Source organism: Corynebacterium haematomassiliense (assembly GCF_013978595.1).
GTDB classification, from domain to species: Bacteria; Actinomycetota; Actinomycetes; order Mycobacteriales; family Mycobacteriaceae; genus Corynebacterium; species Corynebacterium lehmanniae.
In genome coordinates, this window is record NZ_JACDTZ010000001.1 from 739,113 (window position 1) to 795,397 (window position 56,285).

The following is a 56,285-nucleotide window of genomic DNA, read 5'->3' on the forward strand; positions in this document are numbered from 1 at the left end:
AGCTTCCCCCGGCGCCGAGGCCGTGGCAAGCGGCAGCGCCACCACCCCGGATGCGAGCGCCGAGTTTTCGGCCCGCGTGCTAGAGGCGGAGTACCGCACCTCCGCGCTGACCGGCCAGCGCTTCATCCACGTCTCCGTCGATGCGGCGTTCCCGTTCGACGTGTGCCTGCCCGACGGCGAGCTGCCCGCACGCGATTCCGTGATCGCGGGCACCGCCGTGATGGCCGGCTCCATTCCGACGCCTTCCGGCAGCGGCTGCGGGGGCTGCGGCGGATCCTGCGGGTGCGGCGGCCACTAGCCGTTACAGGGGCTTCCCGATGAGCTCACCGAACAGGGATCTCTCAAGAGCGCTGATCGGCGCACTCGTGCTCGCTGCCGTTGTGCTGCTGGTGTTCACGCTCAAACTGCCGGGTCTAATGCTGTCGGCTCTGCTGATCATCGGGGCAATCTTGCTCGTGCGACGCGTGCAGATTGACCCGGAGGTGCTGGCGATCCGATCGTCGCTGCAGTATGCGCGCGACGACATCGCCGAGGTGCTCGACGCCTACGAGCTGCTGCAGCACGGTGCGTCCGCTTCCGACATCGCGGACCGCACGTTGCACTACCCTGCCCTGGCCAACCCGGATAACTCGGTGCCGCAAGTCAACGAGTTTCTCCTGCGGGCTTCTTCAGCCCGCCGCTTTTTGGAGCGCATCGACGGCTACCTGGAGTCCACCTCCACCGACAAGGCGCAGTTGGAGCGCATCCTGACTGTCGCCGACGAGCGCGCCTTCGAACTGCAGGAGGCCTGGGACGACGCACGCCGGGCCGCGAAAGACATCGGCCCGGCGTAGGTCTTCGGCTTACAGCTCGTCCGCCAGCTCCCCGCGGAACACGATCGTGGACGGGCCGGTCATCGTGGCCTCGCCGCCGTCAAGCACGACCTCAACGGCCCCGCCCGGGACGTTGACGATCACGGAGCCGTTTTCGATGCCCGCGTCCGCAAGAGCCGCCTGCGCGGCGGCGACGGTACCGGTGCCGCAGGAGCGGGTCTCGCCCACGCCGCGCTCCCACACGCGCATGTGCACGCCTCCCTGATCCAGCTCCGTGAGCACCTCCACGTTCACCCCCTTGGGGAAGAACTCTGGGTCGAACTCCGGAGCCGTAAACTCCATGTCCGCAAGATCCGAAGAAGTCATACCCGGGATCACGCACGCCAAGTGCGGGTTGCCCACGTCCACGCCGATGCCGGCGAACTGGGCCTCCCCCATGGACGCGGTGGAGACGCCGGTGACCTCAACGCGGCCCATGCCCACAGACACAATCGCATCGGCACAGTCGGCAGAGATCACCCGGATGTGCTTGACGCCGGCGCGGGTATCCACGTCGAACTCGGTGGCGTCCTCCAGCCCCTCGGCCACCAGCACGTGGGCGAACGCGCGGATGCCGTTGCCGCACATCTCCGCGACGGTGCCGTCGGCGTTGCGGTAGTCCATGAACCACATGCCGTCTGTTCCCCCGCGGCGCACCACGCGCAGCAACCCGTCTCCGCCGACGCCGGCGCGACGGTCGCAGAGGAAGGCGACCTGCTCCGGGGTCACGTCGAGGGTGTCCTCAACGTCGATGAGGACGACGAAGTCGTTTTCGGTGGCGTGCGCTTTGATAAATTTCACGCCAGCGAGTCTAACGCGGCGCCCACAACGTCCGCGCCGGCCGCGTCCAGCCACACGGTTCGCGGGTCGCGGTTAAACCAGGAGCGCTGGCGGCGCACGTACCGGCGCGTGCCGGTGATCGTCTGCGCCACGGCCTCGTCTTCGGTGAGCTCGCCGTCGAGCATCGCCAGCACCTGCGCGTAGCCGATCGCGCGGCCGGCGGTGGATTCTCGCACGAGGCCGGCGTCCACCAGGCCACGTGTTTCGTCGATAAGCCCCTGCTCAAACATCATGCGCGTGCGCAGCTCGATGCGCGGGTTCAACCACTCGGCGTTCGTGCGCAGCCCCAGGATGCGCGTGCCCCAGCGGGGTGCTGCGTTCTTCGGCGGCTGCGACGCCTGGAACGGTTTGCCGGTCAGCTCGATAACCTCGAGGGCGCGCACGGTGCGGCGCGGGTCCTTGTCCTCGATGGTGCGGGCGGCAGCCGGGTCCACCTCGGCCAGCTCCGCGTGCAGCGCGTCCACGCCGATCTCGGCCAAGCGTTCCTCGTACTTCGCGCGCACGGTGGGGTCGGTGGGCGGGAACGACCAGGCGTCGATAAGCGATTGCACGTACAGCATCGAACCGCCCACCAGCACCGGCATCTTGCCGCGCGACATGATTTCTTCCACCGTCGCCACCGCGAGCGACTGGTACTCAGCCACCGAGGCGGTGCGCGTGACCTCCCAGATGTCCAGCAGGTGGTGCGGGATGCCCTCGCGCTCCTCCACGGGAAGCTTCGCGGTGCCGATGTCCATGCCTTTGTACAGCTGCATGGAGTCCACGTTGACCACTTCGCCGTCGAACTCGTGCGCCAGCGCGATGCCTAGCGCGGACTTGCCGCTGGCGGTCGGGCCCACTACTGCGATCGGTTTCATACGCTCCACTCCGCTACGTAGCGCCCCACGCCCAGGGTGTCGTCGTGGTCCAGCAATGTCGCCTTATGTGGCCGCAGCGCCGCCAGTTCGTGCCACAACGCGGGTTCGAGCAATTGCTTATCGACGACCTCCGGTTGCCCACCGTCCAGCCACCCGCACAGACGCCGGTGGTACTCCGGCGCGCCGTCGACCAGCGCGAGCGGGGCTCGCGGTGTCAGCCCGGCCGGGCCGTCTAGCACCACCACGGTCACCACGTCCGGGTCGGGGGTGCCGATCTCCCCGCGGACCTCGCGTACCTCCGGGTCCCCCAGTGCGAACCGTGCGACCAGCTCGCCCAGGTGGTTGCCCGCGCGCACGGTGATCTCCGGCCCACCCCAGGCGGTGAAGGACCCAGTGTGGGCGGTGTACCAGCGCTCATCCTGCGAGCAGACAATGTCGATGGCCCTGCCACCGGCGGTTTCTGCGAGCGCGCGGACGGCCTGTAGGAGGCGTTGCGAAGCGGCGTCGCTAGGCGAAAGCGCGAGTGCCGGCGATCCCGGCACGATCCAGAGGTTGGGTCTCACGCGCACAACCCTACCCAGCGCCCCGTTTGCTCCCCGCAGGGCGTGAAGTGCCGGTAATATCGCACGCATTGCGCAAGGCAGCCGCGACGCGCGGCACAGTGCGGCCAGGTCAAAGGCCGCGGAAAGGATGTCCACCATGACCGATTCGAACTCCACTCCGACCCCGGGCACCAAGGCGCCGTCGCCGGCAGCGATGGCGAAGAAGCCAGGGCCGCGCCCAGGGGCAGCGGCAAAGACCGTCACCCCGGCTCCCCTGCCGGCGCGCGAGCCGTCGGACCCGTCCAAGTTCGGTCGCGTTGACGACGAGGGCAACGTCTTTCTCACACGCGGCGGCGAGGAGCGTCAGATCGGCTCCTGGCAGGCGGGCACGCCCGCAGAAGGCCTGGCACACTACGGCCAGCGCTACGACGACCTGGTCACCGAGGTGGAGCTCATCGAGACGCGCCTGCGCGCCCACCCTGAGGACGCTGATGCGCTGCGCAAGTCCGCAGAGGCACTCAAGGCATCGCTTGCGGACGCGGCCGTGATCGGCGACATCGACGCCGTGGAGGCGCGTCTGGACAAGGCGATCGACGCTACCGATACCGCGCGCGAGAAGGCGAAGGAGCAGAAGGCGCAGCGCCGTCAACAAGCAATTGCCCTCAAGGAAGCGCTGGCTGCTGAGGCCGAGGACCTGGCGGAAAACTCCACGGAGTGGAAGGCCGCGGGCGACCGCATCCGCGCGATCTTGGAGGAGTGGCGCGGTATCCGCGGCATCGACCGCGCAACCGACGACGAGCTGTGGAAGCGCTACTCGCGCGCCCGCGACAGCTTCAACCGCCGCCGTGGCTCCCACTTCGCCGAGCTGGACCGCAACCGCGCGCAGGCTAGGAAGACCAAGGAAGAGCTGGTCGAGCGCGCCGAGGCGCTGAAGGACTCCACCGACTGGGGCCACACCGCCCGCGCCTACCGCGACCTGATGACGGAGTGGAAGGCCGCCGGCCGCGCCCCGCGCGAGGTGGACGACAAGCTGTGGGAGCGCTTCCGCGCGGCCCAGGACCACTTCTTCGAGGCCCGCAACGCCGTCAACGCAGAGCGCGACCGCGAATTCGAGGCCAACGCCGAGGCGAAGGACGCGCTGATTTCCGAGTACGACTCGCTGATCGACCCCGCAAAGGGCCTCGGCGCGGCGAAGGCGAAGCTGCGCGAGCTGCAGGACAAGTGGGACGAGATCGGCTTTGTCCCGCGCGGGCGCGTGCGCGAGTTCGAGGACAAGATCGGCCGCATCGAGCAGCGCGTGTCCGAGGCGGAGGATTCCCGCTGGCGCAAGACCGACCCGGCGCAGCAGGACAAGGTCAACCAGTTCCAGGTCAAGGCCGACGACTTTATCAAGCAGGCCGAGGCCGCCGAGGCCAAGGGCGACGCCACTAAGGCCGCTTCCCTGCGCGAGCAGGCGAAGCAGTGGCAGGAGTTCGCCGACGTCGCCGCCAAGGCCGTCAACGAGGGCTAGTAAGTTAGCGCGAGTGCTCCACCCCCACCTTTTCGCCCCCCGACCCGACCACGGCGATGATGCCGAGGCCGTGGTCGGGGGCTACGCCTTTTCCGCCACGTTGGCCATCCAGGACATCACGGGTCTTGCCACCTCCGGCGTGTCCGCGGCCCACATTGCCAAGCGCCTCGAGCCCTCCGCCGAGTCCGAGGCCATGCTGTTCGGCTTAGTTTCAACGCAGCACCTGCGGCCGGTCACCGACCTGGGTTACCCGGAGCTGTTCGCCGAAGACCTCGACTTCCTCGACGCCTGGCTGTTCGTCTCCCTGCCCCTACTGGAGGACCGCGGGGTGATCGAGGCGAACTTCACCTTCGACTCCGAGCTCGCGCCCCTTCCGGGCGAGCCCATCCCCGACGCGCCGTGGGAAAGCGCGCTGAAGCTTCTCGACGACCTATCGGCCCGCCTTTCCCGCCACACCCGTCAACTGTGGGTGACCCACGCCCTCGAGGCCGATGAGCCGCCGCACGTACGGGGCTACGGCTACCAGGCAGCGTTCCGGGAGGACCAGGGCACGTTTTCCGTCTCCGCGATTGAGGGGTTGCCTGATGCTGCGGATGCCGAGTTCGCGGTGGTCCAGGGCCCCGGCTTCTCAGCGCGGCGAAACGCTGCGCCTGGCGAACTGGAGCAGTTCTCCCGTTTGCTCACCTCGGCCTCGCGCGACTACCCCCGCGGCGAGCTGGTCATGGACACCATCGAGTGGGACCTCGCCCGCATTCAGGACGCCGGTGCCAGGTTGCAGGACCGTGGCGGCTCCCAGCTCACTGGCCTGGCATATGTCAACGACGAGTGCGTCGGTCTTTGCGAGGTTGTCCGGTACTTTTCGGACGACCCGAAAGTTTGCGAACTCGGTTTGATCTACCTGCTTCCCGAGCACCGCGGCCGCGGCATCGGCTCCGCACTGCTGCGCGCGTCGCTCACGCGCGCCAAAGAGACCTGGGAGGACCTGGAGACGGTCTACTGCTCCTACCCCGCCGACTCCCCCGCGGCGAACGCGATCATGAGGGGCCTTGACGCGGAGGTGGTTTCCTCCACCACCGCGTGGCAGAAACCGTAGGCAGTGCGCTCCTTGTAAATGCCGATATCGGCGTTTACAAGGTGAGCCGCCACAAAAGCCCAGGTCGCGGGTCGGCGGTCGCGCTACATGCCGATATCGGCTTTTGCGGGCTGGGGACCGGCGGCGCGGGGTTGTACCTGTTAGTCCAACGTCTTGCGGTGTCGCTCTGCTGCGCGGGCACGGCGGTCGTCGATAAGCAAAGGGTTCTCCTGCTCCCTCGTCGCGGCGCGCTGCGCGAGTGCAACCTCATCCTTGCCTTGCGCCTCGGCGCGCTGCTTAGCGACGGCCGCCTGCTCCTCGTTGCGCGACAGGATCAGCGGGAAGACCGTGAACACCACGATCACCACCGCGAGCAGGACCAGGTAGTAGCCGGGGCCACGGCTGATACCGGAGGCGTTGGAGTTGCGCAGCCACATGCCGAGCACGGAGTAGACCAGCGAGACGGTTGTGACCATCCACGCGGGAACCGCGAGTGCGAAGCGCTGCGTGGCAACTGCGAGCGTGGTCAGGACACCGACGCCGATGAGCGAGATCCACGCGAAGATGTACTCCGTGACCGCGGTCTGGGCGTCCTTCGCCGCGTCAGTGGCAGCGAGCACCTGCCATAGCGACGCCCCGCCGACGAACGGTAGGAACAGCGCCACCACGTAGATGGCCACCGCGGCGGCGAGCACCCAGCGTTTTGCGCCCATGTCCACGGTGGATGCGGCTTTCTTCTCCGCGCGGGCAAGGGATTCGGTGTTGGGCTGCGTCATGTCGCCCAACTGTAGCCCTAGCTACCGCAGCAGGCGGAATCTGCTGGAGCGGCGGCGGGCTGGCCAATCGTCGGCAGGCCAAGGCCCACACCGATGGGCGCGGTGGTGGGCACCTCTCCCCGCTCAGAGTTGTCGCCGGCCTTGGTGCGGCGGTGCTCGTGGATGCCGGAATCCGCGATCAGGTAGTGCGGCTTCGCGTCGGTGATGGTGACGGTGACGATATCGCCCGGGCGGACCTCACCGTCGATGTTGCCCTCGAGCGCGAAGTGCACCAGGCGGCCGTCGCGGGCGCGGCCGGACATGCGATGGGTGCGGTCGTTCTTGCGGCCGTCTTCTTGGACGAGGAGTTCCTGTTGCGTGCCGACGAGCTTCGCGTTCTCCTCCGCGCTGATGCGCTCCTGCAATGCGTGGAGGCGTTCGAAGCGCTCCTGGACCACAGCCTTGGGGATCTGCTGCTCCATCTCCGCCGCCGGGGTGCCGGGGCGCGGCGAGTACTGGAAGGTAAACGCGGAGGTGAAGCGGGCCTTCTCAACCACGTCGAGGGTGGCCTGGAAATCCTCTTCGGTCTCGCCAGGGAAACCGACGATGATGTCGGTGGTGATCGCGGCGTGCGGCAGCTTCTCGCGTACCTCGTCCAGGATGGCCAGGAACTTCTTGGAGCGGTAGGACCGGCGCATGTCCTTGAGCACCTTGTCGGAGCCGGACTGCAGCGGCATGTGCAGCTGCGGGCACACGTTCGGGGTCTCCGCCATCGCGTCGATGACGTCGGAGGTGAACTCCGCCGGGTGCGGGGAGGTAAAACGTACGCGCTCCAAGCCCTCGATGTCGCCGCAGGCGCGCAGCAGCTTGGAGAAGGCAGAACGGTCGCGCTCCATGTCCTCGTCGACGAAGTTCACGCCGTACGAGTTCACGTTCTGCCCCAGCAGGGTCACCTCGGAGACACCCTGATCCACCAGCGCCTTAACCTCGGCGAGGATCTCGCCCGGGCGGCGGTCCACCTCCTTGCCGCGCAGGCTGGGCACGATGCAGAACGTGCAGGTGTTGTTGCAGCCCACCGAGATGGACACCCAGCCGGCGTAGGCGGATTCGCGCTTGGCGGGCAGCACGGACGGGAAGACCTCGAGGGCCTCCACGATCTCCACCTGGGCCTCATCCTCCACACGCGCCCGGTCGAGCAACGCCGGCAGCGCAGAGATGTTGTGGGTGCCAAAGACAGCGTCTACCCACGGCGCCTTTTCAATGACGGTGTCGCGGTCCTTCTGCGCCAGGCACCCGCCGACGGCGATCTGCATGCCGGGGTGGTCGGCCTTGACGTTCTTCAGCTGTCCGAGCGAGCCGTAGAGGCGCTTGTCAGCGTTCTCGCGCACCGCGCAGGTGTTGAAGACCACCAGGTCGGGCTCCTCGCCGGCATCGGCCGCGACGTAGCCCGCGTCTTCGAGCATGCCGGAAAGACGCTCGGAGTCGTGCACGTTCATCTGGCAGCCGAACGTGCGCACCTCGTAGGTGCGGGGATTGCTGTTTTGGGTGGTGCTCGCCGTAGTCACGGCGAGACAGTCTAACCAGGTGAGCTACAACCGCGAAATGACGTCTGCCAGCCCGTCGATCTGCGCGTCGGTGTGGGTGGCCATCACCGTCACCCGCAGCATCGCAGCACCGCGCGGGACGGTTGGCCAGCGGATGGCGGGCACGAAATACCCGGCCTCGCGGAGTGCGGCCGACGCGTTGACTGCCTGCGTCTCGTCGCCGATGGGCACCGGGATGATCGGACTTTGCCACTCGCCCATCCCGAGGTGGCCGGCCAGACGGCGGATGTTGCGGTGCAGCGCAGGCACCGGACTGTCTTCGCCCTCAAGCACGCCGATGGCCGCCGAAACGGCCGCGCACGTGGCCGGCGTGGACGAAGTGGAGTAGACGAAGGTGCGGGCCTTCTGCCGCAGCAGCGCAGCCACTGGTGCGGAGGCAGCCACTGCCCCGCCTTCGACGCCGAGCGCCTTTGATGAGGTGGCTACGAGGATGTCCGGATGGTCGTCGACAAGCGAAAAGTGCTCCGTGATGCCGCGGCCCGTCGCGCCGAGGGTGCCGGTGCCGTGCGCGTCGTCGACCATGAGGGCGGCGCCGCGGGCGTGGCAGACTGCGAGGAGTTCGGGGACGGGCGCGAGGGTGCCGTCCATGGAAAACAACCCGTCGGTGACCACGATTGCTTCTCCGGAATGGCCTCGCAACAGCTCGTCGACGTGCGCCGGGTCGCGGTGGCTGTACACGCGCACCGTGGCACCCTGCGCCTTGGCCAGGCGGCAGCCGTCGATGATGCTGGCGTGATTGCGCTCGTCCGAGACGATGAGCGTGCCCGGGCCGGCGAGCGCCTGCAGCACGCCGGCATTCGCCATGAACCCGGCGGAGAAGAACACGGAGTCCTCGTAACCGAGGAATCGGGCGAAATCGTGCTCAACTTGCGCGTGCAGGTCCGTGGTGCCGGTGGTCAGGCGCGATCCGCCGGGGCCCGCGCCGAAGCGGTTGAGCGCGTCAGCGGCTGCTCTGGTGACGGCGGGGTGTTCGGCCAGCCCCAGGTAGTTCGAGGAGCTGAACAGCACGTACTCGCGCCCATCGATGGTGGCTACCGGGGTCTGGCCAGTGCGAAAGATTGCGGGGGTGCGCTCAAGGCCTTGGCTGCGCCAGGTGTCGCTCTGTTGCTTGGCGGCGCTATCGAGCCAGCTCATTTGGCCTCCCCAACCAGCACGGGGGTGTGCTCGAGGTAGTCAATCAGGTCCGCAGGGTCGTCGGTGTCCACGACAAACAGGCGCCCGCCCATTTCGGAGCCGACCGGCTTCATGTTGGGCACGCGCAGGTACCCCATCTCTCTGGAGGCCACATAGCCGGTGGTGTAGTCCGGATCGTCCGAGAAGCAGACCTCGGCGAGCATAGCCGGGTGGTGCGCCACCTTGGAAGCGAGCACGAGCGCATCGGTCACGCGGGTTTTGCCGGAGTGCGTCTCTGGGCGCTCCCCTGTGGCGGTGGCGGCGTCCATGGAGGTCACCCGCACGCCGCGGGCGTGATCCGGTTCGAGGCGTGCACCGGTTGTCGCGTGGAAGAGGATGGCCCCGCGCATGTCGCGCACGCCGGTGAGCAGCTCCCATGCTTCGGCGGCGTGCGGGGTCAGCGGGGCGAGCGCGTCGATCACGGTCTCGCGGGCCTCTGCCGGGTCTGCGCAGTGCGCCTCCCTGATTGGCAACGCCGGGATATGTGCCACTTCGCCGTCGATGGCGGTCACCGTCACTGTGATTGAATCCGGCTTTCCCTTGCCGTGGGCCAACGCGCGAGTGCCCATCGCGGCGCACACGTCTGGAACCTCGCGCTCCTCCACGATGCGCTCGGCGCCGGAGATGTGGGAGCCGAGCGCGCTGGAGCGCATCTTCACGCTGAACAAAGCCATGCGGTTAAGTCTAGGAGACCGCCTTGAACACCGTTCAGTGTTTCGGTCTACTCCTCGCACTCTGCGATGCGCGCGTCCAGTTCCTCGCGGGCGATACGAAGCGCCATTCCCTGGTTGAAGCCGCGCCGGGCCAACGCGCCAACGACGCGGCGCAGGTGCTTGTCGTACTCGGCGCGGTCTACAGGAGCCGCTTTGACCTTCCGCGCGGACTTCTCCGCAACCGCGCGCGCGGTGTGCTCCTCGTCTTCGTCGGAGATCTGCTCCAGGGCTGCGGCGCGGTCCGCTCCCCCAACGCCCTTGTCGCGCAGCTCCATATCCAACGCGCGGGCGGACTTGCCGCGACGGGCGGCGCGCTGGCGCACCCACTCGTGGGCGAACTGCGCGTCGTTGATAAGGCCGGAGCCGGCAAGATCGTCGAGGACTTCGTCTACAAGCTGCGGCTCGAACTCGGCCTTGATCAGCCGCTCGCGTAGCTCCGCGCGGGAGCGCGCACGCTGATCAAGCAGGCCGAGCGCCCGCTTGCGCACGGGAGCCAGGGCCTCCTCGTGTGTCCGGTCGAAAAGACCGGTGCCCGGCTCGTAGGCGTCAAGCACCGCCTGGAGCCGGGCAACCTTGTCCGCGTCCGCCAACTACTTCTCCGCGGTTGCGGGTGCCGCCACGTCGTCCTCGTCATCGAAGTCGATGTTCGGCACCATATCCACCGGCTCGTCCGTCAGCTCGTCGGACGCGTTGGCGTACTTGCCCACGCCGAGTGCGCGGAAGATCTTGTCCTCGATCTCGTTGGCCAACTCCGGGTTCTCCTTGAGGAAGATGCGGGCCTTCTCCTTGCCCTGGCCCAGCTGGTCGCCCTCGTAGGTGAACCAGGAGCCGGACTTTTTCACGATGCCGTTTTCCACACCCATGTCGATGATGGAACTCTCACGCGAGATGCCCTCGCCGTACATGATGTCGAACTCGGCGATCTTGAACGGCGGGGAAACCTTGTTCTTCACCACCTTCATCTTGGTGCGGTTGCCAATGGAGTCCTGGCCGTCCTTCAGCGTCTGAATGCGGCGGACATCGCAACGCACGGATGCGTAGAACTTCAGCGCCTTACCGCCGGTGGTGGTCTCCGGCGAGCCGAACATCACGCCGATCTTCTCGCGCAGCTGGTTAATGAAGATGGCAGTGGTGCCGGAGTTGTACAGCGCACCGGTCATCTTGCGCAGCGCCTGGGACATCAGGCGGGCCTGCAGGCCGACGTGGCTGTCGCCCATTTCGCCCTCGATCTCCGCCTTCGGGGTCAATGCGGCCACCGAGTCGATCACAATCATGTCGATCGCGCCCGAGCGCACCAGCATGTCCGCAATCTCGAGCGCCTGCTCGCCGGTGTCCGGCTGGGACACCAGCAGGTTGTCGGTGTCCACGCCGAGCTTGCGCGCGTAGTCCGGGTCGAGGGCGTGTTCCGCGTCGATAAACGCCGCGATGCCGCCGCCGCGCTGCGCCTCCGCAATCGCATGCAGCGCCACGGTGGTCTTACCGGAAGATTCCGGCCCGTAGATCTCCACGATTCGTCCGCGCGGCCAACCACCAATGCCGAGCGCGACGTCGATGGCGGTGTTGCCGGAAGAGATGGACTGGATCGGCGGGCGGTTCTCATCGCCCAAGCGCATGACAGCGCCCTTGCCGTAGTCCTTCTCAATCATTGCCAGCGCTGCATCGAGCGCATTCTTGCGGTCGTTGCCGGCCGAAGCCGCGGACTTCTTCTTCGTTGCCATGTGGTGTTTCTACCTCCAAGTATTCGGCGGCGCTGGGCGCGTCGCGTGCACAGTTTCTTAGTTAGACGTATCGCCATACCGCTTCGGTTCCATTGAACTCAAAGAAATTTTCCAAGCGGAAACACGGCACACTGTAGAACGCGACGGCGACACGCCAGAGAATACACGCAAACGTGTTCGAAATTCAACGACACGCCGGGGCAGCGGAGCCGTCGATAAGCAACGGCTCCTAGGTGCCCGGGCGATCGACCCCGAGGCGGCGCTCCTCCGGGACATCGAACGCGTCGCAAAGCCCGCGCCACGCGTCGCGCGGATCCACACCGGCATCGATGAGCTGCGCAGACGTCTGCTCAAACCCGGGCAGCACCTGGGTCTGGATGATCCACTGCGCACGCTCCGAGCCGAACTCGTCCTGCACAAGCTGGTGAAACTCCGTCAAACGCATGCGCCCGACAGTACACGCCACCCGTCGCGGTACACTCCCGCGCATGAAGAAAAACTCTACAGCGCAGGATATCGCGCTAATCGCGGTCTTCGCCGCCATCGTCATCGTGCTGGGCTTCGTGTCCATCCCCGTCGGCGCGGCCGGCGTGCCCATTGTGCTGCAGAACGCCGCCGTGATCCTTGCGGGCCTCGTGCTGGGGTGGCGCCGCGGGTTCTCCGCCGCGGCGATCTTCCTGCTGGTGGGCCTCGCGCTGCCGGTGCTCGCGGGCGGCCGCACGGTCATCTCCGCTCTCGGTGGTCCGACCGTGGGCTACCTGGTCGGCTACCTTGTCTCCGCCGCCGTCGCCGGCGCGGTCGCGTACACCGCACCGTTCCGCTCGAACAAAACGGCGAGCATCGGAATCCTCATCCTCGCCGGCTACCTGGCCCTGTTTTTCCAGTACCTCTGCGGCGTGTTCGGCCTGATGTGGCGCGCTGACATGAGCTTCGGCGCAGCCTGGGCGGCGCAGGTGCCGTTCCTGCTGCCGGACGCCGGCAAGGTCGCGCTCATGATCGCCATCGCGTTCGCCGTGCACCAAGCGTTCCCGGATCTGCGCGGGGCCCGTAAGTAAACGCCATGCCCCTCATCGAGTTTCGCAGCGCTGCCGTCGCGTATGACGGCGAGCAGATCCTCGCGCCGCTCACCGTGAGCCTGTCGGAGCAGCGCATCGGCATCATCGGCTCCAACGGCTCCGGCAAATCCACCACCGTGCGCCTGATCAACGGCCTCATCGAGCCGACATCGGGGCAAGTGCTTTACGACGGGCTCACGCCCGACAAACGCGGCAAAGACATCCGCAAACGCGTCGGATTTGTCTTCTCCGACGCCGAATCCCAAATTGTCATGCCGCGCGTTTCCGACGACGTGGCGTTTTCCCTGCGCCGCTTCAAACTGCCGCGCGAGGAGGTCAAACGACGCGTAACAGAAGCGCTCGAGCGCTTCGATCTAGCCGACCGCGCCGAGAACTCCCCGCACACCCTCTCCGGCGGCGAGAAGCAGATGCTCGCGCTGGCCTCCGTGCTGGTGATCGAGCCGGACACGATCATCGCCGACGAGCCCACCACTCTGCTAGACCTGCGCAACCGCCGCCGCATCGTGCGCGAGCTGATGTCGCTGGACCAGCAGCTGATCGTGGTCACCCACGACCTGGAAATGCTGCGCGGATTCGACCGCGTTCTGGTCATCGACGACGGAGCCTTGGCCTACGACGGCGGCCCCGACGCGGCAATCGCCTTCTACACCGACCTGATGGATGCGAAGCCGTGATCCGCGAACTGCCCCTCGGCGTATACGTGCCGGGGACGACTCTGCTGCACCGCACGGGTGCAGCGCTGAAATTCGTGTTGCTCGTGGCATTCATCATCGGCGTCACCGCGTTGCCGACGCAGCCATGGCACGCTGTGGCCGCCCTCGCGTTCGTGTTGGCGCTCTACGTATGGGCACGGATCCCCGCCCGCGTAGCGTGGCGCCAGCTAGTGCCGTTGGTGCCCGTGCTGGCTTTCTTCGGCGCGTTCATGGTGTGGCAAAACGGCGTTGCCTCTGCGCTCACACTGCTGGTCGGGCTGCTTGCCACCATTGCTGCGGCAAACCTGTTGACGCTGACCACCCCGGTCGAGGAACTCCTCACCGCGCTGGACCGCGCCCTGTCCCCCTTCGGTCGCGCGGGCGAACTGATCTCTTTGACCATCGCGCTCACGATCCGGCTTATCCCCCTCACCCTCGCCACGGCGAACGAGGTGCTCGACGCGCGCAAGGCCCGCGGTGTCGGGTTCTCCTTCACCGCATTCGGCATCCCGTTGGTGATTCGGTCTGTGCGCCGCGCGAAGATGATGGGAGAAGCGCTCATGGCCCGCGGAGCCGTTGATTAGCACCTGCTTAACGACGACGTTCCGCCCGGCCCCTGCTGTGAGGGACCGGGCGGAACGCGCTGAGACGGGCTAGCTATTAGTTACTGCTACCTGCGGAGCTACCTTCACCGCCACCACATGCATTGACAATGCTGACGATTGCAAGGACACCAAGTGCCGCCGCTGCCAAGCCGCCCGCGATCATGCCGATCTGCGGATCAACCTGCGGGAGCATCTGCTGCGCCTGATCCCTCAGTGCATGGAGTGAATCCTGAACGCCTGCCGGCAGCGGAAGGTCGACCTGCGATGCAATCCCCAGCGGGATCAGCGCCACAAGCGGAAGCGACCATCCGGTCAGCGCAGCGACGCACTTGCCGTCCAACGACGACCCCTGAGACTCCGCCGGTGCCGTTGCTGTCTGGGTCACCGTGGTGAGCGGGTGCTCGGTCGATGTTTCAGGAGCGGCCTCCACCTCGAAACGGACTTTTTCAACGATCGTAGAGTTTCCGGTCGTCGTCACCACTTCCGCGGTGTAGTTGCCGGGCTTTGCAACCCTGCCCGCAATGACGTTGTCCTCGGGGCGGAACTCGAGGCCCTCCGGCAGGTCGTTAACCTCGACGATTGCCCCATTAGCCGCAGCCACCCGGTAGTACACATTTGTTTCACCCGCAACAATCTTCGTCAGATTCGGAGCGGTACGCGTCGTCGTGACAGGTGCATCAACGTCGACTGCGTCCTGGTCCGATTGAACCGTGGATGTCGGCGTCACAGTCTCGGTCTCCGAGCGACCGGCGACAGTGGTTGTGACTGGGGCTGCGGTAACCGTGGTGGTTTGTGCCGTATTCGTTACTGTCTCCGTCACCGCATCAGCTGTTGCCACCGGCGTGACATCAACTTGCTCCGTCACCGTCGGCGTGACCGTCTCAGCCTTAGCCGAAGACGTCTGCGTCGCAGTCACCGCCGCAGCAGTGGTCACCGGCGTTTCGGTGACCTTCTTCGTCTCCGTGGGCACCACAGTCTTTGTCGCAGCCGTCTCCGTCTGCGTTTCAGTCACCGCCGCAGCAGTGGTCACCGGCGTTTCGGTGACCTTCTTCGTCTCCGTGGGCACCACAGTCTTTGTCGCAGCCGTCTCCGTCTGCGTTTCAGTCACCGCCGCAGCCGTCGTCGTCGGAGTCTCGGTGGCTTTCTTCGTCTCCGTGGGCACCACGGTCTTCGTCGCAGCCGTCTCCGTCTGCGTCGCAGTCACCGCCGCAGCCGTCGTCGTCGGAGTCGTGGTCACCTTCGTCGTCTCCGTGGGCACCACGGTCTTCGTCGCTGCCGTCTCCGTCTGCGTTGCAGTCACCGCCGCAGCCGTCGTCGTCGGAGTCGTGGTCACCTTCTTCGTCTCAGTCGGCGTCACGGTAACCTCCGGCGCGCTCACTGTCGTATACACGACGGTTGCCGCAGCCGTCGTCGTCGGCGTCTCGGTCACCTTCTTCGTCTCCGTCGGTGTCACGGTCTTCGTCGCAGCCGTCTCCGTCTGCGTCGCAGTCACCGCCGCAACCGTCGTCACCGGCGTCTCGGTCACCTTCTTCGTCTCCGTGGGCACCACGGTCTTCGTCGCAGCCGTCTCCGTCTGCGTCGCAGTCACCGCCGCAACCGTCGTCACCGGCGTCTCGGTGACCTTCGTCGTCTCCGTCGGCACCACGGTCTTCGTCGCAGCCGTCTCCGTCTGCGTCGCAGTCACCGCCGCAGCCGTCGTCGTCGGAGTCGTGGTCACCTTCGTCGTCTCCGTGGGCACCACGGTCTTCGTCGCAGCCGTCTCCGTCTGCGTCGCAGTCACCGCCGCAGCCGTCGTCGTCGGAGTCGTGGTCACCTTCTTCGTCTCAGTCGGCGTCACGGTAACCTCCGGCGCGCTCACTGTCGTATACACGACGGTTGCCGCAGCCGTCGTCGTCGGCGTCTCGGTCACCTTCTTCGTCTCCGTCGGTGTCACGGTCTTCGTCGCAGCCGTCTCCGTCTGCGTCGCAGTCACCGCCGCAGCAGTGGTCACCGGCGTTTCGGTGACCTTCGTCGTCTCCGTGGGCACCACGGTCTTCGTCGCAGCCGTCTCCGTCTGCGTCGCAGTCACCGCCGCAGCAGTGGTCACCGGCGTTTCGGTGACCTTCGTCGTCTCCGTGGGCACCACGGTCTTCGTCGCAGCCGTCTCCGTCTGCGTCGCAGTCACCGCCGCAGCAGTGGTCACCGGCGTTTCGGTGACCTTCGTCGTCTCCGTGGGCACCACGGTCTTCGTCGCAGCCGTCTCCGTCTGCGTCGCAGTCACCGCCGCAGCAGTGGTCACCGGCGTTTCGGTGACCTTCGTCGTCTCCGTGGGCACCACGGTCTTCGTCGCAGCCGTCTCCGTCTGCGTCGCAGTCCCCGCCGCAGCAGTGGTCACCGGCGTTTCGGTGACCTTCGTCGTCTCCGTGGGCACCACGGTCTTCGTCGCAGCCGTCTCCGTCTGCGTCGCAGTCACCGCCGCAGCCGTCTTCGTCGGAGTCGTGGTCACCGTGGATGTGATCGTCGGCGTCTCAGTGACGGTCGTAGGTTCGGTACTCACCGTGGTTGTCACCGCGGTGTCAGTAGTAGTCACGGTCGGAGTCACAGTCTCGGTGACCGCCGGGACCGTGACGGTTGTCGGAGCAGCGCTCGTAGTGGTGTTGCCCGAAGTCACCGTTGGGGTCGGCTGTTCTGCGGGCGTACAAGACTCCGTCCGCTCTGCTTCTGCAGCGCGCAACGCCAGGCCGTTGTTCGGATCATTTGGAGCATCATCAGACCACAAGAAACGGGTAACCACGGTACGCTGCCCATCGACAGTGCACTCCCCAATCTTCTCGTACGTGCCATAGCCCTCATTTGCAAAGTTTTCCATGAGGACGGGTCGTGCTTGAACCCCAGATACCTCATGCGCGGTTGTACCGTCGAAGGAAACGACTACAGAAAGGCCGTCGCAGGCTTCGTCGCAAAGCACGCGAAGCTCCTTGCTATTCGCGTTGTAATCCAACGCCATGACGCTGCGCAGCTCAGGGTTTTCGTACTTGCCAACCTCTTCGAACTCCCCGTTAGGCTGCAGGCGAACAAAGTGGACGAAGCCCGTGTACTCCACACCCACCGCGTACACATCAAGGTCCGGCAAGTAGGCGATGGCTTCCAAACCAAAGTTCGGTGGTACTTCACCAGTGATTGAATTGAGGTTCCACTCGCCAGTCACCTTGCCCCGGGAAGGGTCAAACTCGAGGATGGACGGGCGGGAGGGGCCAGAACCGTCACGCTCGGTGGCAATGTAGATCTTGCCGTCCTTACCTACGGTCACGCCTTCCGCGTCCGGATTCCCTGCACCATTTTCATAGGTGAGAGTCCATTCGTTCTTCTTGCTGTAGATCTTCTTGTCCTCGTCGTACTCCAGCTCAAACAGGCGCCCCGGGTTGTTGTTCACAATCCAGGCGTTACCGTTGCCGTCGAAATCTACGCCCGAGAAGTTCTCGCCCGCGAATCCGCCGACCGTATTGATTGAGTTGACCTCATCCGGCCACGGTTCACCCTCCGGCCATACGAGTTCCTCAGCGTTCTTTCCGTCCTTTGTCACTTTCGCAAGAGCGACGAGATCACCCTCGCCATCTGGGGTGCGCCCCCAGGAGAAGCGAGTGTGCGACGTCCAGCTCACTTCGTCGAATGGCTTGTTGTCGTCTGGCCTGTACAGACGCGCACTGTCAGCCTCACCAAGCCCGAACCCCTTCGAACCGTCGGGAGTATCGACTTCGGTGTAGAACGAGTAGTACCCGCCCGGTTGGATCACCGTATTCTTCGGGAACACAATCGGTGTGCGCCCCTGTTTGTCGTCTGCAAACTTCCAGCCCGAGATGTCCACCGGCGTATCGCCCGCGTTGTACAACTCCACCCAATCAGCAACAAAGTCGCCCTTGGTCTGGATCTCATTGATCCTGATCTTGCCAGTGTTCGAAGGCTTTTGGCTTGTCGACGACGGCACCTCCGACGGGTTCGGCTCCTCGTCCTCCACCCCGCAGGGAGCGGCATTGGCGTCACCCTTGGACTTCGCCGAGGACATCTTGAAGTCGTTGTTGGCTTCCGAGTAGCGGGACCACGACGTCGCCGCCCCCTCGCACACCGGGCTTTCCGTCCAGCCGAACTCATCAACTAGCTCTCCTGCAGCCGTCTTGAGAGTCAGGCTGTCCTTAGCGCTGAGCCCGAACCCATCAGTGCCATCTGGGACTACGCCGCCCTCTTTCCCGTCCGGAGTCAAAACGTAATAACCGCCTGCGGGAATGATCGTATTCGGTGCAAAGGTGATGTAAGTGTTGCCCTTGCCATCGCCACTATCGACGACCACCCAATCGCCGATATTTACCGCCTTGTCGCCGTTATTCACCAACTCGATGAAATCGACGCCGTCCGTCGTGATCTCATTGATAAAGACCTTGTCAAAATCGGACTTGGCGTTAGCGCTTTCACGAGTCGGCCCGTCCGTGATCTGCCATTTTCCAGTCATGTCCGGCACCAAGCCTCGTGAGGTGTGAACACCATCCCTCATGCCGTGAGACGACCACTTCTTTTCGTCGATCTGGTTGCCCTTCTCATCCTTGATGGTGATCTGATCGTCGCCACCAAGGCCGAACCCTTTAGATCCATCTGGAGTGACGCCCGTGCCATCGGTGTAGAAAGCGTAGTACCCGCGCGCCGGAATGACGGTGTTCTTTGGGAATGTGATCGGCTTGCTGCTCTTCCCACTGTCAGTGGCGGTCCAGCCCGAAATGTCAATGTCGTTGTCGGTTGGATTGGCCAGCTCCACCCAGTCGCCGATCGGGTCAGAGTTGGTGACCACCTCATTGATGACGATGTCAGTCGACGCTGCTGCCGCTGCCACGGGCACCGACGCAAAACCAGACACGAGCATCACGGTAAATGGCACAGCAAATTGACGCGCACGGGAACTACTTCTCACGGGAGCTTCCTCCTTGGGAAAGTCTCATAACAAACTTGGAAAACGTTTGGAAAAGTAGTATGTTTGCGTGAATTTGCTCGAACGTCCAAGTGAATAAAACTTGAACAATTAAATAAACCCCGGGAAACATCCCGGGGCCACAAAAACTAGCTGGTATCTAAGCGTCGCCGCGCAGCTCACGCATGCGCTGAGCAACCGCGTCGTCGGCGACGTCAGCACCGGTCGGCGCGGCGGAACCAGTCTGCTGCGAGTTGCCCTGCTCGATGGCCTGCTTCTTGCGGGAGGTCAGCTCGCCCGCCATCTCGGCGCGTAGCTGCTCCAGGCGGCCGTGGCCAGCCATCTGAATGCCGGCCTGCTCGACCTCAGCCATGCGCCCCTCAATGGAGTTCTGCGCCAGCTCGGCGGCACCCAGTGCGTTGGCGTAGCGGCGCTCGATCTTGTCGCGAACCTGGTCCAGGTTCGGGCCGGAGGCGGTAATGGAGTTCATGGACTGCATGGTCTCCGACACCTTCTCCTGCATCTTCGCCTGCTCCAGCTGGGACAGCAGCTTGGAGCGCTCTGCCACCTGCTGCTGCAGGTGCGCAGAGTTGCGCTCGACGGCCTGTTTGGCCTGTGCTGCCTGCTGCAGCGCCTGATCGTGCAGCTGCTTAGTGTCCTCAACACCGGCTTCAGCGGTCACCAGCTGTGCAGCGAAGGCCTCTGCGGCATTCTCGTACTCCTGCGCCTTCTGCGCGTTGCCCTCACCGCGTGCCTTGTCGGCGAGCTGGAGCGCCTGGCGCGCGTTCGCCTGCAGCTTCTCGACGTCCTCCAGACGGCGGTTGAGCTGCATCTCCAGCTGGCGCTGGTTACCAATCACGGCAGCGGCCTGCTGGGACAGTGCCTGGTGCTGACGCTGTGCGTCGTTAATGGCCTGCTCGATCTGGACCTTGGGGTCTGCGTTTTCTTCGATCTTGTTGTCGAAGAGCGCCATCAGGTAGTTCCAGAACTTAGTAAAGGGATTCGCCATGGCTAAAGCACCGTGACCTTTCTGTCAGTAGATTGCCTTAAACGCCAACCACTGTAGTCGCGGATTGCCAGCTACGCTTCTGCGGCGGCCGGCGTCGTGCGCTCCAGCTCTTCGGTGAACGAGTGCAGCGACATATTCGCTACAGCCTCCAGCAAAACCTCGGAGACAGTAGTGCCCAACGCCTCGCACAGGGAAGCCAACAGCTCGGAAGACACCTCTTTGCGCCCCCGCTCCAACTCGGAGATGTAGCCGGAGGAAACCCGCGCCTCTTTCGCCAGCGCGCGCAGTGTCACACCCTTGTCTGCGCGGAAGGCACGAAGCGACATTCCGAGTGCCTCGCGGAACAGCGGCTCGCGGGATGCAGTACGGGCGGCATCGGACGGCGCAACCGGCAGGTCGACCGGGGAGTCGTAGAGCAAAGTAGTAGTGGTCATCAATTCCTCCAACGACTCGCCGCTTAGTTTTGTTCCCGCACGCCCGTCAGCGCACCGACCAGCGCGGCCTCCACCGCCAAGCGACGGACCTCGTTGCGCTGCCCCGACAGCACACGCACCGGCACCGCAGCTCCCGGCATGAGCGCGTACTGGCCAACCGCGGGATCGAGCAGCTCCGCCGCCTGCGACGAGGCGGTCCACTTCGGCCCGGCCAGCCCGATCCACACCGTGCCGGCGGGCACGTCGTCCTGCGCGTCGGGGCCCGCCACGCCAGTCAGCGCCACAGCCCAATCAGCGCCGCAGACGCGCCGTGCCCCGCGCGCCATCTCGCGCGCGACGGCCGCGGAGACCACGCCTTCGCTCTCGATCAGGTCCGCCGGCACGTCCGCGAGCAACGTCTTCAGCTCCGGCGAGTACGTCACCAGCCCACCGACCAACACGTCCGAGGCACCGGGCACATCAGCCAACGTCGCCGAAGCGAGGCCGGCAGTGAGCGATTCGCAGAAGGCGATGGTCTGGTGGCGGGAGCGAAGCTCGTCGATAAGCAATTGCGCAGTAGTCACTTGTTCACCTTCCCTGCATCAACCAAATACTGCACGCCCGTGACCACAGTGACCGCTACCGCCAGCAGCATCACCACGAACGTCGGCGTGTCCATCCATGCAGGCAGCGGGCACAGATACAGCCCCACAGCGAGGCTTTGCAGCGCGGTCTTGAGCTTGCCACCCTTCGACGCCGGCACAACCTTCCCGCGGCGCAGCATCACCATGCGCCAGACCGTAATGCCCAGCTCACGGACCACAATGACCACCGTCACCCACACCGGCAACGGGCCGGCGATATTCAGGGTGACCAGCGCGGTGATCATCAACGCCTTGTCCGCGATCGGGTCGGCGATTTTACCGAAGTCCGTGACCAGCCCGCGGGCGCGCGCGATGTCGCCGTCGAGCTTGTCGGTGATCATGAGCGCGACGAACAACCCGAACGCCCACCACCAGCGCTCAGTAAGCACCAGCCAGGCAAAAACGGGAATGAACAGGATCCTCAGCGAGGTCAAAATGTTCGGGAGGTTCCAATTCGACTGCTTGTCGGGTTGCATCACAGCCTCCACCATACCCATGCGACGGTGCGCTCTTAGACTGCCCTACATGAAGTATTTCGCAGCCACGTACACCTACGGTGAGCAATCGCTTGTCGACGACACACGTCCCGCCCACCGCGAATTCATCGCTTCCCAGCTGTCGCTGGGCCGCATCGTCGGCTCCGGGCCACTCGCGGGCGCCGAGCAGGCCCTGATCATCCTGCAACTGCCGGACACGGCGACGGAGGCGGACGCCTCGGCCATATTGGACGAGGACCCCTACATGGTCGCAGGGGCCCTCGCGGCGCGGGACATCCGGGGGTGGAACCCGGTGTCGAATATCTTCAGCTAGGGGTTCGCTGGTTAGCCCTTGCGGGTCAGCCCTTGCGTCCGCCGCGGGCGACGTCGAGGTGGTCCGTGTCGCGCGAACCTGTCGCGGTGTGATCGCCCTTGCCGGAGGTAGCCGGGTCGTCGATCCATTCCACGTGGTGGCCGTGCTTGTCCACCTTGCGGCGGTTTCCGTGGTCGTCGTAGTCGACGTGGTAGTTGTTCTCCTCCGGATCCCGGCGGCCCGCCTTGACGTCGGCACGGTCCTTGATCACCGAGGCAATCGCGGTGATCGCGAGCACGCCGACGATGACCAACAGCGAGGCGACAGTACCGACCTCCGGCACGTCGAGCCCCTCGCCGCCGTTGATGAACGACAGGTTGTTCTCGTGCAGCGCGTGCAGCAGCAGCTTCACGCCGATGAAGCCAAGCACCACCGCGAGGCCGTATGGCAGGTACATCAGGCGGTCAAGCAGGCCGTTGAGCAGGAAGTAGAGCTGGCGCAGGCCCAGCAGCGCGAACGCGTTGGCGGTGAACACGAGGAAGGATTCCTGGGTGATGCCGTAGATCGCCGGGATGGAGTCGAAGGCAAACATGACGTCGATAAACCCGATCGACAGCAGGGCGACGAACAGCGGCGTGACAGCCTTCTTGCCGGCCTGAGTCCTCGAAACGAGCCGGTCGGAGTGGTACGACTTGGTCACCGGAATGACCTTGCGCAGCGTCTTGACCACGAACATATCGTTCGGGTCCGGGTCCTCCTGGTCGGTGACTTCGTCGTAGACCAGCTTGATGGCGGTGTAGATGAGGAAAGCGGCGAAGATGTAGAACACGTCCGACCACGCCTCGATGATCACGGCGCCAAGCAGGATGAAAATGAGGCGGAACACCAGCGCCATGACAATGCCGATGAGCAGCACCTTCTGCTGGTACGCGCGAGGGATCTTGAACGAGCCCATGATCAGGGCGAAGACGAACAGGTTATCCACCGACAGCGACAACTCGGTGATGTAGCCGGTGAAGAACTGCACGGCGTGCTCGGAGTCCCACAGCCACCAGACCAGCCCGCCGAACAGACACGCCATGGACATGTAGAACAGCGCCCAGCCGCCCGACTCCTTCATCGTCGGCTCGTGCGGGGTGCGCACGTGCGAGACGAAGTCGAAGATGAAAAATCCCAGGATCACCGCCGAGGTGATCAGCCAAATGTAAAGGGGCACATGCATAAGTAAGCCTCCGGTCAGCGTTGCGTAAAAGACCGGAGGTCTCCCCCACCACTGTGGGCGGTCCGGACCGGGGCTATCGCCTGACGACGGCACCGTGCTGACGATCCTGGACACTTCCGGGGTACTCCCCTCCAAGCGCGTTTCACACTACACCACGCGGCGGCGTGCCGCGTCCGCCGCCGCGCACCGCCCTGTACCGCTCCGGGCCCGCCCCACCTTCCGCGTAGATGCTTACCCCAGGATGCTTACTGCCCGAGGATGCTTACTTCTAAACGCTTACTTCTCGAGATATCGAGGGCCTCGGCGGGTGCACCACTCGATGGATAAGCATCCTGGGGTAAGCATCTAGCCCCGGTAAGCATCCTGGGGTAAGCATCTACGGCGGGGTTCTGCGTCCGCCAGCTAGAACGCTCCTCCGGTCGGGTTGTACGTCGCGGTGACGGTCCGGGTGTCGGCGTCGCCGTCCGCACCAGAGCCACCCGCATCGGAGCCACCCGCGCCGGAATCTGAACCGTTGGCGTCGCCGGCGCCGTCGTCAAGCTGCACGTCCTTCGGAGCCTCGGCCGGGTCCGCGCCCTTGATCATCCAGATGATGGTCTCCAGCTCCTCGGGCTTGACCAACACGTCGCGGGCCTTGGAGCCTTCGGACGGGCCGACCACACCGCGGGATTCCATGAGGTCCATCAGGCGGCCGGCCTTGGCAAAGCCGATGCGCAGCTTGCGCTGCAACATCGAGGTGGAGCCGAGCTGGGAGGTGACCACGAGCTCGACGGCCTCGAGCAGGTCGTCCATGTCCTTGCCGATGTCGTCGTCGATGACCTTGGCTTCGGCCTGCTTGTCCTCGGTGACGCCCTCGACGTAGTCGGGCTCGTCCTGCTGCGCCTTCGCCGCCTCGACAACGGCCTGGATCTCTTCGTCTGAGACGAACGCGCCCTGCAGACGCTGCGGCTTGCCGGCACCCTGCGGGATGAACAGGCCGTCGCCCATGCCGATGAGCTTTTCGGCGCCGCCCTGGTCCAAAATCACGCGGGAGTCGGTCAGCGAGGACGTCGCAAAGGCGAGGCGCGACGGCACGTTCGTCTTGATCAGGCCGGTGACCACGTCCACGGACGGTCGCTGGGTCGCCAGCACCAGGTGGATGCCCGCCGCACGCGCCTTCTGGGTGATGCGCACGATGGATTCCTCGATCTCCTTCGGCGCGGTCATCATCAGGTCGGCCAGCTCGTCCACAACGCACACGATGAACGGGTACGGCCGCATTTCGCGCTCGGATCCTGGAGGGGCGGTCAGTTCTCCGGATCGGACCTTGCGGTTGAAGTCCTTGATGTGGCGCACGCGCGCGGACTTCATGTCCATGTAGCGCTGCTCCATCTCCTCCACCAACCACTGCAGGGCTGCTGACGCCTTCTTCGGCTGGGTGATGATCGGCGTGATCAGGTGCGGGATGCCCTCGTACGGGGTCAGCTCCACCATCTTCGGGTCCACCAGAATCAGGCGGACTTCCTCCGGCGTCGCGCGCGTGAGCAGCGAGATCAGCATGGAGTTCACAAACGCGGACTTACCGGAGCCGGTGGAACCGGCGACCAAAAGGTGCGGCATCTTCTGGATCGAGGAGGCGATGAAGTCGCCCTCGATGTCCTTGCCCAGGCCGATGAGCATCGGGTCGTCCTGCGCGGAGACTTTCGGCGAGTCCAGCACGTCGCGCAGCCGCACCATCTCGCGGTCGGCGTTGGGCACCTCGATGCCGACGGCGGATTTGCCGGGGATCGGGGTGAGCAGGCGCACGTTGTCGGTGGCCACGGCGTAGGCGAGGTTGGACTGCAGGTTGGTGATCTTGGAGACCTTCACACCAGGCCCAAGCTCCACCTCGTAGCGGGTGACTGTCGGGCCGCGGGAGAAGCCGGTGACCTGCGCATTGACCTTGAATTCCTCGAAGACGTCGGTGATCGCCTCGATCATGCGGTCGTTGGCCTCGGTGCGTGTCTTCGGCGCGTTACCCGCGAGCAGCAGTTCAGTCGACGGCAGGTGGTAATCGCCCTGCGGGATCTTGCGCACCTGCTTCGGGGCGGCTTGTTCGGTCTCGGACTTCGGAGTGGTCGCGGGGATCTTGGAGGCGTCGATGCCGCTGCGCGCCGCGATCGCCTTCGCCATCTGCTCGCGCGAGCTAGCTACGGCGTCGGGGGCAGTTGCTTCTCGACGTTCCGTCTCCGGCTCTTCCCGCTGCAGCACCTTCGTCTCGTTGTCGCGCTGGGCTGGCTTCGGCGCGGCTGACTTCGGAGCGGCAGGCTTGGCTGCCGGCTTGGGAGCCGGTGCCGGAGCAGCCGCCGGGCGCTGCACCACGGCGGTTTCGGCGGAGGCGGCAGGCTCTGCTGCAGGTTGGCCGAAGTCGTCGTGGTCTTCGACCTCGTCGGCGAAGTCGAACAGGTCCAGCTCGTCGTCGCCGTCGGCCGGGTAGCTTTCCATCGGAGTCGGGCGGCGCAGCGAGGGCCGCCGCGTCGGGCGGGCCGGTCGGGCCGGGCGTTCGGTGTCGGCTGTGCGGCCGCGTGAACGTCGAGAAGCTGCGCGAGTGGTGCGGCGCTCGCGGCCTTCTGCGATGTCGTCCAGGTCGTCGGTGACGTGGCTGTACGGGTCCAGGTCTTCGTCGTCGGGCGTGTCCGTGTTGGACAGCATGCGGGTGACCAGGTCCTTGATGTAGTCGTAGGCCTCGCGCACAGTGATGCCGGTGGCTTTCAGTGCGCCGTAGAGAATCACCAGGCCAAGCAGCGGGATTGCTACGAATGACGAGAAGCCTGCTGCGAGCACGCCGCCGGTGAAGGCGCCGAACGCACCGCCGGCGAGCTTGCGTTCCTCCCACGCCGAGGGGTTGCCGGCAAAGACGTGGATCAGGCCGAGCATGCCGATCGCGATGATGGAAAAGCCCAGCGTAACGCGTGCGCGCACGGCGTCGGAGGTGCGCACGTTAAGCATCAGCGCGATGGCGATGCCGACCAGGATCACCGGCAGAATCAGCGCGCCGGCGCCGATGAGCCAGTGAGTGCCGGTGGAGATGACCTGTCCCACGGGGCCGGCCACGTCGAACCAGACCGAGCCTCCGATGATGGCAGCTAGACCAATGAGAACTAAACCCCACGCGTCGGCGTGGGTCTCAAACGTGCTGTGTCCGCCGAAGCGGCTTTCCCGCCGCGGTTCGCGGCTTCGACGTTCGTCTTCGGCGGAGCTTTCAGCGCGCTCCTCTGGCATCTCGAAATCGTCCTCCCAGTCGTCGTCCCAATCGTCGCGGCTGCGTCTGGGCCTGCGTGCGGCGGTGTCGTCGAAGTCGGACTCGTGCTTATCGCGGCGGAAGAACGACCCGACGCCCCGCGCGGCGGCGCCCAGCGAATGGCCGACGACCTTGTACGCGGAACCCACACGTTCATCCGCGGTTTCAGCGGCCACGTTCGACGATGTCGGCGGGTGCGTCATGGACACCGGACCGCCATAGCGGGTGCCGCCCGAAGGACGGCGCGTTGAAGACCGCGACGAGCGCGGCGCGGTGTTTTTGACAGACATGCGTGTAACTCTAACGCCTTAAGTCACATTTACACCTCACGCCACACCCGCGACGCGCGGTCAAGGGTCACATCTTGATCTCGAAGCCCTCGAACGCCTCCACGGAACCAGTCAGTTCCACCTTCGCCGCGTCGCGGCCGGAAACCCACAGCAGCAGCTCGCCCGGATCGCCGGCAACACGCAGCACGTTGTCGCCGCGCTCGGCCACCCCAGCCTTATCGCCGATGGTCGCGGGCGGCATGCTCGGCGGCGTTAGGATCACCGGCACCGGCGCATTGCGAAGCGTAAACTTGCCGAAGCGCTTCGCCAGCGCGAACAGCTCCTCGTTAATGACTTGGGAGAATTCGCGCGGCTCCACCACTCCCCCGCCGCGACGCACGTCCTCGTGGTGGATGAAGTGCTCGGACGTGTTCATAGCGGAGTTGAGCGGCTTGAGCCACACCGGCGGGCCGGCAGCCCACTCGCGCACGACGTCCTCGTACGGGCGGGCCATTTGCTTCGCCGTCTCCTTCTCCGTGACACCTGAGAGTGCGTTCACGAAGATGCCGGGGGCGGCTGCCGGCTTGGACTCGCGGATGAGTAGATGGACTGCGAGGTCCCGGGTGGTCCAGCCCTCGTTCAGCGTCGGCGCATCGGGTCCGACCCGAAGAAACAACTGGGCGAGGCGTTCACGTTCTTTCTGCGCAAAAGACATGCGCCCAGCCTAGCTGGAAAGGTTCACCCCGGAGCCGCTGGAAAGCTGCAGTTCCAAGTTGTTGAAGCCCTTGATCAGCGGGGCGAACTGCTCAACCTTCGGGTCGAAGGTAATCACTTCGCCGCCGACGCCCCATCCGAGCTTGGTCGCCTGCTTGCCGTCTTTGAAGCACTCATTGCGCCCGCCCTTGGCGTTCATGTGGCACATGACGGAGTCGCCCTCGAAGGCGCCCAGCACGCGCACGCCCTGCACCTTGATGTTGCGGAAGTTCGGGTCACCGAAGCGGATCACGTCGTAGAGCTTCCAGGCGGATGCGTAGCCGGGGTCGTACGGCACCTCCGTGCCGGGTGGCAGCGGGTGGCCACCCGTCCAGTCGACGTCATCCTGTGCGTGAGCGGTTGGTGCGAGGGTTACCGCGGCGGCAAGCAAAGCCGCGGCGGTTTTCGTTGCGGTCTTCATGGGCCACATTGTGCACACCCGTAACAGAGATGCCTAGGCCTTGTTGCGTGGTTGTTATGAAACCGTACGGTTTCCGCCTAGATCTGGGAGGACCCTGCGAAAAGGTTCGACAGGCCCAGCCGCGCCTGGATCCCCAAGAAAAAGCGGATTGCCGGCGCGAAGAAGTTGACCAACGGATCGACAGTCACGACCTTGCCGAACGGCATGTAGCTCAGCTCGGTCGCCTCCTTGCCGTCGACGTAGCAGCCCCACATGCCGCCCTTTGCATTTTCCAGGCACAGGATCGAATCCTGGTTGAACTGCCCGATCACGCGAACGCCTCGCACATCCTGGTTGCGGAAGTTGGGGTCGCCCAACTTCACCACGTCGTAGCTGCGCCACTGGGTGGCGTAGCCGGGATCGAACGGGACCTGCGTTCCCGGCGGAAGCGGGTGCCCGCCGGTCCAGCTGGTCTCGTCGGCGGAAGCTACTGGCGCAAGAAGCGAGACGGCAATAACGACGGCTGCTGCGGTGCGGTGGAAGTGTCTCATACCCCTTCTATCGCAACGCCCCACAAACGCGTTAGCCCCCTCGGCTGCCGCGGGGCGGGCCGAAGGGGCGTCGATAAGCAAATGCTTAGCGGGACTCGCGGGTGGAGGCGATCTCGTCCTCGGTGGCGACGTGGTTGTCCGAAGACATCGGCACCACGGTCGGCAGAATCACCGGCTGACGCTTGTAGTTCTGCTCGATCGCGCGGGAGACCTTGCGGCGGATCTGCTGCACCATGCGGAACGCATCGTTCTCGCCTTCGGCGGCCAGATCGCCCATGACGGCCTCGACGCCTTCAACGACCTTCTTGTTGAAGTCGCGGTCGTCGTCGCTGTAGCCCGTGGTGGACACCTGCGGCGCCTCCAGCAGGCGGCCGGTGCGGTCGTCGATCACACAGGTGATGGACACAACGCCGCCGGACGCCAGCGAGGTGCGGTCCGCCAACACGTCCGGGTCCACGTCGCCCATGGTGGTGCCGTCGACGTAGAGCTGGCCCACCTGGTACTGGCCGGCGACCTTGATATTGCCCTTGTGCATGTCGACAACCACGCCGTTTTGCGCAAGCGCGGTGTTGCTCGGCTTCACGCCGGTGGAAATAGCAAGCTCCTTGTTGGCGCGCATGTGGCGCCACTCGCCGTGCACCGGCATCGCGTTGCGCGGGCGCGCCGCGTTGTAGAGCGCGAGCAGCTCGCCGGCGTAGCCGTGGCCGGATGCGTGGACGTGCGCCTCGGAGTTGGTGATCACGTTCGCGCCGATCTGCGCGAGGTTGTTGATCACCGCGAACACCGCCTCCTCGTTGCCCGGGATGAGCGAGGAGGACAGGATGATCGTGTCGCCGTCGTGGATGGTGATCTGGCGGTGCTCACGGCGCGACATGCGCGACAGTGCAGCCATCGGCTCGCCCTGGGTGCCGGTGGTGATCAGCACCGTCTTGTGCGGCGCCATCTTCGCGGCCTCCTCGATCGGGATGATCGTGCCCTTCGGCGCCTTGAGCAGGTTCATCTTCTCCGCGATCTCCATGTTGCGCAGCATGGAGCGGCCGTTGAACGCCACCTTGCGGTTGTTGGCCACAGCGGCGTTGATGGCCATCTGGACGCGGGAGACGTTCGACGCGAACGACGCGATGACCACGCGCTGGCGCGCGTTGGACACTAGGCGGGTCAGCGTCTCCTCAATGCCGGCCTCCGAGGCGGAGATGCCCGGGATGGTGGCGTTGGTGGAATCGCACATGAATAGGTCGATGCCCTCGTCGCCGAGGCGGGCGAGCGCCGGGATGTCCGTCGGCTTGCCGTCGTACGGCGTCTGGTCCACCTTCACGTCGCCGGTCATCACAACGTGGCCGGCGCCGGTCTTGATGGAGACACCCAGGCACTCCGGGATGGAGTGGTTGACGTGCCAGAAGCGCAGGCGGAACGGGCCGACGGTGACCTCGGAATCCTTGTTCACGTCGTTGAGCTTCGGACGCTGGCGGTGCTCCTGCGTCTTCGCCTTGATCAGTGCGTTGGTGAACTTGGACGAGTAGATCGGGATATCGCTGCGCAGCTTGAGCAGCCACGGGATCGCGCCAATGTGGTCCTCGTGGCCGTGCGTGACCACGAGCGCGTCGATCTTGTCCAGCTTGTTTTCAATCGGGCCGAAGTCCGGCAGCACCAGGTCCACGCCCGGCTCGTCGGAGTTCGGGAACAGCACGCCGCAGTCCACGATGAGCAGGCGGCCGTTGTACTCGAAGACCGTCATGTTGCGGCCGATTTCAGAAATGCCGCCGAGCGCGTAAATGCGCAGCGTGTCCTTGGCCGGCTTCGGCGGTGCGGGCAGGCGCTTGGTCAGATCAGCGCCCTGCATGGACTTCATGGGGTTGCGGCGGCCGCCTCCCTGGCCCCCACCGTTGCCGCCGTTGCCGCCGCGGCCACGGCGACGGCGGTTACGGCTGCTGCCGCCACGGTTGTTACCACCGTTTCCGCCGTTGCCGTTGTTGCCGCCGTCGCGGCCGCCGCGGCTGTTGCCGCCGTTGCGGCCACCGTTGTCGTCGCGGTTGTCGTTGCCGTTGTTGCCGTTGTTGCCACCGTCGCGCTCAGCGGGCGCGTCGTTGCCGCCGCCGTTCGCAGGGGTGTCGCTCGGCGCCTGGAAAACCGGCTGCTGCTCGGTTGCTTCCGGCGGCCCGGCCTTGCGCGTCACCTTGCGTGCGCGGTTGCGGGGTTCATTCATGTTTATAGGACTCCAGCCTGTGTCATTTCTTCGCGGAGCCGCTCGACCTGCTCGTCCGTCGCCGCAGCGACCGGCAGGCGGGGGTCTCCTACTTCGATGCCCTGCAGTCGCAGAGCTGCCTTTGCAAATGTCACGCCGCCCAGCGCGCCCTGTTGGCGCGCGAGCACGTTGAGTGTGTTGGCGTTGATTTCCCGTGCGCGGGCGAGATCGCCGTTCTCGTATGCAGTCACTAGTTCACGCAGCGCCTTCGGTGCGGCATGCCCAACCACGGAGATCATTCCGGTCGCGCCGACAGCGAGCCACGGGAGGTTCAAAGGGTCGTCGCCCGAGTACCACGCCAGCCCGGTCTCCTGAATCAGGGTAGACGCTTCGAGCATGTCGCCCTTCGCGTCCTTCACCGCTTGGATCGTGTCCACTTCCGCAAGCCTGCGGATGGTGTCGGAATCGATCGGGATGCCGGAGCGGCCGGGGATGTCGTACAGGCAGACCGGGAGATTGGTCGCTTCCGCGACTGCGCGGAAGTGCGCCTCCACCCCTGCCTGGGACGGCTTGGAGTAGTACGGCGTGACAACCAACAGGCCGTCAGCGCCGGCCTCCGCGGCCGCTTTCGCCATTGCCACCGCGTGGCGGGTGTCGTTGGACCCCGCGCCTGCGATGATGCGGGCTTTGCCCCCTACCTCTTCGCGCACTGCTTTTAAGAACGCGACCTTTTCTTCGTCGGTGGTTGTCGGGGATTCGCCCGTCGTGCCTGCGAGCACTAGTGCGTCGATTCCTTGTTCTACCAAGTGGGCAGCGAGATCGCGGCCTGCCGTAAGGTCGAGTTCGCCATCGGAATCAAACGGCGTGACCATTGCTACGCAGACGGAGCCGAAGATGTCGGCTCCCAGATCAGCTTTGAGAGATGTGCCCATGGCCCAGTAGGATACCTGCCCCTTACGAGCAATTGCTTATCGACGTTCCCCTTCGGCCAAATCGCCGAAAAGCAGCGGCGCCTCGCGCTGCATGACATCGAGGACCGCACCGGCAAGCTGACGGATTTCTTCGTGCTCGAACCTGCCGTTATGCGCTGCGATGAATTCGCGCCACGCCCGGTAGGTGCCGGTGGCGACAAGTTCAGTGGCGGCCGCTGCGGGCACGAGGGCGTCGGCGGCTTCGCGCGCCCGCTTGCGGCGCACAAGCGCATTCGGCTCGTCAGCCATCGCATCCTCCAGGGCGCGCAACAGCTCGCCCCGAACGAACTCCGCTTCTTCCACGGCAGCGTCAAACAGGCGCGTGAGTTCCTCGTCGGCGGCGATGGCCGCCGGCACTACTGCCCCGTCGGCCGCGCGCTCGCTCACGGCTAGCCCGTGGCCCCGGATCGCGGCGGCCGCGTCGCGCGAGACACCCCGCACATGCAGGGTGGCACTGGCGTGTTCCAGCAAGCCCGCGCGCGAATCGGCGAGATCGTCGGCGTTGCGGCGCAGGAGGGAGGCCGACGGGACGTCGCTAAGCATGGCGAATGCCACCGCCCCCTCGCCTTGGGTGACGCCTTCTGCAACCGGGATCCGCATCGCGGTTGCCGCGACAAGTTCTACCTGCATTTATAGACCGAGGTAGGCGTCGAGTCCGATAGTCAGGCCCGGGCGGTTCGCCACCTCGCGCACGCCGGTGAGCACGCCCGGGACGAAGGACTCGCGGCCGTAGGAATCCTGGCGGATGGTCAGGGACTGCTCGGTGGTGCCGAAGATGACCTCCTCGTGCGCGACCATGCCCTGCATGCGCACCGCGTGGACCGGCACGCCGTCGACGTTCGCGCCGCGCGAGCCGTCGAGCGCCTGCTCGGTGGCATCCGGCATGTCGGAAAGGCCGGCTTCCTTGCGCGCATCCGCGATCCCCTGCGCGGTCTTGACCGCCGTGCCGGAAGGCGCATCCAGTTTGTTCGGGTGGTGGAACTCCACCACTTCCGCGGACTCAAAGAACGGCGCGGCCTGGCGGGCGAACGCCATGGTGAGCACGGCGGAGATGGCGAAGTTCGGGGCGATGAGCACGCCCACCCCCTCGTTCGCCGCGCACCAGTCGCGCGCCTTCTGGTAGCGCTCGTCGTCGAAGCCGGTGGTGCCCACTACGCAGTGGATGCCGTTATTGATGCAGAACTCCAGGTTGTCCATCACCGCGTTCGGGGTGGTGAAGTCGACGATGACGTCCACGCCTTCGTCCACCAGCACCTGCAGCGAGTCGCCGCTGTTTACCTCTGCGGCGAGCTGCAGGTCATCCGCCTTTTCCACACCGGCAACAACGGCGGAGCCGACCCTGCCGGCCGCTCCGAGCACTCCAACTTTGATCATGGGTGTCCTTTCTATTTGTCTCCGCCGGCCATGGTAGCCCCGCTAGGGTGGGGCTTATGACTCTCCACAGCCGCAGCTTCCGCCCCCGCCGCAGCCGAGCCGTCTTCGCAGCGCTCGCAGTGACCGCTTTGACCGTTGCGGGCTGCGGCTCTGAAGCGGGTGACACCGGTTCGTCGTCTGAGCCAACCTCAGAGTCGGCTATGGCGACGAGCGCCGCCGAAAGTGCTGCAACGCCGGTGTCCACTTCCACGTCCGCGTCCGCGGAGCAACCAGAGGAGGCCGACACCAGGGACGTCTCCGCGGCAGCGGCCCCGGCGGGCGGCCCGTCCGCCTCCCCGTTCACCATGGAAGACACCCACCTACAGAACCCGGGTCACCCCGAGCTGCAGATCGAGGACATCCGGGCGGGCTCCCACGAAGACGTCGACCGCGTCGTGGTGGAGCTTTCCGGCGCCGGCACGCCGAACGTGCTGGCCGGCTACACCGCAGACCCGCGCCAGCAGGCCTCTGGAATGCCGCTTGTGCCAGCCGGCAACGCGTACTTCGAGCTGATCATCCAAGGTGTGCCGTGGTCGATGGGCCTGAGCGACGCCGACTTGGCCAAGGCTGACCCCGCCGGCGTGGCGGCCGGGGGCATCCAGGAGATCGCCGACGGCGGAATCTTCGAGGCGGATGCCCAGTACATCGTCGGCCTTGATGCCCAGCGCCCGTACAACCTGTACCTGTTGGAGAACCCGACCCGCGTGGTCGTGGACTTTCAGAAGTAGGAGGCAACAATGAGTCTGATTTCCTGGCTCGGACTCGGGTTCGTGGCACTGCTCGCCATCGGCGGCATCGTTGCCTTGGGCAATACCTCAAAGGAGATCTACGAAAGCGACATGGAGGAAGACTCCAAGCGCCGGTGGGGTTTCCTCATGGGGTTTTCACCCCTAGCCGGGCTGTACGCCTACAAGAGGCGGAATGAACTGTTCGGTCACGGCGAGCGGCCAGTGGATGAGCCTGGCAGGGGCGGCGATCAGGAGACATTCCGTAGTTAAACATTCCCAGCCTTTTATGCGATCCCGCGCCTAAACATCGTCTAAAGTGAACGGGAGCACACTGGCGCCCAAAAGTGGCGCCGGAGAATCTGTGTGAAAGGTTTTGTGATGTTTGACCCCTATCGCCGCCCCACGGTGGCGGTTGTCGGCGCCGGAATCTCTGGTTGCACCGCCGCGGCGGAGTGCGCGTTTTCCGGCTTCGACACCACGCTGTTCGACCGCCAGGAGTACATCGGCGGCCACCTGACCGCCCCGGACGCACCCACCGTGTCCAGGCGGCAACACTTCCGCACCCCGTACTTGAAGCTCACAACGACGGACGGCACCCCGCGCTCGCTCATCGCGCACCTCGAGGCCGCCGTCGATGCGAGCGGCGCGACCTTCAGAGGTGGTGCCGAGGTCACGGGCGCCGAATGGAACGCCGAGGAAGGACAGTGGGAAGTCAGTTACACCCGCAGCGGCGAGACGCGCACTGAGCTTTTCGACGTGCTGATCCGCGCGACCGGCGAGCCCTCCCCGTGGATCGGTATCCCGGGCCGGGCAAACATCAGCGCGGACGAGCTGTACCTCCACAACGGCGTGGACGTCGTCGGCCTGCCCAACGCGCTGTTCGTGGACTACCACACCCCGGACCCGAAATTCGACCAGAAGTCCTGGGCCGTCTTTGAGGCACGCGGCGACTACGCGCGCAGGTACGTGCGCCAGCTGGAGATCCGCGGCCCCGGCGCCCTGACCGTCAAGCCGGACAAGTGGCGCGTGCAACCCGGCACCGTCCGCGGGCTGAAGGCAGCCCTTGTCGAATTCGATCCGGACGTCCACGCATTTACCCGCGCCGAGAACTACCAGGCCGCATCCCGCCGCGCCCGAAGCGAAGCTGCAAGCTAGGCAGCGGCGAACGATAGCTTTTTAGGAGACACGATGACCACCTTGAAACCCTCCGCCAGCACGACCCCAGCCGAGTTCGACTCCCACGGTGCCGCAGTAGACGCCAGCGGCCTGCCCGAGCTCGGCCCGGATTCTATTTTGTGGCAGCGCTTCGGCGACTGGCGCTCCCTGTTCGTGGCCCTGAGCGCCGGCGTGCTGCAGATCGCGCAGCGCGACATCAGCCGCTCGCTTGTGCAGCAGTCCAACGTGTTCGACAACGAGGTCGCCCGCCTGGTCCGCTCCGCGTTCCCGATTATCCGCACGGTGTACGAGGGCCCGGAGGTCGGCGCGATGATCCGCGACTTCCATAAGGACATCAAGGGCACCCACCCGGACGGCTCGCGCTACCACTCGCTGAACCCGGAGGTCTACTACTGGGCGCACGCGACCTTTACCGCCATGCCCTATCTCCTGGCCGGCAACTTCATGTCCGACATGACGCATGCCGAGCGCGAGCAGCTCTTCCAGGAGTCTCGCACCTGGTACAGCTACTACGGCGTGGCCGAGCCGGAGGGCGCCCCGAAGTCCTACGACGAATACGTCGACTACATGGATGCCATGTACGACAAGCTGGGCCCGAGCGAGACCATCGACCGCTCCCGCATCATGAACGGCCTGACGCTGGACCCGCCGGACCCGTCGGTGCCCCGCTGGGCGTGGAAGCCGATCGCGCCGTACGCGTCAAAGCTTCTGCTGTGGGTGTCCATCGGCTTGCTTCCGGAGAAGGTCCGCAACTCCCTCGGCCTTGAGTGGACCAAGTCCGACCAGCGCAAGCTCAACGTCTTCTCCCGTGCCACGCGCGCCGTGTTCTCGGTGCTGCCGCGCAAGGCGCGCATGGTAGCGATCGCCTCCCGCGCCTTCGAGCGCGCCGAGGCGGAGACCAGATAACGGGCGCGAAGCACGGGGCCGTCGGCACGCACCGACGGCCCCGTGCTTTTTCTTTTCTCTGCCTACTTCGGAACCTTCAGCTGCACCGCGGGCGCATGCAGGTGCAGCCCGTCGAGGCTGACCATCTGCATGGACACGTTGCCGAGGGCGATTCGGTCCATCACAAAATTCGGCACGGGAACGTTTGGTACCGGGCGGGCATCCGGCACACCCAACTGAGCGAGTACGTCGCCGAGGGAGCCGCGGAGGTCTACTGTCACCGGGACCGTGGGCACTCCTGCTACGACAGGGGTTGCGGTCAGCCCGGTGGCAACGACGGTCACGGGCCCGTCGGAAACCTGTGTCTCAACTTGGCCGGTGGTGAGGATTCCGCGGGCTGCGAAACCTGGCACTTCCAGCGAGAGGTTGCGCGCGGTGAGCTTGTCCCCTGTCAGGATCAGCGTCCGCGTCGGCACGTCGCCGATTGTGACCATGCCCATCGTGGCTCGCACGTTGCCGGTGATCGCCACATTGTCTGCGGTCACGGTGCTGAGGTTCTGCGGCGCGATCGTTCGCGTCGGCTCGAGTTCCGGGTACGTCAGTAGATCTCGCGACTCCTCGGGTTGGGGTGCTTGCGCCGAGGGCAACTGCGGCGCCGGCGGCACCTGAATATCCAGCGGATTGGGCAAGCTTGGCAGCTGAGGCAATTCAGGCGCGGGAGGCAACGGCGGCAGCGCCGGGATTTGCGGCTGCTGCGGCGCCGACTCTTGGGCGTTGACCGCGGGCTCTTCTCCCAGATTCACCGCAAGCAATCCCGCAGCCGAAAGCACGACAGCGACGGATTTGGCGTTGCGCAACAAAGACAGGTCGATCTTGGTGGATCCTCCGCGGCGGGGAACTTCACCTTCGTCCGCTGCCGGCGGCGCCTGCTCCCGCTTTCCACTTCGGGTGTGCTTGCCACCAGGTTTCGCATCCCGGTCCTCCCAGGCGAGACCGAGGGCTCCGCCAACAATGCCAAGCAGAGAGCCGACGAGGAACCCGCCTATATTCGACGTTGGCAGCGCGACAATGGCCACCAAAATGCTCATCACACCCAGATAGGGCGCAGCAAACGGCTGCAGCCACATACCGATACCGGACATGATCAGCGCGGCACCGATGAGCAACGTGGATACGCCCGAGATGGTTGCAATCATCACCAGCAAGTCGGACACGCGGATAGTGAAGTAGGCCGGTGCGAGCATCACTACGCCGGAGAGAATTACCAGCAGGCCCGGAAGAAACGGCCGCTGTTTCCGCCATGCTTTGAACCGTTCTCGTGCGGGAGTTTGCTCGGCACGGTGCCCACCGTCGCGGCGCTTCGCTCCCCGCCCCTTCTTCTCCTCGTCGGCAGCGCTTTGCTGCGCGTCTTCGGAGTCGCCGTCGTCGAAGAAGAAGTCGTCGTCCTCCGGTTCGGTGTTAGCTCGTGCAGCCATCGGCCATTCCCCGCGCTACGTCGACCACCACGCCGGAGGCGATGAGCTTCTTCGCACCGACGGAGGTGGCGCGAATGTCATCCGCACTCAGCGTGACCTTATTTGCGTGCAGACCCCATGTTCCCTGCGGCGCCATGGAGTTGAACTGATTCGCATCGGCGCCTACCGAGGCATCCGTGAGGTCGAGTGCGCCCTTGATATCGGTAGCACCCACCACAAGGTCGCGGACCTCGACACTGTTGTCGCCGAGGGCCTTCAGCGTAAACGTGCTCTCGCCAACTACCGGAACATCTGGCAGGGCAGCGGAGAGACAGAGGTTAGAGGCGTACGCGTGCTCAAACTTCAGGCGCGCGACGGGGAGCGACTCATTGGCCATCTGTTCACCGTCGGTAAAAATGCTCAGTCCTTCCCCATCAAGGTGGGTCATACTGATTTTGAAAAAAGTTCCCGACAATGCGAGGTTCGCGGTCAGTCCGCCCTGCGCAACAGCAACGCCGGTGGCGCCAAAGCCGATGAGCCCAGCGAGAAGAGCTGCACCAGCTTTCGCCTTGTTGATCCTTCCCATGGCGTTTCCTTCCGTCCGTGGCCGGACGCCAAACCGCCGGTCTGCCGACGGCTGCCATCACGGTAAGCATTTATGATCTGGAACACCGTAGCACATCGCCTGTAAGGGGTTTAACACATCCGCGCCGCCCATTTTCGACCGTTACCCGTGACCCACTTCGCAGTGACTATTTGCGTGTATTACACTTCACAAACACACGCGAACTTGTCCCTAGCAGCACCCAGAGAAAAGGAAGATCGCTGATGTCTCACGCACTTGCACCTGATGGAGCAGACGCCCGCACGAACGAATCCGCAGAGGACACCCGTTTCGCGCAGCCGGACAATCTGGAAAAGCCGGAGCGCGCAAAGCGGGAACTGAAGCGAGCGCCGCTCGGCCCGGATTCCTTGCTTTGGAAGTGGGGCTCGGACCAGCGTCTGCAGCTCCTGCGCGGCTACACCGGCGTGTTGCAGAACATGCACCCGGCAATCGGCCAGTCGCTGCTGGATCACTCCAAGTTCTTCGAAGAGCCCTTTGCGCGCCTTGAGCGCTCCACCCCGCAGATCATTTACTCCATCTACGATGACGGAACCCGCGCCAAGATGATCCGCGATTACCACCACACCATCAAGGGCAAGCTCCGCAACGGCGAGCGTTACCACTCGCTGAACCCGGACGTGTACTGGTGGGCGCACGCCACCTTCGTCTGGCGCGTCATTTGGGCGCAGGAGCTCTTCGGCACCCCCTTCACCCGCGCGGAGAAGGAGCAGATCATCCAGGAGGGCGTGACGTGGTGGGACATGTACGGCATGTCCGAGCGCCCGGTGATCGACACTCTCGACGGCTACATCAAGTACTTCGAGGAGATGGAGGAAAAGGTCCTCGAGCGCAACGAAACGGTCGACTTCGCCTTGCGCACCGCCCGCGTGGAGCCGGTCAAGGCTCCGGACGGCGTGCCTGAGGCTGTGTGGAAGGTCATTTGGAAGCCACTCATGAACAGCGTCATCTGGCTGACCTACGGCACGCTGAGCGATAGACAGCGCGAGATCCTGGACCTGCCATGGACCAAGAAAGACCAGCGCCGGTTCGACCGCATCGCCAAGGCGGTGAAGAAGCTGTTCACCATCCTGCCGGAAGACAAGCGCTACATGGAGCCGGGTCGCTCCATGATGATCAAGGCAGGGATGATCGAAGGCAAGTACAAGGAACCGAAGCTTGCCGACGCGTACCACGGCCAGGGCGACAACGACGCGGACACCGCGCCCAAGGACGAACCCAAGACCGGCGCTCAGGACGGCGACGCAGACGGTCGCCGCGCCGCCGGTTGCCCCTTCTAACCGTTCTCATCCGCCCCAGGACCCCAGGCCCTGTCCCTCCACTTCGCAGGTGCCTCCGGTGCTGGGGTGTTCTTCTCGTTCAACCATTGTTACGGAGACCTCATGGCTATCACCCGCCTGAAAGAACAACCGCTCCCCGCGGACTTCCTCGACCGGCTGCAGAAGTTCACCACCAACGCGACGACCGGCTCCCTGTACACAGGCGAGCGTAAGTCGGTCACCTCCCCGTTCTTCGACGGGGAGCTTGGCTGGGTCGGTGTCGGCACCGCCGCCGACGTGGACGAGGCGTTCAAGCTCGCCCGCCGCGCGCAGCCGTTGTGGGCCGCGAAGCCAGTGAAATACCGCGCCGCTTTGCTGGAACGCTTCCACGACCTGGTCAAGGAAAACCGTGAGCTGCTCGCGGACATCGTCCAGCTTGAAACCGGCAAGGACCGCACCGCGGCTTACGACGAAGTGCTGGACGTGATGAACAACGCCCGCTACTACGCCAACATCGCCGCCGACGAACTAGAGATGAAGGCGCGACCGGGCGCATTTCCCCTCATCACAAAAACCGTGGAGCAGCGGGTGCCGAAGGGTATCGTCGGGCAGATCAGCCCGTGGAATTACCCGCTCGCGCTCGGCATCTCAGATGCGCTCGCGGCGCTCGTCGCGGGCAATGCCGTGATTGCCAAGCCGGACCTGAACACCCCGTTTTCCAACATCATCTCGCTGAACCTCCTACTCAACGCCGGCCTTCCGCACGACGTGTTCCAGATCGTCACAGGCACCGGCCGCGAGGTGGGCCAGGCAATCGCCCAGCAGTGCGACTACCTCATGTTCACCGGCTCCACCGCCACCGGCAAGCTTTTGGGCAAGGTTGTCGGCGAACGCCTCGTGGGCTACTCCGCCGAGCTCGGCGGCAAGAACCCGATGATCATCGCGCCGGATGCGGACATCGAGGCCCACATCGACACCATCGCCACCGCCTGCTTCTCCAACTCCGGCCAGCTGTGCGTCTCCATCGAGCGCATCTACGTGCCCGACGAGGTCTTCGACCGCTTCATCGGCGCGTTCCGCGAGGCCACCAAACGCATCAAACTGGGTTCGGGCTTGAACTGGAACTACCAGATGGGCTCGCTGATCAACCAGAACCAGTTGGACACCGTACAACGGTTCGTCGATGACGCCGTGGCCAAGGGCGCGACCGTCGTCACCGGCGGCACACCCCGACCGGACCTTGGGCCGTTCTTCTTCGAACCGACGGTGCTCACAGACGTGCCCGAAAGCGCCGACCTGCTCACCCAGGAGGTCTTCGGCCCCGTCGTCTACGTCCAGCGGGTGGCGGACACCGACGAGGCGATCCGCCTGGCCAACAACACCAGCTACGGCCTCAACGCCTCCGTGTTCGGCGCTCCCGACACAGCCTGGGAAATCGCTGAGCAGGTGCAGGCCGGCGGCGTGACCATCAACGACGGCTACGCGGCCACCTGGGCATCCGTGTCCACCCCGCTCGGCGGCGTGAAGGAGTCGGGTGTCGCCCGCCGCCACGGGCCCGAGGGCTTGACCAAATACACCGAGGTCAAAAACATCTCCCAGCAGCGGATCATGCCGATGCGCGGCCCGAAGCAGCTGCCGCGCAAGTACTACGGCGAGCTCATGACCACTGCGCTGGATCTGGGCAAGAAGTTGCGGTTCTTGCCGTGACGTGAAACGTCGAGAAGCAAGAAAGCGGGCGCCTTCACCACGAGAGCGCCCGCTTTTCGACGATTACCTGCCGGTTTACTCGCCGTCCTCGACCGGGACCAACGAGATCTTGCCGCGGTTGTCGATGTCGCGGATCTCCACCTCGACCTTGTCGCCGACGTTGATGACGTCCTCGACGTTTTCCACGCGGGTGTTACCGCCCAGGTTGGAGATGTGAATCAGGCCGTCAGTGCCCGGCATGATGGACACGAACGCGCCGAACGCCACGGTCTTGACCACGGTGCCCAGGTAGCGCTCGCCCACCTTCGGCATCTGCGGGTTAGCAATCGCGTTGATCTTCTCAATCGCGGCGTCCGCGGCCTCGCCGGAAGCGGCGGAGACGAACACGGTGCCGTCGTCCTCGATGGAGATCTCCGCGCCGGTGTCCTCGGTGATCTGGTTGATGGTCTTGCCCTTCGGGCCGATGACCTCGCCGATCTTGGCCACGGGAACCTTGACAGTCGTGATCTTCGGGGCGAGCCCGCTCATCTCGTCCGGGCCCTCAATGACCTCGGCCATGGTGTCCAGGATGGCGTCGCGGGCGTCGTGCGCCTGGTTCAGCGCGTCAGCCAGCACCTTCGACGGGATGCCGTCGAGCTTGGTGTCCAGCTGCAGCGCGGTGATGAACTCGCGGGTGCCGGCGACCTTGAAGTCCATATCGCCGAAAGCGTCCTCCGCACCGAGGATGTCGGTCAGCGCGACGTACTCGGTCTCGCCGTTGACCTCGCCGGAAACTAGGCCCATGGCAATGCCGGCCACCGGGGCGGCCAGCGGCACGCCCGCGTTGTACAGCGACAACGTGGAGGCGCACACGGAGCCCATGGAGGTCGAGCCGTTGGAGCCCAGCGCCTCGGAGACCTGGCGGATGGTGTACGGGAAGTCCTCGCGCGACGGGATCACCGGCAAAAGCGCACGCTCGGCGAGCGCGCCGTGGCCGATCTCGCGGCGCTTCGGGGAACCGACGCGGCCGGTCTCGCCGGTGGAGTACGGCGGGAAGTTGTAGTGGTGGATGTAGCGCTTGGAATCCTCCGGGTGCAGCGAATCCAGGTGCTGCTCCATCTTCAGCATGTCCAGGGTGGTCACGCCGAGAATCTGGGTCTCGCCGCGCTCGAACAGTGCGGAGCCGTGGGCGCGCGGGATGAGCTGGACCTCGACCTCGAGGTCGCGGATGTCGGTCACGCCACGGCCGTCGATGCGGAAGCCCTCGGTGAGGATCTTCTCGCGCACGATCTGCTTCATCAGCGCGTTGTAAGCTGCGCGGATTTCCTTGGACGCCGCCGCGTGCTCCTCGCGGTCATCGTCGTCGATGTCGAAGTCGTCGAGAAGGCTGTCCTCGATGTCTTCCATGTACTCGTTGGTGGCCTCGTCGCGCTCGGCCTTGCCCTTGATGGTCAAAAGCTTGGCCAGCTTCTTGGACGCCTTCTTCTCCACGGCGTTGAAGACCTTGTCGGAGTACGCCGGGAAGAGCTGGAACTCCTTGGTCTCCTTGGCCATCTCCTCGGCCAGGCCACGCTGGGCACGGCACAGCGTCTCGATGAACGGCTTGGCGGCCTCGATACCTTCGGCGACGGTGGCTTCGGTAGGCGCCGGGTAGCCGGCCTCGATCTGCTTAACCACGTTCACGCCGGCGCCAGCCTCCACCATCATGATGGCGACGTCTTCCTCGGTCTTGCGGCCGCGCTTGCGCTCGACCATGCGGCCAGCGACAACCATCTCGAACAGGCAGCGCTCGTGCTGCTCGTGGTTCGGGAAGGCCACCCACTGGCCCTCCGGGTGCTTGTCGTCCGCCAGCAGCGCCATGCGCACGCCGCCGACCGGACCGGAAACCGGCAGGCCCGACAGCTGGGTCGCAGCGGACGCGCCGTTGATTGCCACGACGTCGTAGTACTCCTCCGGGTGCTGCGAAAGCACGGTGATGACCACCTGCACCTCATTGCGCAGGCCCTTGACAAAGGTCGGGCGCAGCGGGCGGTCGATCAGGCGGCATGCCAGGATCGCCTGCGTGGAGGGGCGGCCCTCGCGGCGGAAGAAGGAACCCGGGATCTTGCCGGCCGCATACATGCGCTCTTCCACGTCCACGGTCAGCGGGAAGAAGTCGAAGCCCTCGCGCGGCTGGTTGGATGCGGTCGTGGTGGCCAGCATCATCGTCTCGTCGTCGAGATAGGTGGTGACGGAGCCGTCCGCCTGGCGCGCCAGCTGGCCCGTCTCAAAGCGGATGGTGCGCGAACCGAAGTCGCCGTTGTCCAGGGTCGCTACTGCCTCGGTGATGCCAAATTCCTCGTCCACGTGGACATCGAAAGCATTCTTTGGCTTGAAGTTGCTCAAAAGGATCCCTCTCCTTGAAGGTTCGTGGCGATCATCGGTGCCGCCTTGTCGTGTTTCTCATGCAACGGCCAATGATGATAACAAAAAACGCCCCACCATGCTGGTGAGGCGTTCTTTTTGGGCCGAAGCCTTGCGACGGCTTAACGACGCTTAGCGGCGCAGACCCAGACGACCGATCAAGTCGCGGTAGCGCTCGACGTTGTTCTCGCGCAGGTACTTCAGCAGACCGCGACGACGGCCGACGAGCAGCAGCAGGCCACGACGGGAGTGGTGGTCGTGCTGGTGGTCCTTGAGGTGCTCGGTCAGGTTGTTGATGCGCTCGGTCAGCAGCGCAACCTGGGCCTCCGGGGAACCGGTGTCGGTCTCGTGCAGGCCGTAAGCCTTGAGGATCTCAGCCTTCTTCTCAGTGGACAGCGCCATGAGGTACTCCTTGGTTGTTTCAGTTCGCGTTCTACGGAAAAAGTCTTCGCTGCGCCGCAACTGCCGCGAACCACAGTCAAATGGCGCAAGACCTTGGGAGAGGTTACACGACCGGGGTCTCGCGGGCCAAACCGGTCAACCTGCGCATGAACTCCTCCAAGAAGCGATCCACGTCCACCCCCACGGCCACGCGGGCAGACTTCACCGGGTCGTTCAGGCACGTCTCGTCGCCGATGGTGCGCCCGCGCGTCTCGCCATCCGTGTCCACCTTCAAATTGATCGCCAGCGTGTCCACCAGGGAAGGATCCGCGGCCACCGCGACAGCCAGCGGGTCGTGGAGACCGCATCCGCCGAGGTGCGGTGCCGTGGTCTCGTACGCCTTGATGTAGTAGTTAGTAGCCGTGGCGAGGAAGTCTCCCCCGGCAGTGCCCAAATCCCCCCACTGCTTAGTCTCCACCGTGGTCAGCAACGTTTGCAGGGTGACATCCAGGCCGATCATGGTGATGTCCTCGCCCTGGCGGAACACAAAGTCGGCCGCCTCCGGGTCCTGGTTGATGTTCGCCTCCGCGCACGGGGTGACGTTGCCCGGCACTGTCAGCGCGCCGCCCATAAACACAATGTGCGCGCGCGAGGCGAAGTTTTCGTCGGCCTCAACCGCGGCAGCCACCGTCGTGAGCGGCCCGACGGGGACGATAACCAGGTCGTCGCCGTACCGGTGCACAGACTGCACCATGAAATCGACGGCGGATTGCTGCTCTGCGGCACGTGAGGCGTCGTAAAGCTTCGCCTCCCCAATGCCGTTGACTCCGTGGATGAACTGGGAAATCTCCATGACCTCGAAGCCGTCGCGCTGCGGCCCGGCGAACACCGGAACGTCCGTCCTACCGAACAGTTCCAGGATGGCCAGCGAGTTTCGCACCGCCTGATCAACTTCGACATTGCCGTACGTGCACGTCACCCCGATGAGGTCCAACTCCGGCGAGGCAAGCGCGTACGCGATAGCCAACGCGTCGTCGATGCCGGTGTCCACGTCCAGAATGAGCTTTCGGGCCATTTACGCCACTCCTAAGATCTCGCGGGTCGTTTCCACGTCACGGGCCATGTTATCCAGCAACTCGTCCACCGAGTTGAACTTCACCATGTCGCGCACTTTGCCCACGAACTCCACACGCGCCATCCGGCCGTACAGGTCCGCGTCGCGGTCCAGCACGAAGGACTCCACGCTGCGCCGCGCATCCCCGAACGTGGGGTTGGTGCCCACGGAAATGGCCGCCGGGTAGCGCACGCCGGGTTGCATGTCTCCGTCGATCTCGCCGTCGTCGATGATGGTCAGCCACCCCGCGTACACGCCGTCCGCGGGCACCGCAGAGGTGTCGGAGGCGTACTGGTTCGCCGTCGGGTAGCCCAGCTCTTTGCCGCCGCGGCCTGCACCGCGCTCAATCGGCGCGATGACGGAAAACGGCCGGCCCATAAAGTCGGTGGCCAGTGCGACGTCGCCGCCGGAGAGGTGGTCGCGGATGGCGGTGGAGCAAATCCGCACCTCGCCCTTGCCCAGCAGCTTGACGATGGTCACGTCCACGCCCGCCTGCTCCCCCAGCTGCGCCATGTCGGTCGCGGTGCCGGCGGCGTCGCGGCCGAAGGTGAAGTTCTCCCCCACCAGCACGTGCTTCGCACCCAGGGCGGAAACCAGCACGTCGTCCATGTACTCCGCTGGCGTCAGGCCAGCGAGTTCTTCGCGGAAGTCGATGACCAACAGCGCATCCACGCCAAGCTCGGCGATATGGCGTGCGCGCTCGTCGAGAGGCATCAGCGCCCTCGGGGTGCGTTCCGGGGCGAAAATGGTCACGGGGTGCGGGTCGAAGGTAATCACCACGCACGGCACGCCGAGCTCGCGCGCGGTGTCCACCGCTTTGGAAATGAGCAGCTGATGGCCGCGGTGCACCCCATCGAACACACCGATAGTGACCACCGTGCCGGTTTCCGCGAAGGAATCCGGCACGCTCGAAAGCCCGCGCAGAATATCCACGGGGACTTAGCGTACGGCATACTTCGGAAGCATGAACGATCCCCTCGCAACCTCCGGAATCGTCGTCGTGGACAAGCTCGCTGGCATGACCAGCCACGACGTTGTCGCCCGCCTGCGCCGTATCTTCGGCACCCGCAAAGTCGGCCACGCAGGCACGCTCGACCCCATGGCAACCGGCGTGCTCGTCGCTGGCATCGAGCGCGGGACGAAGCTTCTGGCCCACCTGGTGGCGGAGGACAAGGTGTACGAAACCACCATTCGCCTGGGCGCCTCGACGACGACGGATGATGCCGAGGGCGAGATCGTCGACAAGCATGATGCCTCTGGGGTGACCGATGCGGCGATCCGCGCCGAGGTGGCGAAGCTGACCGGCACGATCATGCAGGTGCCGTCGAAGGTGTCCGCGATCAAGATCGGCGGGCGGCGCGCGCACGAGCTGGTGCGCGCCGGCGAGGAGGTGGACATCCCCGCCCGCGAGGTGACCATCCACGCGTTTGAGTTGGGCGAGATCCGCCGCGCCGGCGAGTTCGTGGACGTCGACGCGCGCGTGCACTGTTCCTCCGGCACCTACATCCGCTCGCTCGGGCGCGACCTCGGCGCCGCCTTAGGTGTCGGGGGGCATTTGATTGCCTTACGACGCTCACGCGTCGGCTCCTTCTCCCTCACCGACGCACGCACCCTCGAACAGCTCGAGGACTCCGCCGAGCTGTCCCTGAGCCTGGACGAGGCCTTGACGCGGGCGTGGCCGGTGCTCGACGTGACTGCCGAGGAATACGACGCCCTGGCCATGGGCAAGTGGCTGGAGCCGCGCGGGCTGGAAGACGTCCACGCGGCGGTGGGACCGGACGGGCGCGCGGTGGCGCTGGTGAAGGAGAAAGGCAAGCGGCTGGCCACGGTGTTCGTGGCGCGCCCGTCGACGTTGTAGACGGTGTTGGTTGGGCTGCGGTCGCCGTCGCCGCGCCCGCGCTACCGCACGTAGGTGGCCGTGACCACGTAGCCGCAGCGCTCGACCCAGCGGCCCTCGAACAGCGGCACCGGGGCGGGGCGGGCCAAAAGCTGGGAGGTGAACGTCCCGTCGGTGCGCAGCTCGATTTCGGCTTCGTCAAAGTCCAGCCAGCGCCGGGTCATCGGGTACCAGCACTTGTAGGTGGCTTCCTTCGCGCAAAACAGGAGGCGGTCCGCCCACGGGTAGCCGTCGGTCTGCAGCCGCTGCACCATCGCGATCTCGGTGGAACTGGCGATGGAACGCAGCACGCCGTCCGGGAGCGGCTCGGCGGGTTCCGCGTCCAAGCCCATTGAGTGCACGTGCCGGGTGGAGGCGGCCACGGCGGCGCGCAGCCCGTCGGTATGCGTGAGCGAGCCGGTGAAACCCTCCGGCCACAGCGGCATGCCCCGCTCCCCCCGCAGGATCGCCCCGGCCGATTCCACGCCGAGCTCGCGCAGGGCCTGGTGGGCACACCAGCGGGCGTCGCCGAACTCGCCTTTGCGCAGGTCCACGGCGGCGCTGACTTCCTTGCGCTCGTCGGGGTGCAAGTGCTCGTAACGGGTCAGGTCCACGGCGTCGGATGCGTCGTCGGTGAGATAGAACACGCAGCGTGCCTCGGCAGGGAACAGCGCAACGTCTTGCATCACTGCTCAACCTCCATGACCGGGTACGGGAACGGCTGCGCGGACGGGTGACGCTCCCATTCGCGCGGATAGCCGAGAGACGCTTCGATGTGCTCGATTCCGTCGACAGTTGTCACCCCCGGCATGTGCAGGTGACCGTACACGACCGCCTTCGCGTTGTAGCGCTGGGCCCAGGTTCGCGTGTGCCGAGTGCCGCACCACAGGGCAATGTCAGACCACTGCATGCGCTGCACCGGTTCCTGCACCAAGGGCCAGTGGTTGATCAGGATCGTCGGGCCATTGATACGGGACAGCCGTTTGGTGGTGTAGGCCAGGCGGTCCCAGCACCAGGCGCGGATGTCCACAAAGGGGGCGATGGCGACCTCGTCGGTCATCACCACGTTGTTCTCGTGGGCCGCGGCGAGGGCCTCCTCCACGGTCAGGTCGCGGGCGCGGAACGAGTAGTCGTAGAGGGTGAACAGCGGGCAGATGGTCACTCCGCCGAAGACCGGGTAGCGGTCCTCCGGGGTGATCACGCCGATCGAACGCATGGCCTGCACCAGCATCGTGTACTTCTCGCGCCCGCGGTGCCTGTCCGCGGAACGGCAGAACAGCTCATGGTTGCCGGGCACCCACACCACCGTGTCGAAGCGGTTGGCAAGATCTTCCATCACCTGGACGATCAGCTCCGGGCGCTCGGCTACGTCACCCGCGACAATGAGCCAGTCCGACGGGTCGGCCGGCTGGATGGCATCGATTTTCGGGCCGTTGCGCTTCACCGCCGCGTGCAGGTCGCTGACGGCCCAGAGCGTGGTGGTCATTCCTCATTCTTACCATCCACGCCAGACACGGCCCACCGCATTGAGCGGAATCTCCACGCCACGCCAATCAACCGCGCCACAACCTGGCCCAGCTGCCCGACCCAGATGCCGGTAAGCCCCCAGCCGAACGCCCCGGAGGCCAGGATGATCGGCAGCGCCACCCCCAACAGCGAAAACAGTGTGAGGTTGCGCAGAAACGCTGCGTCGGCGGCGCCGAGCAGCACGCCATCGAGGGCGAAGACCGCCCCGCCCACCAGGATCATCCCGATGAGCAGGAACCAGGGAACCCGCAGCGTATCGACGACATCCGGGTCCGACGTGAAGATGCTCTGAATCGGCACAGCGAACACCGCGAACACGGCGGACAGCGCCACCGCGAAGATCATGGAGTACTTCAGCGCCTGCACCCCCACGGCGCGGGCCTCTTTCGCTCCCCCGCGGCCCAGCGCGGAACCGGTCAGTGTCTGCGCCGCAATCGCCAGCGAGTCCAGCACGAGCGTGAGGAGATTCCACAGCTGCAGCATGAGCTGGTGCGCCGCCAGCGCCACCACCCCGATCCGGCCGGCCACCGACGCGGCCGCGAGGAGCGAGACCTGGAAGGACAGCGAGCGCAAAATCAGGTCTCGGCCCAGTACGAGCTGGCGTTTGATCACGCCCCAGCGCGGCGCCCAGCTGCCGCCGTACCTGCCGTTTTCACGCACCAGCACCGCCACGAACAGCGTTGCGGTGATGCCCATGCCGATCACGTTGGACACCGCCGAGCCGATCAGCCCGTAGCGCCCCACCAGGATCGGCAGCAAAATCGCGCCGGGGACCAGCCCGCACAGGGTGAGGTAAAACGGCAGCTTGGTGTTTTGCACGCCGCGCATCCAGCCGTTTCCGGCCATGATCATCAGTGTCATCGGCACCGCAAAAACAGCCACGCGCATCCACTGGGCCGCCCGCAGACTCGTGTCGTAATCGCTGGCGAGCGCTTGGGCGAGAGGCTGCGCGAACAGCCCCACAATGAGCGCCAGCAGCGTGCCGACGCCCAAGGCCACCCACGTGGCCTGCACCCCCTCTGCGACAGCCTTGTCTCGCCGGCCGGCGCCGAAGAAGCGCGAGCTGCGCGCAGTGGTGCCGTAGGACAAAAACGTCAGCTGGGTGGTCACCGTGGACTGGATCGCCGCACCCGCCGCAAGTGCCGCGAGCTCGGCGGTGCCCAGCCGGCCCACCACCGCGGTGTCCAGAAGCAGGTACAGCGGGTTGGCGGCCAGGACGCCGAGCGCGGGGAGGGCGAGCATGAGGATCTCGCGGCCCATTGAACGTTGTGTTGCTGGTTGCGAGTTAGTCATCGGGCTCCGGGAACGCGTCGAGAAGCTGGCGTATGACCTCGTTGCGGGTGCCGGTGGCGGAGTAGCCGGCCGCGGCCCAGTGGCCGCCGCCGCCCAGCTGTTGCGCGACGGCGGAGACATCCACCACCACCGAGCGCAGCGACATCGCCCAGTACTTCGGCGCCTGCTCCTTGAGCACAACGCCGACATCGGTGCCTTCCAGCGAGCGGGAGTAGTCGATGATCGACTCCACCGCCGTCTGGCTCATGCGCGAGTGGATGCCGACTGGAATCGTCAGCACCGCCACGGACAGACCCTTCGTGGGCACGATCTGGGTCTTGGCCAGCACCTCGCCCATCAGCTGCAAGTCCACAGGGCCCATCGTGTCCATCAGGTCGAGGGCAATCTGGCGGGTGTTCAGCCCGTACTCCATCAGCTCCGCGGCGAAGACGTGCATGCGGGGCGTGCCCCAGCGGAAGCTGCCCGTGTCCGTGACCAGGCCGGCGTACAGGCAGTAGGCGATGTCCGGGTCAAGCTCCACGCCGAGGCAGCCCAGCAGCTCGCGGACCATCACGGTGGTGGATTCGCTCTCCACAATCAGGTTCATCCCGCCGAAGCCGGGGTTGGTGTTGTGGTGGTCGATCACGATGACCCGCGAGGGGTCCTCCAAAATCGCCGGCATGAGTGAGCCGGTGCGGTCGGCAGAGGCGCAGTCCACGGTGACCACGAGCCCGTCGTCAGGCAGCGGTGCCCCATAGTGGATGCGGCCCACGCCCGGGATGGTGCGCATGTTCGCCGAGTGCGGCAGAGGCTGGCCGATGTAGACCTGCACGTCCTTGCCCAGCTTCTCCAGCCCGAACGCCAGCGCGCACGCGGAGCCGATCGCGTCCGCGTCCGGCTTGATATGCGCGACCACCGAGATCTTCTCGGCTGCGCGCACACGGGAGGCGGCGGCCTCAAACTGCGCCGCCGCCTCCGGAATGTATACCGGTGCCTGCTTAGACATCGTCACCTGTGCGCTTGTAGGGGTCGCTCTCACCCGCCGGCTTCGCGTTCGCGCGCAGCTTCGCCAGCTCCTCGTCCCGGGCGCGGGCGCGGTTGAGCAGCTCCTCCATGTGGGCGGACGACTCCGGGACGGTGTCGCGCTCAAAGGCGATCGTCGGGGTAAAACGCACGCTGAGCTGGTCGCCCACGATCTTGCGGATCTGACCACGGGCGCGGTGCAGCGCCTCTGCCGCCTGGTCGTAATCGGGCTCGTCGTTGATGTCGCGTCCGCGCACTGTGTAGTACACCGTTGCGTCATGCAGGTCGCCGGTGACGCGGGTGTCGGTGACGGTGACCAGCTCCAAGCGGGGATCTTTCACTTCTCGCTCAATGGCGGAAGCGACGATCGTTTGAATCTGCTTTGCCAGGCGCTGCGCGCGTGGGTTGTCAGCCATGCTCAACTCCTTTGTCCGAAACTTTCAATAGTGTAACCCCCGCCCTGCGCGGGTTCGCGCGGAGCGGGGGTTGGCGTCGTAAAGCAATTGCTTTGCGACGGTTGTCACGCGGCAGTGCTAGTCGCGCGGCACCTCGACCATCTCGTAGGTCTGGATGATGTCGCCCACCTGGATGTCCGGGTAGGACAGCACCATGCCGCACTCGTAGCCCTTCGCCACCTCGTTGGCGTCGTCCTTCTCGCGGCGCAGCGACTCGATGGTCGCGTCCGGAGTGATGACGTTGCCGTCGCGGACCAGGCGCAGCTTCGCGCCGCGCTTGACCTTGCCCTCGGTGACCATGCAGCCGGCGATGAGGCCGACGGAGGAGGCCTTGAAGATCTGGCGGATCTCCGCCTCGCCCAGATCGCGCTCCTCGTAGATGGGCTTGAGCATGCCCTTGAGCGCGTTCTCCACGTCCTCGATGGCCTGGTAGATCACCGAGTAGTAGCGGATCTCCACGCCCTCGGCGTTGGCTTCCTCGGTGGCCTTGCCGTCGGCGCGGACGTTGAAGCCGATGATGACAGCGTCCGACGCCGCCGCGAGGGAGACGTTGGTCTGGGTCACGGCGCCGACGCCGCGGTCGATGATGTTGACCTCGACCTCGTCGTCGATCTCGATCTTGAGTAGCGCCTCTTCCAGGGCCTCCACCGAACCGGCGTTGTCGCCCTTGAGGATGAGGTTGAGCTGGCTCGTCTCCTTGAGCGCCTGATCCAGGTTCTCCAGGGAGACGCGCTTCTTGCTGCGCGCCTGGATCGCCGCACGGTGGCGGGCGTCGCGCTGCGCCGCAATCTGGCGCGCCACGCGGTCGTCGTCCACCACGAGCAAGTTGTCGCCCGGGCCCGGGACACCGTTGAGGCCCTGGACCTGCACCGGGCGGGACGGGCCCGCCTCTTCGACGTCGTTGCCCCACTCGTCGACCATGCGGCGCACGCGGCCGAAGTTGCCGCCGACGACGATGGAGTCGCCGACGCGCAGCGTGCCGCGCTGCACGATGACGGTGGACACCGGGCCGCGGCCGCGGTCCAGGTGGGACTCGATGGCCACACCCTGGGCGTCCATGTCCGGGTTCGCCGTCAGCTCGAGCGCCGCGTCGGCGGTGAGCAGGACGGCCTCCAGCAGGTCGTCGATGCCGGTGCCCTGCTTCGCGGAGATGTCGATGAACATGGTGTCGCCGCCGTACTCCTCCGGCACGAGGCCGTACTCGGTGAGCTGGCCACGGATCTTGTCCGGCTGCGCCTCCGGCTTATCCACCTTGTTCACGGCGACCACGATCGGCAGCTCGGCCGCCTTGGCGTGGTTGATCGCCTCGACGGTCTGCGGCATCACGCCGTCATCCGCCGCCACGACCAAAATGGCCAGGTCGGTGGACTTCGCACCGCGGGCACGCATGGCGGTGAACGCCTCGTGGCCCGGGGTGTCCAGGAACGTGATCTTGCGCGGCTGGTCCTCGAGGGTGACCTCGGTCTGGTACGCGCCGATGCCCTGGGTAATACCGCCGGCCTCGCCGCGGCCCACATTGGCGTTGCGGATCGAGTCCAAAAGACGGGTCTTACCGTGGTCGACGTGGCCCATGACGGAGACCACTGGCGGGCGCTGCTCCAGCGCCTCTTCGCCGCCTTCGTCCTCGCCGAACTGCAGGTCGAAGGACTCGAGCAGCTCGCGGTCCTCGTCCTCCGGCGAGACGATCTGCACCTCGTAGTTGATCTCGGCGCCGAGCAGCTGCAGCGTGTCCTCGGACACGGACTGCGTCGCCGTCACCATCTCGCCGAGGTTAAACAGCGCCTGCACGAGCGAAGACGCATCGGTGTTGATCTTCTCCGCCAAGTCAGACAGGGTCGCACCCTGACGCAGGCGGACGGTCTTGCCGCCGCCGTCAGGCAGACGAACGCCACCGATGACGTTCGGCTTGTGCATCTCCTCGTACTCGGCCCTCTTCTGGCCCTTGGACTTGCGGCGCTTGCCCGGTGCACCACCGGGACGGCCAAATGCACCAGCGGTGCCGCCGCGGCGTCCGCCGCGACCGCGGAAACCGCCGCCGCCCGGTCCGCCGAAGCGGGGACCGCCCGGTCCGCCACCACGGCCACGGCCACCGCCGCCACCACGGCCGCGACCGCCTGGAGCGGCCGCCTTGGACGGCATCTGTGTCGGGGACGGACCTGCCGGCATATCAGCCGGGGACGGACGAGAGCCGCCACCCTGACGAGCGCCGCCGGGACGCGGACCACCCTGGCCGGGACGGCCGCCACCCGAACGCCCGCCACCCGGACGCGGCGGACGCTGGCCACCGCCGGTGTTGGAAGAGAACGGGTTGTTTGCCACACGCGGACGGCCCGGCTTCGGCACCGGACGCGGCATCGCGCCCGGCGTCGGAGCGCCGCCCTTCGCGGCCGGCTTCGGCGCGCCAGGCTTCGCGGCACCGGGCTTCGCGGCACCGGGCTTTGCGGCGCCCGGCTTCGGCGCACCAGGCTTCGCGGCACCCGGCTTCGGCGCACCGGGCTTCGCGGCACCCGGCTTCGGCGCACCGGGCTTTGCTGCGCCCGGCTTCGGTGCCGGCTCGCCGCCCGCTGGCTTCGCTGCGCCCGGCTTCGGGGCGCCCGGAACCGGCTTCGCCGCAGCCGGCTTGCTCTCCGCCGGCTTGGCTGGCTTCTCGCCCGCCGGCTTCGGGGAGGCAGGCTTCGGCGCCGCAGCCTTCGCGCGGTTCTGGCCCGGCTTCTTCAGCGGCGGCTTCTTCGGCGCAGACTCAGCCTTCTTCGTGTCGGCAGCATCATCGCCGCCGGCCTGCTTGGCGTAGTGCGCCTTCATCTTCTTCACGACGGGCGGCTCGATTGTCGACGACGCCGTCTTCACAAACTCACCCTGCTCCTTGAGCGTGGCGAGCAGTTCCTTACTTGTTACGCCGAGCTGTTTGGCCAACTCGTGAACGCGTAGCTTTCCGGACACGTATCTCCTCTTCGTTGTTGCTAGGAGCAGTGCCCTTCCGGCTACTTGCCCCTAGACGTGGTCAGTGACATTCATCGCTGATGCTGCTTCATGGTTGCGTACTCATCAGTGTTCAGTCTTTCCTTTTTCGTCTGGGTCTTTTACTTCGTCGCAGTTGCTTTGCGACGACGCAAGGTACGTACGTACATGACCTAGGTCCACCGCAGTGGACAGACGGAGCGCCCGCCCGAAGGCACGGCGTTGTTCCGCCAGCTCGACCGCGTCCAACGAGGGCGTGATCCACGCTCCCCGGCCAGGAAGTTTCCTGCCCGGGTCTGCGAGCACCCGCCCTGGCACGTCCGGATCGGCGACGACCCGCAGCAGCTGGGTATCGGGCTGCGCGGTGCGGGTGGCGATGCAGGTTCGGGTGCGGATCGGCTGCTTGCGGGCAACACCCATCCGCGTCCCGTCCTTTCTCGCGTTTATCGTCGCCGCACCTGAACGTGCGGACACAAAAGCCGTATAACACTGTACGCCAAAACCCGCTGGATCTATATTTCCAGCGGGTTTCCTGGTTACAGCGGTGTTATTTACTCGGCCGCGTCAGCGTCGGAGCGGATGTCGATCTTCCAGCCCGTCAGACGAGCCGCGAGCCGGGCATTCTGGCCTTCCTTGCCGATGGCCAGCGACAGCTGGTAATCCGGCACAGTCACGCGGGCCGCCTGCGCCTCAAGGTCCAGCACCTCGACGGAAACCACCTTCGACGGGGCCAGGGAGTTGCCCACGTACTTGGCGGGGTCCTCGTCCCAGTCGATGATGTCGATCTTCTCGCCTCCGAGTTCGGACATGATGTTGGTGACGCGCGCGCCGCGCGGGCCGATGCAGGCGCCCTTGGCGTTGACGCCCTTGACGGTGGCGCGCACCGCCACCTTGGAGCGGTGGCCAGCCTCGCGGGCGATACCGACGATTTCCACGGAGCCGTCTGCGACCTCCGGCACTTCGAGCGCGAACAAGCCGCGCACCAGCTCCGGGTGGGTGCGCGACAGGTTCACCTGCACGCGCTTGTCGCCCTTGTTCACGCCCACGACGTACGCCTTGATGCGGTCGCCGTGCTTGAGCTTTTCGCCCGGGATCTTCTCCGCCGGCAGCAGGATGCCGTCCTGCGGGTCCGCCTCGGTGCCAAGCTGGACGATGTTCAGGCCGCGGGCCTCCGCCTGCGCGTCACGCTGCACGATGCCCGAGACCACCTGGCCCTCGAACCCGGAGTACTCGTCGTAGACGCGGCCGGCTTCCGCCTGGCGCAGACGGCCCTTGATGGCGTCGCGCACAGCGACGGAGCCGATGCGGGAAAAGTTCACCGGAGTGTCGTCGTACTCGGAGACGACCTCCCCCTCGCCGTCCAGCTCGCTGACGATGACGGCGACGTCGCCGGTTTCAGTGTCGATGTCGACGCGCGCCTTGGTGCCGTCATCCCCCTTGGCACCGGCGTCCCCCTCCTTGAACTCGCGGTAGGAAAACAGCAGCGCATTCGCGATGGTCGCCAGCAAATCCTCCATGGCGATCCCCTGCTGTTCCTCGATCGCCTTCAGCGCGTTCAAGTCAATATTCACTTGTTTTCCTTCCTCACCGTTGCAGCGGCATCAAGATCTTCAAACGCCCGATCCGCCAGCTCCATCTCGGCTGCCGGCGGGGCATTGAACTCAATTTCTACCACTGCTCCCGACAATTCAGAAACTGGCGAAACGCGAACCTCCTCCCCCTTTTTCGTCGCACGCACCAGCGCCACCTTGTTCTCCTCCGCGTCGAGCGGGCCCACGCGCCACTGCTCCCCGCCCACCTTGACCTTGCGTCCACGGTTGCGGCGGAAGTGCCGCGCCTCGGTCAACGGCAGGTCCACGCCCGGGGTGGTCAGCTCCAGGGTGTAGCCCGCGCCGAAGCTGACCTCACCACGTTCCTCGGCGTCGTCGAAAAGCGTAGAGAGCTCCTTGGACACCTCCTCGAGGTCATCGAGTGTCGGATGCTCGTCCGAATCCAGAGCGATGACCACCTGCGACTTCTTGCCCGCCTTGACCGTGCGGATCTTCTCAATGTCCATGCCGTAGGTGCGCGCAACCGGTTCAACCATGCGCTCGATTACCTCGTTCGTGGGAAAAGCCATGCCGACCAACCTAGCGTGTAACGTGCAGCGCGTGAAGAAACTCCTCCTGCTGCCCGCCGCCGCGCTTTTGCTCACCAGCTGCACCGTGATGGACGTCGTGGGTCCGCGCGCGAACGGCGAGATCATGGCGCTGGCGAAGCAGGCCTCCGCCGACTGGGTTTTCGGGGACCCCGCACGGGAACAGTGGCGCGAGATGCGCCAGAAGCAGAGCGAGGAGCTGAAAGGGGAAGCGCTTCGTTTGTGCGGGCTGGACGCGCAGGGGCAGACGCCCGCGTCGTGCGACGTCGGCTTCGGCGACACCGACCTGCCCGCCGAAGGTAATGCGTCTGCGCTGCTCGAGCACACCATCGCCGCCGCCGACAAGGTGCCGGATGAGTCCGTGGACCTCATCGTCGCCCAGGCTATCGACGCACTCACGCTCTCCCCCGTCAACCTCGAGCCTGTCACCGAGACTGTGTCGGACGCCGCAGACACTGAAGCGGCCCGCGACATGCTCGCGCGGGAAAACGCCGTCTACTACGGGCTTGGCCT

Annotated in this window: 55 protein-coding genes and 2 pseudogenes (2 of these 57 cut by a window edge); 17 read left to right on the forward strand and 40 right to left on the reverse strand. The window is 65.5% G+C overall.

Annotation, left to right across the window (positions count from 1 at the left end; translation table 11 throughout):
• On the forward strand, positions 1-298 hold the final stretch of the coding sequence (locus tag H0193_RS03565) for a hypothetical protein (RefSeq protein ID WP_181888583.1). It extends 455 nt beyond the left edge of the window; 298 of the gene's 753 nt are visible here — the last part of the coding sequence; the start codon falls outside the window, past its left edge; its stop codon occupies positions 296-298.
• A 19-nt stretch (positions 299-317) separates the two neighbouring features.
• On the forward strand, positions 318-833 hold the full coding sequence (locus tag H0193_RS03570; RefSeq protein ID WP_181888584.1) for a hypothetical protein: 516 nt from the start codon (positions 318-320) through the stop codon (positions 831-833).
• A 9-nt stretch (positions 834-842) separates the two neighbouring features.
• Here H0193_RS03570 and dapF read toward each other — a convergent pair whose 3' ends face one another.
• The 3 genes from dapF to H0193_RS03585 are packed head-to-tail and all read right to left on the reverse strand — an operon-like array spanning position 843 to position 3,111.
• Positions 843-1,652, reverse strand: a complete 810-nt coding sequence (gene dapF / locus H0193_RS03575; RefSeq protein WP_181888585.1) for a diaminopimelate epimerase — start codon at positions 1,650-1,652, stop codon at positions 843-845.
• Positions 1,649-2,548 (reverse strand): tRNA (adenosine(37)-N6)-dimethylallyltransferase MiaA, encoded by a 900-nt coding sequence (gene miaA, locus H0193_RS03580; protein WP_181888586.1) that lies wholly within the window; start codon positions 2,546-2,548, stop codon positions 1,649-1,651. The genes dapF and miaA overlap by 4 nt, the downstream gene beginning before the upstream one ends.
• Entirely contained in the window at positions 2,545-3,111 is a 567-nt protein-coding gene (locus tag H0193_RS03585; RefSeq protein ID WP_181888587.1) for a hypothetical protein, read from the reverse strand. The genes miaA and H0193_RS03585 overlap by 4 nt, the downstream gene beginning before the upstream one ends.
• A 127-nt stretch (positions 3,112-3,238) precedes the next feature.
• On the opposite strand from H0193_RS03585, the gene H0193_RS03590 reads away from it, so the two are divergent.
• Together H0193_RS03590 and H0193_RS12505 are read left to right on the forward strand one after the other, a co-directional pair.
• A complete protein-coding gene (locus H0193_RS03590) occupies positions 3,239-4,600 on the forward strand; it encodes a DUF349 domain-containing protein (RefSeq protein ID WP_181888588.1) in 1,362 nt (453 codons plus the stop codon).
• 13 nt (positions 4,601-4,613) lie between these two features.
• On the forward strand, positions 4,614-5,693 hold the full coding sequence (locus H0193_RS12505; RefSeq protein ID WP_181888589.1) for a GNAT family N-acetyltransferase: 1,080 nt from the start codon (positions 4,614-4,616) through the stop codon (positions 5,691-5,693).
• Positions 5,694-5,833: 140 nt separating this feature from the next.
• On the opposite strand, the gene H0193_RS03600 is transcribed toward H0193_RS12505, so the two are convergent.
• From H0193_RS03600 to H0193_RS03630, 7 genes are all read right to left on the reverse strand, one after another.
• Positions 5,834-6,448, reverse strand: coding sequence for an Rv2732c family membrane protein (locus H0193_RS03600; RefSeq protein ID WP_181888590.1), 615 nt, complete (start codon positions 6,446-6,448; stop codon positions 5,834-5,836).
• A 17-nt stretch (positions 6,449-6,465) separates the two neighbouring features.
• Entirely contained in the window at positions 6,466-7,992 is a 1,527-nt protein-coding gene (miaB, locus tag H0193_RS03605; protein ID WP_181888591.1) for a tRNA (N6-isopentenyl adenosine(37)-C2)-methylthiotransferase MiaB, read from the reverse strand.
• Between the two features lie 24 nt (positions 7,993-8,016).
• A complete protein-coding gene (locus H0193_RS03610; protein ID WP_181888592.1) occupies positions 8,017-9,165 on the reverse strand; it encodes an aminotransferase class I/II-fold pyridoxal phosphate-dependent enzyme in 1,149 nt (382 codons plus the stop codon).
• The gene (locus H0193_RS03615; protein WP_181888593.1) at positions 9,162-9,878 is read right to left on the reverse strand and encodes a 6-carboxyhexanoate--CoA ligase; all 717 of its coding nucleotides are present in this window, start codon (positions 9,876-9,878) and stop codon (positions 9,162-9,164) included. Before H0193_RS03615 ends, H0193_RS03610 begins: the two co-directional genes overlap by 4 nt.
• Positions 9,879-9,925: 47 nt before the next feature.
• The gene (gene recX, locus H0193_RS03620) at positions 9,926-10,507 is read right to left on the reverse strand and encodes a recombination regulator RecX (RefSeq protein WP_181888594.1); all 582 of its coding nucleotides are present in this window, start codon (positions 10,505-10,507) and stop codon (positions 9,926-9,928) included.
• Entirely contained in the window at positions 10,508-11,635 is a 1,128-nt protein-coding gene (gene recA / locus H0193_RS03625; protein WP_181888595.1) for a recombinase RecA, read from the reverse strand. It lies immediately after the preceding gene.
• 229 nt (positions 11,636-11,864) lie between these two features.
• Positions 11,865-12,080, reverse strand: coding sequence for a DUF3046 domain-containing protein (locus H0193_RS03630; protein ID WP_063936922.1), 216 nt, complete (start codon positions 12,078-12,080; stop codon positions 11,865-11,867).
• 43 nt (positions 12,081-12,123) lie between these two features.
• Here H0193_RS03630 and H0193_RS03635 point away from each other — a divergent pair, with 43 nt between their 5' ends.
• From H0193_RS03635 to H0193_RS03645, 3 genes are read left to right on the forward strand one after another with little or no spacing between them, the layout of a single operon-like run.
• Positions 12,124-12,690, forward strand: a complete 567-nt coding sequence (locus H0193_RS03635) for a biotin transporter BioY (RefSeq protein WP_181888596.1) — start codon at positions 12,124-12,126, stop codon at positions 12,688-12,690.
• A gap of 5 nt (positions 12,691-12,695) precedes the next feature.
• Complete coding sequence (locus tag H0193_RS03640; RefSeq protein WP_181888597.1) at positions 12,696-13,385, forward strand: energy-coupling factor ABC transporter ATP-binding protein; 690 nt, start codon at positions 12,696-12,698, stop codon at positions 13,383-13,385.
• The gene (locus tag H0193_RS03645) at positions 13,382-13,987 is read left to right on the forward strand and encodes an energy-coupling factor transporter transmembrane component T family protein (RefSeq protein WP_181888598.1); all 606 of its coding nucleotides are present in this window, start codon (positions 13,382-13,384) and stop codon (positions 13,985-13,987) included. Before H0193_RS03640 ends, H0193_RS03645 begins: the two co-directional genes overlap by 4 nt.
• Positions 13,988-14,063: 76 nt before the next feature.
• On the opposite strand, the gene H0193_RS03650 is transcribed toward H0193_RS03645, so the two are convergent.
• From H0193_RS03650 to pgsA, 5 genes are all read right to left on the reverse strand, one after another.
• Positions 14,064-18,890, reverse strand: coding sequence for a lamin tail domain-containing protein (locus H0193_RS03650; protein WP_181888599.1), 4,827 nt, complete (start codon positions 18,888-18,890; stop codon positions 14,064-14,066).
• A 211-nt stretch (positions 18,891-19,101) separates the two neighbouring features.
• Entirely contained in the window at positions 19,102-19,950 is an 849-nt protein-coding gene (locus H0193_RS03655; protein WP_181888600.1) for a PspA/IM30 family protein, read from the reverse strand.
• Positions 19,951-20,021: 71 nt separating this feature from the next.
• Positions 20,022-20,384: a helix-turn-helix domain-containing protein gene (locus tag H0193_RS03660; RefSeq protein WP_181888601.1), complete on the reverse strand. Its 363-nt coding sequence runs from the start codon at positions 20,382-20,384 to the stop codon at positions 20,022-20,024.
• A gap of 23 nt (positions 20,385-20,407) precedes the next feature.
• Positions 20,408-20,947, reverse strand: coding sequence for a nicotinamide-nucleotide amidohydrolase family protein (locus H0193_RS03665; RefSeq protein ID WP_181888602.1), 540 nt, complete (start codon positions 20,945-20,947; stop codon positions 20,408-20,410).
• Positions 20,944-21,483, reverse strand: a complete 540-nt coding sequence (gene pgsA / locus H0193_RS03670; RefSeq protein ID WP_181889598.1) for a CDP-diacylglycerol--glycerol-3-phosphate 3-phosphatidyltransferase — start codon at positions 21,481-21,483, stop codon at positions 20,944-20,946. Before pgsA ends, H0193_RS03665 begins: the two co-directional genes overlap by 4 nt.
• Positions 21,484-21,532: 49 nt before the next feature.
• On the opposite strand from pgsA, the gene H0193_RS03675 reads away from it, so the two are divergent.
• Entirely contained in the window at positions 21,533-21,817 is a 285-nt protein-coding gene (locus H0193_RS03675) for a YciI family protein (RefSeq protein ID WP_181888603.1), read from the forward strand.
• A 25-nt stretch (positions 21,818-21,842) separates the two neighbouring features.
• Here H0193_RS03675 and H0193_RS03680 read toward each other — a convergent pair whose 3' ends face one another.
• From H0193_RS03680 to dapB, 9 genes are all read right to left on the reverse strand, one after another.
• Positions 21,843-23,018 (reverse strand): TerC family protein, encoded by a 1,176-nt coding sequence (locus H0193_RS03680; protein ID WP_181888604.1) that lies wholly within the window; start codon positions 23,016-23,018, stop codon positions 21,843-21,845.
• A gap of 402 nt (positions 23,019-23,420) precedes the next feature.
• On the reverse strand, positions 23,421-26,567 hold the full coding sequence (locus tag H0193_RS03685; RefSeq protein WP_181888605.1) for a DNA translocase FtsK: 3,147 nt from the start codon (positions 26,565-26,567) through the stop codon (positions 23,421-23,423).
• Between the two features lie 67 nt (positions 26,568-26,634).
• Positions 26,635-27,261: a TIGR03085 family metal-binding protein gene (locus H0193_RS03690; RefSeq protein WP_181888606.1), complete on the reverse strand. Its 627-nt coding sequence runs from the start codon at positions 27,259-27,261 to the stop codon at positions 26,635-26,637.
• Positions 27,262-27,270: 9 nt separating this feature from the next.
• Positions 27,271-27,720, reverse strand: a complete 450-nt coding sequence (locus H0193_RS03695; protein WP_181888607.1) for a hypothetical protein — start codon at positions 27,718-27,720, stop codon at positions 27,271-27,273.
• A gap of 77 nt (positions 27,721-27,797) precedes the next feature.
• Positions 27,798-28,250, reverse strand: coding sequence for a hypothetical protein (locus H0193_RS03700; protein ID WP_181888608.1), 453 nt, complete (start codon positions 28,248-28,250; stop codon positions 27,798-27,800).
• An 85-nt stretch (positions 28,251-28,335) separates the two neighbouring features.
• Positions 28,336-30,453: a ribonuclease J gene (locus tag H0193_RS03705; protein ID WP_272899114.1), complete on the reverse strand. Its 2,118-nt coding sequence runs from the start codon at positions 30,451-30,453 to the stop codon at positions 28,336-28,338.
• Between the two features lie 2 nt (positions 30,454-30,455).
• Entirely contained in the window at positions 30,456-31,364 is a 909-nt protein-coding gene (dapA, locus tag H0193_RS03710; protein ID WP_181888609.1) for a 4-hydroxy-tetrahydrodipicolinate synthase, read from the reverse strand.
• 36 nt (positions 31,365-31,400) lie between these two features.
• Positions 31,401-32,033 (reverse strand): FAD-dependent thymidylate synthase, encoded by a 633-nt coding sequence (locus H0193_RS03715; RefSeq protein ID WP_181888610.1) that lies wholly within the window; start codon positions 32,031-32,033, stop codon positions 31,401-31,403.
• Positions 32,034-32,777, reverse strand: coding sequence for a 4-hydroxy-tetrahydrodipicolinate reductase (gene dapB / locus H0193_RS03720; RefSeq protein WP_181888611.1), 744 nt, complete (start codon positions 32,775-32,777; stop codon positions 32,034-32,036).
• 56 nt (positions 32,778-32,833) lie between these two features.
• On the opposite strand from dapB, the gene H0193_RS03725 reads away from it, so the two are divergent.
• The 4 genes from H0193_RS03725 to H0193_RS03740 all read left to right on the forward strand — a co-directional run bounded on the left by H0193_RS03725 (position 32,834) and on the right by H0193_RS03740 (position 35,626).
• Complete coding sequence (locus H0193_RS03725; protein ID WP_181888612.1) at positions 32,834-33,544, forward strand: AMIN-like domain-containing (lipo)protein; 711 nt, start codon at positions 32,834-32,836, stop codon at positions 33,542-33,544.
• A gap of 9 nt (positions 33,545-33,553) precedes the next feature.
• Positions 33,554-33,814 (forward strand): hypothetical protein, encoded by a 261-nt coding sequence (locus H0193_RS03730; protein ID WP_181888613.1) that lies wholly within the window; start codon positions 33,554-33,556, stop codon positions 33,812-33,814.
• Positions 33,815-33,922: 108 nt separating this feature from the next.
• On the forward strand, positions 33,923-34,699 hold the full coding sequence (locus tag H0193_RS03735) for an NAD(P)-binding protein (protein WP_181888614.1): 777 nt from the start codon (positions 33,923-33,925) through the stop codon (positions 34,697-34,699).
• Positions 34,700-34,732: 33 nt separating this feature from the next.
• A complete protein-coding gene (locus tag H0193_RS03740; protein ID WP_181888615.1) occupies positions 34,733-35,626 on the forward strand; it encodes an oxygenase MpaB family protein in 894 nt (297 codons plus the stop codon).
• Positions 35,627-35,688: 62 nt separating this feature from the next.
• On the opposite strand, the gene H0193_RS03745 is transcribed toward H0193_RS03740, so the two are convergent.
• Positions 35,689-37,080 carry a DUF6114 domain-containing protein gene (locus H0193_RS03745; protein WP_181888616.1) on the reverse strand — a complete coding sequence of 464 codons (1,392 nt, stop codon included), beginning with the start codon at positions 37,078-37,080 and terminating at the stop codon, positions 35,689-35,691.
• On the reverse strand, positions 37,064-37,645 hold the full coding sequence (locus H0193_RS03750) for a DUF6230 family protein (RefSeq protein WP_181888617.1): 582 nt from the start codon (positions 37,643-37,645) through the stop codon (positions 37,064-37,066). Before H0193_RS03750 ends, H0193_RS03745 begins: the two co-directional genes overlap by 17 nt.
• Positions 37,646-37,887: 242 nt before the next feature.
• Here H0193_RS03750 and H0193_RS03755 point away from each other — a divergent pair, with 242 nt between their 5' ends.
• Complete coding sequence (locus H0193_RS03755; RefSeq protein ID WP_181888618.1) at positions 37,888-38,961, forward strand: oxygenase MpaB family protein; 1,074 nt, start codon at positions 37,888-37,890, stop codon at positions 38,959-38,961.
• 102 nt (positions 38,962-39,063) lie between these two features.
• On the forward strand, positions 39,064-40,647 hold the full coding sequence (locus tag H0193_RS03760; protein ID WP_181888619.1) for a succinic semialdehyde dehydrogenase: 1,584 nt from the start codon (positions 39,064-39,066) through the stop codon (positions 40,645-40,647).
• Between the two features lie 75 nt (positions 40,648-40,722).
• On the opposite strand, the gene H0193_RS03765 is transcribed toward H0193_RS03760, so the two are convergent.
• The 4 genes from H0193_RS03765 to H0193_RS03780 form a co-directional block, all read right to left on the reverse strand.
• Entirely contained in the window at positions 40,723-43,011 is a 2,289-nt protein-coding gene (locus H0193_RS03765) for a polyribonucleotide nucleotidyltransferase (RefSeq protein ID WP_181888620.1), read from the reverse strand.
• 150 nt (positions 43,012-43,161) lie between these two features.
• Entirely contained in the window at positions 43,162-43,431 is a 270-nt protein-coding gene (rpsO, locus tag H0193_RS03770) for a 30S ribosomal protein S15 (protein WP_070474158.1), read from the reverse strand.
• Between the two features lie 103 nt (positions 43,432-43,534).
• On the reverse strand, positions 43,535-44,485 hold the full coding sequence (locus tag H0193_RS03775) for a nucleoside hydrolase (RefSeq protein ID WP_181888621.1): 951 nt from the start codon (positions 44,483-44,485) through the stop codon (positions 43,535-43,537).
• Positions 44,486-45,457, reverse strand: coding sequence for a bifunctional riboflavin kinase/FAD synthetase (locus H0193_RS03780; RefSeq protein WP_181888622.1), 972 nt, complete (start codon positions 45,455-45,457; stop codon positions 44,486-44,488).
• 31 nt (positions 45,458-45,488) lie between these two features.
• On the opposite strand from H0193_RS03780, the gene truB reads away from it, so the two are divergent.
• Positions 45,489-46,382, forward strand: a complete 894-nt coding sequence (truB, locus tag H0193_RS03785) for a tRNA pseudouridine(55) synthase TruB (RefSeq protein ID WP_181888623.1) — start codon at positions 45,489-45,491, stop codon at positions 46,380-46,382.
• 41 nt (positions 46,383-46,423) lie between these two features.
• On the opposite strand, the gene H0193_RS03790 is transcribed toward truB, so the two are convergent.
• The 6 genes from H0193_RS03790 to infB form a co-directional block, all read right to left on the reverse strand.
• A complete protein-coding gene (locus tag H0193_RS03790; RefSeq protein ID WP_181889600.1) occupies positions 46,424-47,086 on the reverse strand; it encodes a 4'-phosphopantetheinyl transferase family protein in 663 nt (220 codons plus the stop codon).
• On the reverse strand, positions 47,086-47,886 hold the full coding sequence (locus H0193_RS03795) for a metallophosphoesterase family protein (protein WP_181888624.1): 801 nt from the start codon (positions 47,884-47,886) through the stop codon (positions 47,086-47,088). The genes H0193_RS03790 and H0193_RS03795 overlap by 1 nt, the downstream gene beginning before the upstream one ends.
• The gene (locus H0193_RS03800; RefSeq protein WP_272899115.1) at positions 47,883-49,187 is read right to left on the reverse strand and encodes an MATE family efflux transporter; all 1,305 of its coding nucleotides are present in this window, start codon (positions 49,185-49,187) and stop codon (positions 47,883-47,885) included. Before H0193_RS03800 ends, H0193_RS03795 begins: the two co-directional genes overlap by 4 nt.
• Positions 49,188-49,212: 25 nt before the next feature.
• Positions 49,213-50,205 (reverse strand): DHH family phosphoesterase, encoded by a 993-nt coding sequence (locus H0193_RS03805; RefSeq protein WP_181888626.1) that lies wholly within the window; start codon positions 50,203-50,205, stop codon positions 49,213-49,215.
• Positions 50,198-50,638 (reverse strand): 30S ribosome-binding factor RbfA, encoded by a 441-nt coding sequence (gene rbfA / locus H0193_RS03810; RefSeq protein ID WP_181888627.1) that lies wholly within the window; start codon positions 50,636-50,638, stop codon positions 50,198-50,200. Before rbfA ends, H0193_RS03805 begins: the two co-directional genes overlap by 8 nt.
• Positions 50,639-50,755: 117 nt before the next feature.
• On the reverse strand, positions 50,756-52,591 hold the full coding sequence (gene infB, locus H0193_RS12555) for a translation initiation factor IF-2 (RefSeq protein ID WP_420838851.1): 1,836 nt from the start codon (positions 52,589-52,591) through the stop codon (positions 50,756-50,758).
• Between infB and H0193_RS12560 the strand changes: the two are divergent.
• Positions 52,586-53,128: pseudogene (locus H0193_RS12560) on the forward strand (hypothetical protein); the annotation flags it as partial. The gene infB and the pseudogene H0193_RS12560 overlap by 6 nt on opposite strands.
• Before the next feature lie 396 nt (positions 53,129-53,524).
• Here H0193_RS12560 and H0193_RS12565 read toward each other — a convergent pair.
• The 4 genes and pseudogenes from H0193_RS12565 to rimP form a co-directional block, all read right to left on the reverse strand.
• Positions 53,525-53,617, reverse strand: a pseudogene (locus tag H0193_RS12565) (translation initiation factor IF-2 N-terminal domain-containing protein); the annotation flags it as partial.
• A gap of 105 nt (positions 53,618-53,722) precedes the next feature.
• Positions 53,723-54,055: a YlxR family protein gene (locus H0193_RS03820; RefSeq protein WP_181888629.1), complete on the reverse strand. Its 333-nt coding sequence runs from the start codon at positions 54,053-54,055 to the stop codon at positions 53,723-53,725.
• Between the two features lie 131 nt (positions 54,056-54,186).
• Positions 54,187-55,206 (reverse strand): transcription termination factor NusA, encoded by a 1,020-nt coding sequence (gene nusA / locus H0193_RS03825; RefSeq protein ID WP_181888630.1) that lies wholly within the window; start codon positions 55,204-55,206, stop codon positions 54,187-54,189.
• Positions 55,203-55,754 (reverse strand): ribosome maturation factor RimP, encoded by a 552-nt coding sequence (gene rimP, locus H0193_RS03830; protein ID WP_181888631.1) that lies wholly within the window; start codon positions 55,752-55,754, stop codon positions 55,203-55,205. The genes nusA and rimP overlap by 4 nt, the downstream gene beginning before the upstream one ends.
• A 31-nt stretch (positions 55,755-55,785) precedes the next feature.
• On the opposite strand from rimP, the gene H0193_RS03835 reads away from it, so the two are divergent.
• Positions 55,786-56,285, forward strand: partial view of a DUF4439 domain-containing protein gene (locus H0193_RS03835; protein ID WP_338026585.1) — the 5' portion only. 307 nt of this gene lie beyond the right edge of the window; 500 of the gene's 807 nt are visible here — the first part of the coding sequence; the start codon lies at positions 55,786-55,788; its stop codon lies off the right edge, out of view.

Coding starts and splice junctions, on each gene's coding strand:
- dapA (WP_181888609.1), bottom strand. CDS start 31,364: ATGGGCACATCTCTCAAAGCTGATCTGGGAGCCGACATCTTCGGCTCC.
- H0193_RS03655 (WP_181888600.1), bottom strand. CDS start 19,950: ATGGCGAATCCCTTTACTAAGTTCTGGAACTACCTGATGGCGCTCTTC.
- H0193_RS03615 (WP_181888593.1), bottom strand. CDS start 9,878: ATGGCTTTGTTCAGCGTGAAGATGCGCTCCAGCGCGCTCGGCTCCCAC.
- H0193_RS03820 (WP_181888629.1), bottom strand. CDS start 54,055: ATGGGTGTTGCCCGCAAGCAGCCGATCCGCACCCGAACCTGCATCGCC.
- H0193_RS03725 (WP_181888612.1), top strand. CDS start 32,834: ATGACTCTCCACAGCCGCAGCTTCCGCCCCCGCCGCAGCCGAGCCGTC.
- H0193_RS03705 (WP_272899114.1), bottom strand. CDS start 30,453: ATGAATGAACCCCGCAACCGCGCACGCAAGGTGACGCGCAAGGCCGGG.
- H0193_RS03800 (WP_272899115.1), bottom strand. CDS start 49,187: ATGGGCCGCGAGATCCTCATGCTCGCCCTCCCCGCGCTCGGCGTCCTG.
- H0193_RS03775 (WP_181888621.1), bottom strand. CDS start 44,485: ATGGCCCGAAAGCTCATTCTGGACGTGGACACCGGCATCGACGACGCG.
- infB (WP_420838851.1), bottom strand. CDS start 52,591: ATGCACAAGCCGAACGTCATCGGTGGCGTTCGTCTGCCTGACGGCGGC.
- H0193_RS03715 (WP_181888610.1), bottom strand. CDS start 32,033: ATGCAGGTAGAACTTGTCGCGGCAACCGCGATGCGGATCCCGGTTGCA.
- recA (WP_181888595.1), bottom strand. CDS start 11,635: ATGGCAACGAAGAAGAAGTCCGCGGCTTCGGCCGGCAACGACCGCAAG.
- dapB (WP_181888611.1), bottom strand. CDS start 32,777: ATGATCAAAGTTGGAGTGCTCGGAGCGGCCGGCAGGGTCGGCTCCGCC.
- pgsA (WP_181889598.1), bottom strand. CDS start 21,483: ATGCAACCCGACAAGCAGTCGAATTGGAACCTCCCGAACATTTTGACC.
- truB (WP_181888623.1), top strand. CDS start 45,489: ATGAACGATCCCCTCGCAACCTCCGGAATCGTCGTCGTGGACAAGCTC.
- H0193_RS03700 (WP_181888608.1), bottom strand. CDS start 28,250: ATGAGACACTTCCACCGCACCGCAGCAGCCGTCGTTATTGCCGTCTCG.
- H0193_RS03735 (WP_181888614.1), top strand. CDS start 33,923: ATGTTTGACCCCTATCGCCGCCCCACGGTGGCGGTTGTCGGCGCCGGA.
- H0193_RS03680 (WP_181888604.1), bottom strand. CDS start 23,018: ATGCATGTGCCCCTTTACATTTGGCTGATCACCTCGGCGGTGATCCTG.
- H0193_RS03795 (WP_181888624.1), bottom strand. CDS start 47,886: ATGACCACCACGCTCTGGGCCGTCAGCGACCTGCACGCGGCGGTGAAG.
- H0193_RS03675 (WP_181888603.1), top strand. CDS start 21,533: ATGAAGTATTTCGCAGCCACGTACACCTACGGTGAGCAATCGCTTGTC.
- H0193_RS03640 (WP_181888597.1), top strand. CDS start 12,696: ATGCCCCTCATCGAGTTTCGCAGCGCTGCCGTCGCGTATGACGGCGAG.
- H0193_RS03695 (WP_181888607.1), bottom strand. CDS start 27,720: ATGAAGACCGCAACGAAAACCGCCGCGGCTTTGCTTGCCGCCGCGGTA.
- miaA (WP_181888586.1), bottom strand. CDS start 2,548: ATGAAACCGATCGCAGTAGTGGGCCCGACCGCCAGCGGCAAGTCCGCG.
- rpsO (WP_070474158.1), bottom strand. CDS start 43,431: ATGGCGCTGTCCACTGAGAAGAAGGCTGAGATCCTCAAGGCTTACGGC.
- H0193_RS03660 (WP_181888601.1), bottom strand. CDS start 20,384: ATGACCACTACTACTTTGCTCTACGACTCCCCGGTCGACCTGCCGGTT.
- H0193_RS03630 (WP_063936922.1), bottom strand. CDS start 12,080: ATGCGTTTGACGGAGTTTCACCAGCTTGTGCAGGACGAGTTCGGCTCG.
- H0193_RS03690 (WP_181888606.1), bottom strand. CDS start 27,261: ATGTCTTTTGCGCAGAAAGAACGTGAACGCCTCGCCCAGTTGTTTCTT.
- H0193_RS03590 (WP_181888588.1), top strand. CDS start 3,239: ATGTCCACCATGACCGATTCGAACTCCACTCCGACCCCGGGCACCAAG.
- H0193_RS03600 (WP_181888590.1), bottom strand. CDS start 6,448: ATGACGCAGCCCAACACCGAATCCCTTGCCCGCGCGGAGAAGAAAGCC.
- H0193_RS03730 (WP_181888613.1), top strand. CDS start 33,554: ATGAGTCTGATTTCCTGGCTCGGACTCGGGTTCGTGGCACTGCTCGCC.
- H0193_RS03685 (WP_181888605.1), bottom strand. CDS start 26,567: ATGTCTGTCAAAAACACCGCGCCGCGCTCGTCGCGGTCTTCAACGCGC.
- H0193_RS03570 (WP_181888584.1), top strand. CDS start 318: ATGAGCTCACCGAACAGGGATCTCTCAAGAGCGCTGATCGGCGCACTC.
- H0193_RS03790 (WP_181889600.1), bottom strand. CDS start 47,086: ATGCAAGACGTTGCGCTGTTCCCTGCCGAGGCACGCTGCGTGTTCTAT.
- H0193_RS03635 (WP_181888596.1), top strand. CDS start 12,124: ATGAAGAAAAACTCTACAGCGCAGGATATCGCGCTAATCGCGGTCTTC.
- H0193_RS03805 (WP_181888626.1), bottom strand. CDS start 50,205: ATGTCTAAGCAGGCACCGGTATACATTCCGGAGGCGGCGGCGCAGTTT.
- H0193_RS03610 (WP_181888592.1), bottom strand. CDS start 9,165: ATGAGCTGGCTCGATAGCGCCGCCAAGCAACAGAGCGACACCTGGCGC.
- H0193_RS03745 (WP_181888616.1), bottom strand. CDS start 37,080: ATGGCTGCACGAGCTAACACCGAACCGGAGGACGACGACTTCTTCTTC.
- rimP (WP_181888631.1), bottom strand. CDS start 55,754: ATGGCTTTTCCCACGAACGAGGTAATCGAGCGCATGGTTGAACCGGTT.
- H0193_RS03755 (WP_181888618.1), top strand. CDS start 37,888: ATGTCTCACGCACTTGCACCTGATGGAGCAGACGCCCGCACGAACGAA.
- H0193_RS03750 (WP_181888617.1), bottom strand. CDS start 37,645: ATGGGAAGGATCAACAAGGCGAAAGCTGGTGCAGCTCTTCTCGCTGGG.
- H0193_RS03740 (WP_181888615.1), top strand. CDS start 34,733: ATGACCACCTTGAAACCCTCCGCCAGCACGACCCCAGCCGAGTTCGAC.
- rbfA (WP_181888627.1), bottom strand. CDS start 50,638: ATGGCTGACAACCCACGCGCGCAGCGCCTGGCAAAGCAGATTCAAACG.
- H0193_RS03760 (WP_181888619.1), top strand. CDS start 39,064: ATGGCTATCACCCGCCTGAAAGAACAACCGCTCCCCGCGGACTTCCTC.